This window comes from Pseudoflavonifractor intestinihominis (genome assembly GCF_040096055.1).
In the GTDB taxonomy this organism is placed as follows: domain Bacteria; phylum Bacillota; class Clostridia; order Oscillospirales; family Oscillospiraceae; genus Pseudoflavonifractor; species Pseudoflavonifractor intestinihominis.
On record NZ_JBBMFK010000023.1, the window covers coordinates 1 to 57,671 of the forward strand.

Annotated in this window: 54 protein-coding genes and 5 pseudogenes (1 of these 59 running past the window's edge); 36 read left to right on the forward strand and 23 right to left on the reverse strand. The window is 51.1% G+C overall.

The features are described from left to right. Nucleotides 1-82: 82 nt before the first annotated feature. The 13 genes and pseudogenes from WMO64_RS12655 to WMO64_RS12715 all read left to right on the forward strand — a co-directional run. Nucleotides 83-175, forward strand: a pseudogene (locus WMO64_RS12655) (Maff2 family mobile element protein); the annotation flags it as partial. 112 nt (nt 176-287) lie between these two features. Further along, nucleotides 288-1,151 carry a VirB6/TrbL-like conjugal transfer protein, CD1112 family gene (locus tag WMO64_RS12660; protein WP_208037803.1) on the forward strand — a complete coding sequence of 288 codons (864 nt, stop codon included), beginning with the start codon at nt 288-290 and terminating at the stop codon, nt 1,149-1,151. A 69-nt stretch (nt 1,152-1,220) separates the two neighbouring features. Further along, nucleotides 1,221-2,084: a radical SAM protein gene (locus WMO64_RS12665; protein WP_219082614.1), complete on the forward strand. Its 864-nt coding sequence runs from the start codon at nt 1,221-1,223 to the stop codon at nt 2,082-2,084. Nucleotides 2,085-2,090: 6 nt separating this feature from the next. Next, on the forward strand, nt 2,091-2,540 hold the full coding sequence (locus tag WMO64_RS12670; protein ID WP_219082612.1) for a PrgI family protein: 450 nt from the start codon (nt 2,091-2,093) through the stop codon (nt 2,538-2,540). Continuing rightward, nucleotides 2,437-4,848, forward strand: coding sequence for a VirB4-like conjugal transfer ATPase, CD1110 family (locus WMO64_RS12675; RefSeq protein ID WP_349232205.1), 2,412 nt, complete (start codon nt 2,437-2,439; stop codon nt 4,846-4,848). Before WMO64_RS12670 ends, WMO64_RS12675 begins: the two co-directional genes overlap by 104 nt. Nucleotides 4,849-4,879: 31 nt before the next feature. Continuing rightward, a complete protein-coding gene (locus WMO64_RS12680; protein ID WP_349232206.1) occupies nt 4,880-6,859 on the forward strand; it encodes a C40 family peptidase in 1,980 nt (659 codons plus the stop codon). Nucleotides 6,860-6,872: 13 nt separating this feature from the next. Then, nucleotides 6,873-7,328, forward strand: coding sequence for an XF1762 family protein (locus WMO64_RS12685; protein WP_349232207.1), 456 nt, complete (start codon nt 6,873-6,875; stop codon nt 7,326-7,328). A 2-nt stretch (nt 7,329-7,330) separates the two neighbouring features. Continuing rightward, on the forward strand, nt 7,331-7,585 hold the full coding sequence (locus WMO64_RS12690) for a DUF4315 family protein (RefSeq protein WP_349232208.1): 255 nt from the start codon (nt 7,331-7,333) through the stop codon (nt 7,583-7,585). Further along, nucleotides 7,575-8,390, forward strand: coding sequence for a DUF4366 domain-containing protein (locus WMO64_RS12695; RefSeq protein WP_349232209.1), 816 nt, complete (start codon nt 7,575-7,577; stop codon nt 8,388-8,390). Before WMO64_RS12690 ends, WMO64_RS12695 begins: the two co-directional genes overlap by 11 nt. Continuing rightward, the gene (locus WMO64_RS12700) at nt 8,387-10,477 is read left to right on the forward strand and encodes a DNA topoisomerase 3 (protein WP_349232210.1); all 2,091 of its coding nucleotides are present in this window, start codon (nt 8,387-8,389) and stop codon (nt 10,475-10,477) included. The genes WMO64_RS12695 and WMO64_RS12700 overlap by 4 nt, the downstream gene beginning before the upstream one ends. A gap of 148 nt (nt 10,478-10,625) precedes the next feature. Continuing rightward, nucleotides 10,626-16,481 (forward strand): annotated as a pseudogene (locus WMO64_RS12705) (LPD25 domain-containing protein); the annotation flags it as partial. Nucleotides 16,482-16,484: 3 nt separating this feature from the next. Further along, the gene (locus tag WMO64_RS12710) at nt 16,485-17,429 is read left to right on the forward strand and encodes a hypothetical protein (protein WP_435412071.1); all 945 of its coding nucleotides are present in this window, start codon (nt 16,485-16,487) and stop codon (nt 17,427-17,429) included. Between the two features lie 2 nt (nt 17,430-17,431). Beyond that, complete coding sequence (locus WMO64_RS12715) at nt 17,432-17,632, forward strand: transposon-transfer assisting family protein (RefSeq protein WP_349232211.1); 201 nt, start codon at nt 17,432-17,434, stop codon at nt 17,630-17,632. 68 nt (nt 17,633-17,700) lie between these two features. Here WMO64_RS12715 and WMO64_RS12720 read toward each other — a convergent pair whose 3' ends face one another. From WMO64_RS12720 to WMO64_RS12760, 9 genes are all read right to left on the reverse strand, one after another. Beyond that, nucleotides 17,701-17,895, reverse strand: a complete 195-nt coding sequence (locus WMO64_RS12720; protein ID WP_349232212.1) for a helix-turn-helix domain-containing protein — start codon at nt 17,893-17,895, stop codon at nt 17,701-17,703. Nucleotides 17,896-18,097: 202 nt separating this feature from the next. Beyond that, nucleotides 18,098-20,725 (reverse strand): ABC transporter permease, encoded by a 2,628-nt coding sequence (locus WMO64_RS12725; RefSeq protein ID WP_349232213.1) that lies wholly within the window; start codon nt 20,723-20,725, stop codon nt 18,098-18,100. Between the two features lie 13 nt (nt 20,726-20,738). Next, nucleotides 20,739-21,404, reverse strand: coding sequence for an ABC transporter ATP-binding protein (locus tag WMO64_RS12730; RefSeq protein WP_204750605.1), 666 nt, complete (start codon nt 21,402-21,404; stop codon nt 20,739-20,741). A gap of 140 nt (nt 21,405-21,544) precedes the next feature. Beyond that, a complete protein-coding gene (locus WMO64_RS12735) occupies nt 21,545-22,180 on the reverse strand; it encodes an ABC transporter ATP-binding protein (protein WP_349232214.1) in 636 nt (211 codons plus the stop codon). 22 nt (nt 22,181-22,202) lie between these two features. Next, complete coding sequence (locus WMO64_RS12740; RefSeq protein WP_349232215.1) at nt 22,203-22,868, reverse strand: hypothetical protein; 666 nt, start codon at nt 22,866-22,868, stop codon at nt 22,203-22,205. After that, a complete protein-coding gene (locus WMO64_RS12745) occupies nt 22,865-23,701 on the reverse strand; it encodes a hypothetical protein (protein WP_349232216.1) in 837 nt (278 codons plus the stop codon). Before WMO64_RS12745 ends, WMO64_RS12740 begins: the two co-directional genes overlap by 4 nt. 81 nt (nt 23,702-23,782) lie before the next feature. Next, nucleotides 23,783-24,175, reverse strand: coding sequence for a hypothetical protein (locus WMO64_RS12750; RefSeq protein ID WP_289599114.1), 393 nt, complete (start codon nt 24,173-24,175; stop codon nt 23,783-23,785). Between the two features lie 114 nt (nt 24,176-24,289). Beyond that, nucleotides 24,290-25,321: a sensor histidine kinase gene (locus tag WMO64_RS12755; protein ID WP_349232217.1), complete on the reverse strand. Its 1,032-nt coding sequence runs from the start codon at nt 25,319-25,321 to the stop codon at nt 24,290-24,292. After that, the gene (locus WMO64_RS12760; RefSeq protein ID WP_349232218.1) at nt 25,318-26,001 is read right to left on the reverse strand and encodes a response regulator transcription factor; all 684 of its coding nucleotides are present in this window, start codon (nt 25,999-26,001) and stop codon (nt 25,318-25,320) included. The genes WMO64_RS12755 and WMO64_RS12760 overlap by 4 nt, the downstream gene beginning before the upstream one ends. A 692-nt stretch (nt 26,002-26,693) precedes the next feature. On the opposite strand from WMO64_RS12760, the gene WMO64_RS12765 reads away from it, so the two are divergent. Further along, the gene (locus tag WMO64_RS12765) at nt 26,694-27,128 is read left to right on the forward strand and encodes an RNA polymerase sigma factor (protein ID WP_087341444.1); all 435 of its coding nucleotides are present in this window, start codon (nt 26,694-26,696) and stop codon (nt 27,126-27,128) included. After that, a complete protein-coding gene (locus WMO64_RS12770) occupies nt 27,125-27,364 on the forward strand; it encodes a helix-turn-helix domain-containing protein (RefSeq protein WP_087341445.1) in 240 nt (79 codons plus the stop codon). The genes WMO64_RS12765 and WMO64_RS12770 overlap by 4 nt, the downstream gene beginning before the upstream one ends. 86 nt (nt 27,365-27,450) lie before the next feature. Here the strand turns inward: WMO64_RS12770 and ltrA are convergent, their stop codons facing one another. The 6 genes from ltrA to WMO64_RS12800 all read right to left on the reverse strand — a co-directional run bounded on the left by ltrA (nt 27,451) and on the right by WMO64_RS12800 (nt 32,987). Further along, nucleotides 27,451-28,731, reverse strand: coding sequence for a group II intron reverse transcriptase/maturase (ltrA, locus tag WMO64_RS12775; RefSeq protein ID WP_349232219.1), 1,281 nt, complete (start codon nt 28,729-28,731; stop codon nt 27,451-27,453). Between the two features lie 660 nt (nt 28,732-29,391). Then, nucleotides 29,392-30,294 (reverse strand): BRO-N domain-containing protein, encoded by a 903-nt coding sequence (locus WMO64_RS12780; RefSeq protein WP_301946757.1) that lies wholly within the window; start codon nt 30,292-30,294, stop codon nt 29,392-29,394. Nucleotides 30,295-30,369: 75 nt separating this feature from the next. Then, nucleotides 30,370-30,735, reverse strand: a complete 366-nt coding sequence (locus WMO64_RS12785; RefSeq protein WP_349232220.1) for a cysteine-rich VLP domain-containing protein — start codon at nt 30,733-30,735, stop codon at nt 30,370-30,372. After that, complete coding sequence (locus WMO64_RS12790) at nt 30,732-32,066, reverse strand: relaxase/mobilization nuclease domain-containing protein (protein ID WP_349232221.1); 1,335 nt, start codon at nt 32,064-32,066, stop codon at nt 30,732-30,734. The genes WMO64_RS12785 and WMO64_RS12790 overlap by 4 nt, the downstream gene beginning before the upstream one ends. Then, on the reverse strand, nt 32,033-32,356 hold the full coding sequence (locus tag WMO64_RS12795; protein ID WP_087341449.1) for a plasmid mobilization protein: 324 nt from the start codon (nt 32,354-32,356) through the stop codon (nt 32,033-32,035). The genes WMO64_RS12790 and WMO64_RS12795 overlap by 34 nt, the downstream gene beginning before the upstream one ends. Before the next feature lie 259 nt (nt 32,357-32,615). Beyond that, nucleotides 32,616-32,987, reverse strand: a complete 372-nt coding sequence (locus tag WMO64_RS12800; protein WP_076778922.1) for a helix-turn-helix domain-containing protein — start codon at nt 32,985-32,987, stop codon at nt 32,616-32,618. 145 nt (nt 32,988-33,132) lie between these two features. Between WMO64_RS12800 and WMO64_RS12805 the strand changes: the two genes are divergently transcribed. The 10 genes from WMO64_RS12805 to WMO64_RS12850 all read left to right on the forward strand — a co-directional run bounded on the left by WMO64_RS12805 (nt 33,133) and on the right by WMO64_RS12850 (nt 41,651). Further along, entirely contained in the window at nt 33,133-33,327 is a 195-nt protein-coding gene (locus WMO64_RS12805) for a helix-turn-helix domain-containing protein (protein WP_349232222.1), read from the forward strand. Continuing rightward, nucleotides 33,324-34,028 carry a response regulator transcription factor gene (locus tag WMO64_RS12810; RefSeq protein ID WP_349232223.1) on the forward strand — a complete coding sequence of 235 codons (705 nt, stop codon included), beginning with the start codon at nt 33,324-33,326 and terminating at the stop codon, nt 34,026-34,028. Before WMO64_RS12805 ends, WMO64_RS12810 begins: the two co-directional genes overlap by 4 nt. Then, on the forward strand, nt 34,018-35,433 hold the full coding sequence (locus WMO64_RS12815) for a sensor histidine kinase (protein WP_349232224.1): 1,416 nt from the start codon (nt 34,018-34,020) through the stop codon (nt 35,431-35,433). Before WMO64_RS12810 ends, WMO64_RS12815 begins: the two co-directional genes overlap by 11 nt. A gap of 109 nt (nt 35,434-35,542) precedes the next feature. Next, nucleotides 35,543-36,445: an ABC transporter ATP-binding protein gene (locus WMO64_RS12820; protein ID WP_349232225.1), complete on the forward strand. Its 903-nt coding sequence runs from the start codon at nt 35,543-35,545 to the stop codon at nt 36,443-36,445. Further along, nucleotides 36,429-37,661: an ABC transporter permease subunit gene (locus WMO64_RS12825; protein WP_349232226.1), complete on the forward strand. Its 1,233-nt coding sequence runs from the start codon at nt 36,429-36,431 to the stop codon at nt 37,659-37,661. The genes WMO64_RS12820 and WMO64_RS12825 overlap by 17 nt, the downstream gene beginning before the upstream one ends. Before the next feature lie 11 nt (nt 37,662-37,672). After that, nucleotides 37,673-38,038 (forward strand): hypothetical protein, encoded by a 366-nt coding sequence (locus tag WMO64_RS12830; RefSeq protein WP_349232227.1) that lies wholly within the window; start codon nt 37,673-37,675, stop codon nt 38,036-38,038. A 498-nt stretch (nt 38,039-38,536) separates the two neighbouring features. After that, nucleotides 38,537-38,968, forward strand: coding sequence for an RNA polymerase sigma factor (locus WMO64_RS12835; protein ID WP_087341453.1), 432 nt, complete (start codon nt 38,537-38,539; stop codon nt 38,966-38,968). 4 nt (nt 38,969-38,972) lie between these two features. Beyond that, nucleotides 38,973-39,212, forward strand: coding sequence for a helix-turn-helix domain-containing protein (locus WMO64_RS12840; protein ID WP_087341454.1), 240 nt, complete (start codon nt 38,973-38,975; stop codon nt 39,210-39,212). A 292-nt stretch (nt 39,213-39,504) separates the two neighbouring features. Next, entirely contained in the window at nt 39,505-39,912 is a 408-nt protein-coding gene (locus tag WMO64_RS12845) for a DUF6870 family protein (protein ID WP_349232228.1), read from the forward strand. A gap of 56 nt (nt 39,913-39,968) precedes the next feature. Further along, nucleotides 39,969-41,651, forward strand: a complete 1,683-nt coding sequence (locus WMO64_RS12850; protein ID WP_349232229.1) for a recombinase family protein — start codon at nt 39,969-39,971, stop codon at nt 41,649-41,651. A gap of 25 nt (nt 41,652-41,676) precedes the next feature. Here the strand turns inward: WMO64_RS12850 and WMO64_RS12855 are convergent, their stop codons facing one another. From WMO64_RS12855 to WMO64_RS12890, 8 genes and pseudogenes are all read right to left on the reverse strand, one after another. After that, a complete protein-coding gene (locus WMO64_RS12855; protein ID WP_349232230.1) occupies nt 41,677-43,212 on the reverse strand; it encodes an ABC transporter ATP-binding protein in 1,536 nt (511 codons plus the stop codon). After that, on the reverse strand, nt 43,193-44,665 hold the full coding sequence (locus tag WMO64_RS12860; protein WP_273237154.1) for an ABC transporter ATP-binding protein: 1,473 nt from the start codon (nt 44,663-44,665) through the stop codon (nt 43,193-43,195). Before WMO64_RS12860 ends, WMO64_RS12855 begins: the two co-directional genes overlap by 20 nt. Continuing rightward, entirely contained in the window at nt 44,665-45,363 is a 699-nt protein-coding gene (locus tag WMO64_RS12865; RefSeq protein ID WP_273237152.1) for an energy-coupling factor transporter transmembrane component T family protein, read from the reverse strand. The genes WMO64_RS12860 and WMO64_RS12865 overlap by 1 nt, the downstream gene beginning before the upstream one ends. Next, nucleotides 45,364-45,963 carry an MptD family putative ECF transporter S component gene (locus tag WMO64_RS12870; protein ID WP_148429261.1) on the reverse strand — a complete coding sequence of 200 codons (600 nt, stop codon included), beginning with the start codon at nt 45,961-45,963 and terminating at the stop codon, nt 45,364-45,366. Nucleotides 45,964-46,023: 60 nt separating this feature from the next. Then, nucleotides 46,024-46,641, reverse strand: a complete 618-nt coding sequence (locus WMO64_RS12875) for a TetR/AcrR family transcriptional regulator (RefSeq protein ID WP_273237150.1) — start codon at nt 46,639-46,641, stop codon at nt 46,024-46,026. A gap of 264 nt (nt 46,642-46,905) precedes the next feature. After that, nucleotides 46,906-47,289, reverse strand: a pseudogene (locus WMO64_RS12880) (relaxase/mobilization nuclease domain-containing protein); the annotation flags it as partial. Nucleotides 47,290-47,442: 153 nt separating this feature from the next. Next, nucleotides 47,443-47,796 (reverse strand): TnpV protein, encoded by a 354-nt coding sequence (locus WMO64_RS12885; RefSeq protein WP_349232231.1) that lies wholly within the window; start codon nt 47,794-47,796, stop codon nt 47,443-47,445. A 26-nt stretch (nt 47,797-47,822) separates the two neighbouring features. Beyond that, nucleotides 47,823-49,319: pseudogene (locus WMO64_RS12890) on the reverse strand (DUF4368 domain-containing protein); the annotation flags it as partial. A gap of 191 nt (nt 49,320-49,510) precedes the next feature. On the opposite strand from WMO64_RS12890, the gene WMO64_RS12895 reads away from it, so the two are divergent. The 11 genes and pseudogenes from WMO64_RS12895 to WMO64_RS12950 form a co-directional block, all read left to right on the forward strand. Then, nucleotides 49,511-50,332 carry a ParA family protein gene (locus tag WMO64_RS12895; protein WP_349232232.1) on the forward strand — a complete coding sequence of 274 codons (822 nt, stop codon included), beginning with the start codon at nt 49,511-49,513 and terminating at the stop codon, nt 50,330-50,332. Then, nucleotides 50,289-51,215 (forward strand): ParB/RepB/Spo0J family partition protein, encoded by a 927-nt coding sequence (locus WMO64_RS12900; RefSeq protein ID WP_002586529.1) that lies wholly within the window; start codon nt 50,289-50,291, stop codon nt 51,213-51,215. The genes WMO64_RS12895 and WMO64_RS12900 overlap by 44 nt, the downstream gene beginning before the upstream one ends. Nucleotides 51,216-51,228: 13 nt before the next feature. Then, nucleotides 51,229-51,504, forward strand: coding sequence for a DUF5720 family protein (locus WMO64_RS12905; RefSeq protein ID WP_016147253.1), 276 nt, complete (start codon nt 51,229-51,231; stop codon nt 51,502-51,504). A 287-nt stretch (nt 51,505-51,791) separates the two neighbouring features. Further along, a complete protein-coding gene (locus tag WMO64_RS12915; protein ID WP_002586531.1) occupies nt 51,792-52,670 on the forward strand; it encodes a DUF6017 domain-containing protein in 879 nt (292 codons plus the stop codon). Between the two features lie 49 nt (nt 52,671-52,719). Then, nucleotides 52,720-53,466 (forward strand): BRO family protein, encoded by a 747-nt coding sequence (locus tag WMO64_RS12920; RefSeq protein WP_002586532.1) that lies wholly within the window; start codon nt 52,720-52,722, stop codon nt 53,464-53,466. 89 nt (nt 53,467-53,555) lie between these two features. Beyond that, nucleotides 53,556-54,056, forward strand: a complete 501-nt coding sequence (locus WMO64_RS12925) for a PcfB family protein (protein WP_002586533.1) — start codon at nt 53,556-53,558, stop codon at nt 54,054-54,056. Then, a complete protein-coding gene (locus WMO64_RS12930) occupies nt 54,053-55,930 on the forward strand; it encodes a VirD4-like conjugal transfer protein, CD1115 family (RefSeq protein WP_002586534.1) in 1,878 nt (625 codons plus the stop codon). The genes WMO64_RS12925 and WMO64_RS12930 overlap by 4 nt, the downstream gene beginning before the upstream one ends. Before the next feature lie 212 nt (nt 55,931-56,142). Further along, nucleotides 56,143-56,271 (forward strand): annotated as a pseudogene (locus WMO64_RS12935) (Maff2 family mobile element protein); the annotation flags it as partial. A gap of 153 nt (nt 56,272-56,424) precedes the next feature. Further along, entirely contained in the window at nt 56,425-56,772 is a 348-nt protein-coding gene (locus WMO64_RS12940; protein WP_087308777.1) for a PadR family transcriptional regulator, read from the forward strand. Next, nucleotides 56,769-57,434 carry a permease prefix domain 1-containing protein gene (locus WMO64_RS12945; RefSeq protein ID WP_178280085.1) on the forward strand — a complete coding sequence of 222 codons (666 nt, stop codon included), beginning with the start codon at nt 56,769-56,771 and terminating at the stop codon, nt 57,432-57,434. The genes WMO64_RS12940 and WMO64_RS12945 overlap by 4 nt, the downstream gene beginning before the upstream one ends. Continuing rightward, nucleotides 57,427-57,671, forward strand: the start of a protein-coding gene (locus WMO64_RS12950; RefSeq protein ID WP_204909268.1) for a DUF4825 domain-containing protein. The gene runs 298 nt beyond the window's last position; the window shows 245 of its 543 coding nt (coding positions 1-245); its start codon is at nt 57,427-57,429; the stop codon falls past the right edge of the window. The genes WMO64_RS12945 and WMO64_RS12950 overlap by 8 nt, the downstream gene beginning before the upstream one ends.

The following is a 57,671-nucleotide window of genomic DNA, read 5'->3' on the forward strand; positions in this document are numbered from 1 at the left end:
CCTATCCGACACAATGCGCAAGTGCCGGATAGGAACGGCAAAATTTTTTACACTTCTATTACTTCTTTATCGCACATAAGTAAAATCGCAGGGCGTCAAGCAGCTTGTCGCGGGAGGTGGGGTTGCCCTGATCGGCCTGACCCTTGTTCCCCTGCTGTCCGGGCTGCTGGGCTGATGGCCCCATCCCTGTCCGAACCGTAACTTCTGACGCTGCATGAAACCTGAAATAAACCCCGCCGCGCCCTCTCGTTTGAACCGGGAGGGCGCGGGAAAGGAGGTGTACCCGCATGATAGGTGATCTCATTGGGGATTGGCTGAAAGGCATTTTAATTGACGGCATTATGGGCAACCTCTCCGGCCTGTTCAACACGGTAAATACCAAAGTCGGGGAAATCGCTTCCGACGTGGGGACGACGCCGCAGGCATGGAACGGCGGCATTTTTAGTATGCTGCAATCCCTGTCCGAAACGGTGATTGTCCCCATAGCGGCGGCCATCCTTGCCCTTGTCATGTGCTATGAGTTAATCGAGATGATCGTCGAGAAAAACAATATGCACGACTTCGACAGCTCTATGTTCTTTCGCTGGATGTTCAAATCTGCCTTTGCCATCCTCATTGTGACGAACACATGGAATATCGTCATGGGCGTTTTCGACGCCACACAAGCCGTCGTCAACCAGAGCGCCGGGGTAATCATCGGAGAAACCAGCATTGACTTTGACACGCTGCTCCCCGATCTGGAAAGCCGCCTTGAAGCAATGGACATTGGGCCGTTGCTGGGCTTATGGTTCCAGACCCTTGTTGTGGGGCTGACGATGAACATTCTATCCATCTGCATTTTCCTTGTGACCTACGGGAGAATGATTGAAATATACGCCGTGACCGCGCTGGGGCCGATCCCCCTTGCCACGCTGGGAAACGCGGAGTGGCGCGGCATGGGCCAAAACTATCTGAAATCCCTTTTGGCGCTGGGCTTCCAAGCGTTCCTGATTATGGTTGTCGTCGGCATCTATGCGGTGCTGATACAGGAAATCGGGACGGCGGAGGACATTTCCGGCGCGATTTGGGGCTGCATGGGCTACACAGTGCTTTTGTGCTTCTGCCTGTTTAAGACGGGAAGCATCAGTAAAGCAGTTTTCACAGCCCATTGACGGGAGGTGACGCATATCCGCATCGGACTGATTGACGTGGACTCTCACAACTTCCCGAACCTCTGCCTGATGAAGCTGTCCGCCTACCATAAGGCGCAGGGCCATCAGGTATGCTTCTGGAACCCTTTATTTTACTTTGACGTGGTGTATAAAAGCCGGGTGTTCACCGACACCTATTCCAAGGACAGCATCACGGTCAGAAACGCCGGACAGGTAATCAAAGGCGGCACAGGCTACGGCCCCGGCCCCGACCTGCCGGACGAAATCGAACACAGCTATCCCGACTATTCCCTTTATCCGCAGTATTCCGAAACCGCCTACGGATTTTTAAGCCGTGGCTGTCCAAGAGGCTGCGGGTTTTGCATCGTGGGCGGCAAGGAGGGCCGCAAAAGCCGGAAGGTGGCCGACCTGTCCGAGTTTTGGCGGGGCCAGCGGGAAATCAAGCTGATGGACGCAAACCTGCTGGCCTGCCCCGACCATGAAAGCCTGCTTTTGCAGCTTGCAGGGAGCCGGGCGCTGGTGGACTTTTCCCAAGGGCTTGACATCCGCCTGATAACCCGCGACAACGTGGCGCTGCTCAATCAGGTACGGACAAAGGCCGTTCACTTTGCATGGGATAACCCTGACGAGGACTTGACCCGGTATTTCCGGCAGTTTTTGGAGTGGACTTCCATCAGGAACCCACGGCTGCGCCGGGTGTACCTTTTAACGAACTACGGCAGCACCCACGAACAGGATTTGTACCGGGTGGAAACGCTGCGGCAGATGGGCTTTGACCCCTATGTGATGATTTACGAAAGGCCCACAGCCCCGCCCATCACGCGGCACTTACAGCGGTGGGTGAACAACAAACGACTGTTTTACGCCATCCCCAGCTTTTCGGACTATGAGCCGGTGAAAAAGCTGCTGGGCGGCGGTATGGAAATGAGGTGATGATATTTGGCTTATGTGACTGTCCCCAAGGATTTAACCCGCGTGAAATCCAAGGTGGTACTGGGACTGACAAAACGGCAACTGATCTGTTTTGGCGGTGCGCTTCTTGTAGGCGTCCCGCTTTTTTTGTTGATCCGGGGGCGCGTCCCCACCAGCGCCGCCGCGCTGATTATGGTATTCGCCATGCTCCCCGGCTTCCTGCTGGCCCTGTACGAACGCCACGGCCAGCCCCTTGAAGTGGTGGTTTGGCAGATTATCCAGTGCAGCTTCATCCAGCCAAAGGAGAGGCCCTACCAGACCAACAACGCTTACTCTGCCCTTGTGCGGCAGCACCAAATGGAAAAGGAGGTAAATGCCATTGTCCAAAAAGCAAAAGCAAGAGCCGCAGCCAAAGACGCCGGTAAAGCTCACCCGCGCCGAAAAGAAAGAAATTCAGGCCATCATCCGCAAATATAAGGGCGACGGCAGGCCCCATTCGGCGCAGGAAAGCATCCCCTATGAGGCCATGTATCAGGACGGCGTGTGCCGGGTGACGGCCAACACGTTTTCCAAGTGCATTGAATTTCTGGACATCAGCTATCAGCTCGCGCAGGCCGACACGAAAACCGCTGTCTTTGAAAACCTGTGCGACCTTTACAACTATCTGGACGCTTCCATCCACGTCCAGTTTTCTTTTATCAACCGCAAAATCGACCCCAAGCAGTACGCCAAAAGCTTTGAGATCAAGGCGCAGGGGGACGACTTCGACGACATCCGGGCGGAGTATTCCGGCATCCTGCAAGACCAGCTTGTGAAAGGCAACAACGGCCTGCAAAAGCGCAAGTTCCTGACCTTCACCATTGAGGCCGACAGCCTGAAAATGGCCCGCGCAAGGCTTCGCCGGATTGAAACCGACCTGCTGGGGTACTTCCGCACGATGGGGGCCGTGGCATGGGTGCTGGACGCAAAAGAACGGCTGGAAGTCATGCACAGCATCTTCCACCCGGACGGGGAGCCGTTTCAATTCGACTGGAAATGGCTGGCCCCATCGGGGCTTTCCACCAAGGATTTCATTGCCCCGTCCTCGTTCCGCTTCGGCAATGCCCGGATGTTCGGGCTGGGCGGCAAGTACGGGGCCGTGAGCTTTTTGCAAATCCTCTCCCCGGAGCTGTCGGACGAAATGCTGGCCGACTTCCTGAACACGGAAAACGGCATTGTCGTCAATCTCCATGTGCAGGCCATCGACCAAGGAGAGGCCATTAAAACCGTCAAGCGGAAAATCACCGACCTTGACGCCATGAAGATACAGGAACAGAAACGGGCCGTCCGCAGCGGCTATGACATGGACATACTTCCCAGCGACCTTGCCACCTACGGGCAGGACGCCAAGGAGCTTTTGAAAACCCTGCAAAGCCGCAATGAACGGATGTTCCAGATCACCTTTCTGGTGCTGAACACTGCCGATACCCGGCAGAAGTTGGAGAACGAAATCTTCTGGGCCTCTGGCGTGGCGCAGAAGTACAACAATTCCCTTGTCCGGCTGGACTACCAGCAGGAACAGGGCCTTATGAGCAGCCTGCCGCTGGGGGCCAGCCACATCAAGATCGAGCGTTCTTTGACGACTTCCAGCGTGGCCGTGTTCGTCCCGTTCGTGACGCAGGAGCTTTTTCAGGGCGGCAACGCCATGTATTACGGCATCAACGCCAAGACCGGCAACATGATTATGCTGGACAGAAAACGGGCGCGCTGCCCCAACGGATTGAAGCTGGGGACGCCCGGCAGCGGCAAGTCCATGAGCTGCAAATCCGAGATTTTGAGCGTGTTCCTCTGTACGCAGGACGACGTGTATATCTGTGACCCGGAGGCCGAGTATTACCCCCTTGTGCAGCGGCTCCACGGACAGGTGGTAAAGCTGTCGCCTACCAGCAAATCCTATGTGAACCCGCTGGACATCAACCTGAATTATTCGGAGGATGAAAGCCCGCTGGCCTTAAAATCCGACTTTGTGCTGTCGTTCTGTGAGCTTGTCATGGGCGGCAAGAACGGGCTGGAAGCCATCGAAAAGACGGTGATTGACCGGGCGGTGCAGGTGATCTACCGGCCCTATCTGGCAGACCCCCGCCCGGAAAATATGCCGATCCTGTCCGATCTCCACGCGGCGCTTGTGGCGCAGCATATCCCGGAGGCCGACCGGGTGGCGCAGGCCCTTGATTTGTATGTGAACGGCAGCCTGAACGTGTTTAACCACCGCACCAACGTCAACATCGAAAACCGCATTGTGGCTTTTGACATTAAGGAATTAGGCAAGCAGCTCAAAAAGCTGGGGATGCTCATTGTCCAAGACCAGATTTGGGGCCGCGTGACCCAGAACCGCAGCCAAGGCAAGGCGACGTGGTATTTCTGCGACGAGTTCCATTTGCTTTTGCGGGAGGAACAGACGGCGGCCTTTTCCTGCGAGATTTGGAAGCGGTTTAGAAAATGGGGCGGCGTCCCGACAGGGGCCACGCAGAACGTGAAAGACCTGCTTTCTTCCCCTGAGATTGAAAACATTTTGGAGAACAGCGACTTTATCTGCCTTCTCAATCAGGCGTCCGGCGACCGGAAAATCCTTGCGGAACGGCTGAACATTTCCCCACAGCAGCTACGGTATGTGGACAATTCGGAACCCGGCGAGGGGCTTTTGATTTACGAGAACGTCATCCTGCCCTTTAAGAACCCCATCCCGCAGAACACCCAGCTTTACAGGATTATGACGACCCGGTTAGGCGAGGGGGCCACGGTATGAGGCACAGAGCCGCCAAAGGAGGTGAACCGCCATGAAACCCTTAAAACCCCGTGACAAGGTGACGCAACGCATGACCCGCGACGGGCTGACGCTGGATAACCAGACCACCGGCGAGAGCGTCAACGTGTCCAGCCGGGAGGCCGAGCAGGAATATACCGCCGAGCCGGGCGGCGCTGCGGAAAAGGTACTGGAACGGGCCGGGGACATCCGCGACCGCCATAAGACGAAACAGGCGGTCAAGGACGCCGGGGACGTGGTGACGGAGGCAGGCGAAGCCCTGCACCGGCCATCTTCCCGGCTTCAATTTACCGCCGCAGAACGGGCCGACCCCCGGCTTTCCAAGTACGTCCGCAAGGCAGAGAAACAGGCGGATAAGCTGGACGCCGCCAAAGACGCGCTGCCAAAAAAGCGCGTTGTCACCAAGGAAACCGTCTATGACGAGGCATCCGGCAGGGCCAGAACCAAGCTGCGCTTTGACAAGGTGGAGAAGCCCGCGCCCCAGCTAAAGCCCAATCCCATGAGCCGCCCGGTTCAGGAAGCCGGGCTGTTCGTCCACGGCAAAATCCACGAAGTTGAGCATGAAAACGTGGGCGTGGAGGGCGGCCACAAGGGGGAGGAACTTGCGGAACGGCAGGCGGGCAAGGCCATCCGCAGCGGCATCCGCCGCCATAAGCTCAAACCCTACCGGGCCGCAGCCAAGGCGGAACGGAAATCCATTGCCGCCAACGCCGAGTACATCTACCAGAAATCTTTGCGGGATAACCCGGAGCTGGCGCAGGCGGTGAGCAACCCCGTGTCCCGGTTCTGGCAGAAACAGAAAATCAAGCGCGATTATGCCAAGGCAGCGAGGGCCGCAGGCCAGACGGCACAGGGCGCGGCGGGAGCCGCCGCCAAGACCGCGCAGGCCAGCGCCGCAGCCGCGAAAAAAGCCGCAAAGAAAAGTGAAAAGGCCGCGTCCTTTGTGGCCCGCCACTGGAAAGGGGCGCTGGTGATCGGCGGCGTGGGCCTTTTGCTGCTGATGATTATGGGCGGCCTGCAATCCTGCACCGCCATGTTTGGCGGCACCGGGACGGGGCTTGCGGCTACGTCCTATCTGTCCGAGGACGCGGATATGCTGGGGGCCGAAGCTGCCTACGCGGAGTTGGAGGCCGACTTGCAGCATGAGCTTGATAACTACGAAAGCCTGCACCCCGGCTACGACGAGTACCGCTATGATCTGGACGACATCGGCCATGACCCCTATGTGCTGACCTCTATCCTGTCGGCGCTTCACGGCGGGGCCTATACGCTGGATGAAGTACAGGGCGACCTTGACCGGCTGTTTGGGCTGCAATACACCCTGACGCAGACCATTGAAACGGAAACCCGCTACCGCACCGAAACGAGGACGGACAGCGAGGGCAACGAGTATGAGGTGGAAGTGCCATACACCTACTACATCTGCAACGTGAAACTGGTAAACAACGACCTGTCCCATCTGCCTGTTTCCATTATGAACGAGGAACAGTTGAGCTTCTATGCCGCCTATATGCAGACGTTAGGCAACCGGCCCGACCTGTTCCCCTCTGGCAGCTACCCCAACGCATCCACCGTCAAGGAGCCGACCTACTACGAAATCCCGCCGGAGGCTTTGGAGGATGAAACCTTTGCGGCCATGATTGCGGAGGCGGATAAATACGTCGGCTATCCCTATGTGTGGGGCGGTTCCAGCCCGTCCACTTCCTTTGATTGTTCCGGCTTTATCAGTTGGGTAATCAATCATTCCGGCTGGAACGTGGGACGCCTGACGGCGCAGGGCCTTTACAACATCTGTACCCCTGTCACGGCGGAGCAGGCCAAGCCCGGCGACCTTGTGTTTTTCGTCGGCACCTACGACACCCCCGGCGTGTCCCATGTGGGGCTGTATGTGGGTAATTCCGTGATGTTGCATTGCGGCGACCCCATCAGTTACACGAACCTTAATTCAAGCTACTGGCAGCAACATCTTTACTGCTACGGCAGACTGCCATAAGGGGGGACGGCCTATGTTGAGCCTGACCCCTGTTTCACTCTCCGAGGCCAACGCCTTTGTCGCCCGTTATCACCGGCACCATAAGCCGGTTGTCGGCCATAAGTTTTCTATCGGCTGCATGGCAGACGGACGGCTGGCTGGCGTCGCCATTGTGGGGCGGCCTGTAAGCCGCTATTTGGACAATGGCCTGACGCTGGAAGTCAACCGGCTCTGTACAGACGGCACCAAAAACGCTTGCAGCTTCCTTTATGCCGCCGCATGGCGGGCGGCGCGGGCTATGGGCTATCGGAAAATCATTACCTACATTCTCGACACGGAAAGCGGCGCAAGCCTGCGGGCCGCCGGATGGAAATGCGCGGGGCTGGCTGGCGGAAAACGCTGGACGGGAAGCCGCCGACCTGCCGCTGACCTTTACCCCGCGCAGATGAAATACCGCTATGAACAATCCATTGACGAAAGGAGTTTTTGACTATGGCAACCAACAAACTTGACCGTATCGAACGGGATATTGAAAAAACCAAAACCAAGATCGCGGAGCTGCAAAAGCAGCTTCGGGAGCTGGAAGCGGCTAAAACCGAGCAGGAGAATTTGCAGATCGTCCAGCTTGTGCGCGGCCTGAACATGACCCCGCAGGAGTTCGCCGCCTTTGTACGCGGCGGCGCTTTACAGGCACCCCCGGCCCCGCAGCCGGAGTTTGAACAGGAGGACAATGCCGATGAAGAATAAGAAAATCATCCGTACCTTTGCCGCGACGCTGGCCGTTATGCTGTGCTTCGCGGCCTTTTCCACCACCGCCTTTGCCGGGGGCGTTGACCCTGACCCGGAACCGCTGCCGGAAACCACGGAGGCCCCGGAAGAAGTGCCGGAGGAAACCGAGGAACCCACCACCGGGGGGATCGAGATGGAGCCGGAGGGCGTACCCGTCACCCCGGAGGGCAACGCCGCACTGGTGGATGATTTCTACGGCGATAAACAGCTTATCACCGTTACCACCAAGGCAGGCAACTATTTTTATATCCTGATCGACCGGGCCAACGAGGACAAGGAAACATCCGTCCATTTTCTCAACCAAGTGGACGACGCCGACCTGCAAGCACTGTTGGAGGACGGCGAGGCGGAGCCGGAGGTTTGCACCTGTGCGGAGAAATGCGAGGCCGGGGCTGTCAACACCGCCTGCCCGGTCTGCAAAAACAACCTGACGGCCTGTGTGGGCGCAGCGCCGGAGGACGAGGAACCGGCAGAAACCGCCGAGCCGGAAGAAGCCGGAAACAGCATGGGCGGCCTGATTGTGTTCCTTGTGGTGCTGCTCATTGGCGGCGGCGCGGCCCTTTACTTCTTCAAGTTTAAGAAGCCGAAAGCCAGTACCAAGGGCAATGACGATCTGGACGAATACGACTTCGGGGAGGACGAGGACGACGACGAGGACGAACCGGCCCCGGAGGTGGACGACGACACCGGCGAGGTGGAGGCCAGACCGTTAGACGACTATTTGCTGGATGAAGATGAACCGAAAAAGGAGGAGGAAGAATGAGTTATCAGTTAGTGATCGCAGAGAAACCGAGCGTCGCCCGCAGCATTGCGGGCGTCATCGGAGCCAACAAGAAACAGGACGGCTATATGGAGGGGAACGGCTATCTGGTGAGCTGGTGCATCGGCCACCTTGTTTCCCTTGCCGACGCCGGGGCCTATGACCCCCGCTATAAGAAATGGGCCTATGACGACCTGCCGATTTTGCCGCAGGAATGGCAGTACATCATCCCGGACGAAAAGAAAAAGCAGTTTGACATCCTGCGTTCTTTGATGGAGCGCCCCGACGTGGACGGCCTTGTGTGCGCCACTGATGCCGGGCGCGAGGGGGAACTTATTTTCCGTTTCGTCTACCAGATGGCGGGCTGCAAAAAGCCGTTCAAACGGCTTTGGATTTCCAGCATGGAGGACGCCGCCATCCGGGAGGGCTTTGCCAACCTGAAACCGGGGGCCGACTATGACAACCTGTATCAATCGGCCCTGTGCCGGGCGCAGGCCGATTGGCTGGTGGGGATCAACGCCACCCGGCTTTTCTCCATCCTCTACCACAAAACCCTGACCGTGGGCCGTGTCCAGACGCCTACCCTGAAAATGCTGGTTGACCGGGAAAGCAAAATCGACAATTTCAAAAAAGAAAAATATCACGTTGTCCATATCGCGGCGGGCGGCATGGAGGCGGCCAGCGACCGCGTTTCCAGTGCTGCCGACGCCGACGCCACCAAGACAGCCTGTGCAGGAGCGCAGGCCGTTTGTGTATCGGTGAAGCGGGAGAAAAAGACGGAGCAGCCGCCCCGCCTCTACGACCTCACGACGTTGCAGCGGGAGGCCAACCGCCTGTTTGGATTTACCGCCAAGCAGACCCTTGACTACGCCCAGCAGCTTTATGAAAAGAAACTGCTGACCTATCCCCGCACCGACAGCCAGTATCTTACCGACGATATGCAGCCTGCGGCGGAAAGCATCGTGTCCGGCCTGTGGCCGCTGCTTCCTTTTGCGGCGGGCCTTGACATTGCCCCGCAGTTTGGACGGGTGCTGAACAGCAAAAAGGTGAGCGACCACCACGCCATCATCCCCACAATGGAGTTTGTGCAAAAAGGCTTTGACGGGCTGACCGAGGGCGAAAAGAAACTGCTGTCCCTTGTGTGCTGCAAGCTGCTGTGTGCTGTGGCCGCGCCCCATGTGTTTGAGGCCGTCACCGCCACATTCACCTGCGCCGGGAAAGAGTTTACCGCCAAGGGCAAAACCATCCTGACGCCGGGCTGGAAAGAGATTGACCGCCGTTTCAGGGCGTCGTTTAAGACCGACGCCGACGAGGATGCGCCGGAGCTGGCGCGGGAGCTGCCGGAGATCACCGAGGGCCAGACCTTTGACAAGGTGGAGGCTTCTATCACCGAGCATTTCACCACACCCCCGAAGCCCTACACCGAAGATACGCTTCTGTCGGCTATGGAGCGGGCCGGGGCCGAGAATATGCCGGAGGACGCCGAGCGGCAGGGATTGGGAACCCCGGCCACCCGCGCTTCCATTCTGGAAAAGCTGGTGCAGATGGGCTTTGTGGAACGGAAAGGCAAGCAGCTTCTTCCCACCAAGGACGGCCACAACCTTGCCTGCGTCCTGCCGGATGTGCTGACCTCTCCCCAGCTCACCGCTGAATGGGAAACCAAGCTGACGGCCATTGCCAAGGGCGAGGCTGACCCGGAGGGCTTCATGGCTGGCATTGAGGAAATGACGCGGGGGCTGATTTCCGGCTATTCGCAGATCAGCGAGGACGCGCAGAAATTGTTTCAGGCCGAGCGCGTGGCGATTGGCAAGTGTCCCCGCTGCGGCGAAAGCGTCTACGAGGGCAAGAAGAACTATTACTGCGGAAACCGGGCCTGCCAGTTTGTCATGTGGAAGAATGACCGCTTTTTTGAGGAACGGGGCAAGGCGTTCACGCCGAAAATCGCCGCCGCGCTTCTCAAAGACGGAAAGGCAAAGGTAAAGGGCCTGCGCTCCATGAAAACCGGGAAAACCTACGACGGGACGGTACTTCTGGCCGATACCGGCGGGAAATACGTCAACTATCGCATTGAACGGAGGGACAAAAACTAAAAAACAGCAAGCATAGGAAGTGTAGCCACACTTCCGGCAAATCCCTGACCCGGCCCACCCTGCCGGGCCGGGGATTTTGCTTTTTGGGGCATATCCCCAAACCCCTTGATTTTTTCAGAAAGGAGGGCTGCCGATGGCAAGTCTTAGGGACATGGTATCAGAGTATCAAGACGACCTGCGAAACGGCATTGCATGGCTGGCGTTCTGGCGCGAGGGCCGGAGCTGGCAGGCGGAGGCGTTTCACCTTGATCTGGACGACACCCTTTATCCAGAGGACAGGGCGCGGCTTACAGAGATACAGGCCGCCGACCCACAGGCCGTTGTGGTAAACGGCTACTATTCCGGCTATCTATCCGAGGAAATGAACGTGGCGGAGCTGGCTGCCGGTGTGCGACACCACTACGACAACGGCCTGAACAACATTTCCCCATTCATAGAGGCCCACAGCGACGAACTGCCGCCGGATGTGTTGGAGGCAGCGCGGGAGAAAGCCCATGCTGCCGGACTGCCTTTCTATGAACGCCCCTACCGTGGGGATGACATCGACCCGTACACCTATGACGGCCACATGAGCATTGAGGATTACGAATTGATGCAGAAATTGATGGAGCAAGACCGAGAAAGGAGGGAACCCATGAGCGAAGTATTTTCTATCCTGCTTCATAACCGCCAGCGTTATGAACATGGCAAAAAGGGCCTTTGGCTTTCTTTGCCGACCACAACCGAAAAGCTGCAAGAAGCCCTGCGAGAAATCGGCGTCAGCGCCGACAATCCGCAGGACTTTTTCTTGTACGACTACCGAAGCCCGCAGGAGCGTCCTGTCAAGCTGCCCCGCGATCTGGTGCTGTCCGCCGACGTGGACGAACTGAACTTCCTTGCCGCAAGGCTGGAAAAGCTGGACGCCGCCGAGCTTGCGGAGCTGAACGCCGCCCTGACAAGCCCGCAGAGCGACTTCCACAGCATCGGCCAGATCATCGACTACCCCGACAACGTGGATTTCTATGTACATCTGCCGGATGTCACCGGCACCGGCCAGTTGGGGGACTACTACCTGAACCGTTCCGGCATGGTGGATATGCCGGAGGAATGGAAAGCCGGGATTTTCCTGCCCCGCTTTGGCCTGCATATTGCCAATACGGAGCATGGTGTTTTCACCGACTATGGCTATCTGGTGAAAAGCGGCGACGAATGGCAGCGTGTCTATGAGGGACAGCCAGTGCCGGAGGAATACCGGGTGATGGCCTATCCCCAGCCGGAGGCTGACCGGGAAGCCTTTCGCACCGAACCGGCGGCCCCCGCCGCCGTTCTGCCGGAGGCAGGCCCGATTATCATAAAAGGCATGACTAAAGACGAATACATGAAAGAGATCACCGACAGGCTGGAAGCCGGGGTGAGGGGTGTTCTGGACAGTGAGAATTATAAAGCCTACCTCACCTCAATGTCCAAGTTCCACACATACAGTTTCCGAAATACCATGCTGATTTTCCTGCAAAAGCCGGACGCTTCTCTGGTAGCTGGTTTAGGGAAATGGCAATCGGAATTTGAACGCACCCGAAAACAGGGCGAAGCCGGGCTGAAAATCATAGCCCCTAAATTCTACACAGTCAAAAAGCGCGTTGCCAAGAAAGACCCTGACACCGGCGAACCCATCAAGGACAAAAACGGCAAGCCGGTGATGGAGGAACAGGAAATCACGGTGCCGGACTATCGTGTGGTATCAGTGTATGACGTAAGCCAGACCGAGGGCAAGGAGCTTCCAAAGACCCATGTGGATATGCTGTCCGGCGACGTGGAGCAGTTTCAGGATTTGCAGGCGGCTTTGGAAAAATCGTCGCCCTATGCCATTTCCATTGAGCCGGTTTGGGACGGAGCCAAGGGCCGCTGCCTCTATCTGGAACAGCGGATCACCGTCAATGCGGGCATGAGCGAATTGCAGACCCTAAAGACTGCCATCCATGAAGTCGCCCACGCCCGCCTGTATGAGAAAAACAGCCATCTTGCGGAGGATAAACAGCCGGACAAGGCCACCCGCGAGGTGCAGGCCGAGAGCGTGGCCTATGCGGTATGCCAGTATTGGGGGCTTGATACGTCGGACTATTCTTTCGGGTACATTGCAAATTGGAGTTCCGGCAGGGATTTGAAAGAATTGCAGGCGTCCCTTGAAACGATCCGGGCCGCTGCCAATGACCTTATCAATGAAATGGAAATCCACCTGTTAGAGCTTCAGCAGGAACGGCAGGCCCAGCAGGAACACGCGGCCACGGAACAGGCAAGCGATATTTCCGAACCCCGGCAGGAGCCGCAGGCGTGGAATGGGATTGACGGCCTCTTGAATGAAAAACCATTGATGCCGGAGGCGTCCCCGGTGGAACGGGCCGCCGCGCTGGTGGCGCTGGCCGAAAAGGACGGCCCGCGTTTGGGCGACGGGGAACGCCGCCTGATTATGGAGTATGCCGAGGCCGTGGGCGATACCGATAAGGTGATTGAGCTTATCAACCGTCTGTGCAAACAGGGCTTTGAACTGCAACACGGTTACATGGACGACTTTGTGAAAAGCCAGATGGAAAGTGAGATTGCCGTTGCAAGGGCGGAACAGACCATAGCTAACGACCCGGCAGCGGAGCCGATTGTCACGATTATTTGGAGTGAAAGCCCACACTTAAAAGACGGCCAGCAAATGCCGCTGCATGAAGCCGAAGCCGTTTTCGGGGCGCTGGACAGTTCCAAACGGCTGGAACGGGAACAGCCCGACTACACGGGGGGCTGGTATGACAAGACCAAGTTCCGCATTGACTTCTCGTTTCAAGGGCAGCCGGATAACTACGAGGGGCGGCAGGATTTTGGCGACGGGGACGGTTCCCTGATTGAGCATATCCGGGGCTATCACGAATACTACGCACAGGATGAAAGCTGGAAAAACCATGTGCTGAAACATGAGGGGCCGGAGGCATGGGAGGCAGACAAGGCCCAGCGGGAAATGCTTCTGACTGAATTTGTCCCCTATATGGAGCTGCATTGTAACCTGTCCCGGCTGGAACAGGAGGCGCAAACCCGTCTGGCGTCCGGCGAAACCCTGACGCCGGAGGAAACAGCCTACTATGGGGCGCTGGAAAACTACGTCAAGGAGTGCCGCCCGCTTCTCAATCAGGGCCAGTATCAGTTGCCGGAGCCGCCGAAACTTTCTGACTTCGACCAGAGCTTGCAGGACTATAAAGCGCAGGTACAGGCCGAGATCGCGCAGGAAGCCGCTGACGCCGGTATGACCGTGGAGGAATACGCGGCGGCTGGCTATGAGGCCCCGGCAGAACCAGAGCCGGAGCCTGCCCCGGAGCAACCGCAGGAAGCCCCGGAGCCGCCGACAAAGGAGCCTGCGGCGTCCGACTACTATTATTCCATCAATGAGGGTGCAGCCCGCCGCGCCAAGGAGATGAACAGCTATTCCGATTACAAGCCCGGCAGCGCCACGGCGGAGTACCGGCATTATGTGGATAATGCCTTTGAAATCGCGCAGGCACAGAAAAAGCGCGTTGATCCCATGTACCATGAGAAAATCGACAGCCTGCTTGACACCTACGCCCGGAAGCTGGCCGCCAACATGAACCACAGTTTTGCCATTGACGCCCGTGTTCCCTCAATCCTGATTGCCGGTGGTTCCAATTTCCCGGTACGCCAGAAAGAAAAACAAAACGCAGCCCGCGACAGCAATATGCAGGAATGGCAGTACATCCAAGGGCTGCTTGATAAAATCCGCAGTACCGGCATGGGCGGCATCCGGCAGGACGACCCGCAGGCCATCCCCAAGCTGGAAAAGAAGCTGGCCGGTCTGGAAAAGGCGCAGGAAACCATGAAAGCCGTGAACGCTTACTACCGCAAACACGGTACGCTGGACGGCTGCCCGCACCTTTCCCCTGAAAATCTTGAAAAGCTGAAAGCGGCTATGGTGTCCGGCTGGCATTATGAAAAGAAACCCTTTCAGAGCTGGGAGCTGTCTAACAACAACGCGGAAATCCGCCGCATCCGGCAGCGGATCGACAGCCTGACCCGCGCCAGAGAAACCGTCTATGTGGGCTGGGAGTTTGAGGGCGGCCATGTGGAGGCCAACCGGGAACAGAGCCGTTTGCAGGTGTTCTTTGAAGATAAGCCGGACGCCGACGCCCGCCAGCAGTTGAAAGAACACGGCTTCCGATGGGCGCCAAGCGTCGGGGCATGGCAGCGGCTTTTGAATGGGAACGCCTATTACGCCGCCGACCGCATTTCAAGTATTCAGCCTCTTACCGGCGAGAAGCCCACGGAGTTGCAACGCAGCAGCATCCGGCAGCAGCAGGCGCAGATGGCACAGGCCCAAGCCGAGCCGGAGGAATGTGTCTATCGGGTACACGCCGCCACCCGCAGCGACAGCCCGGAAAACCTGTATTTGCTGCAAGCCTATGTCCCGCAGGCGGACGGCACTGTAAAAATCGGGGCGGTTCTTTATGCCGGGACGGAAGAAAAATGCCGGGAGCTGCTGGATCAGCTCAACACCGGGGAGCTGACGCAGGAAGCCGTCAAGGAGCTGTACGCCAAGGAACAGGAGCAGCCACAGGAACCGGCCCCTGAACAGGAGGCAGCACCAGAGCCGGAACCGGCGCAGGATGATGTGGCCGACGCCGAGCCGCAGGAAAAGGCAGCCGACAAACCCTTGACTGATTTGCAGAAAAAGGCGGTGGAAATCGCTGACCGCTACAAAGACCTGCCCCTGCAAGGCAAGATTGATGTAATCGCGCAGGCGTTTGGCTGCAAGACCGGCGAAATCCGCACGTCCCCCTGTACCGGCAAATGGCGCGGCACCAGTGATATGTCCATCCACTTTGATAACGGCGCTTCCCTGTTCATCGGCAACCACCTGACGCCAAAGGCCAAAACCGTAAAGGTACAGACGGAATGTGTCAACAGTGCATTGGTGCATTTTAACCCGGAGATCGTGCAGGCCACCAAGGAAGCCGCCCTGCCTGTTCTGTTGCAGAGGGAAGCCAAGGACAACGAGATCGCCGCCCAAAAGGGCCTAAAGCCCTACACGCTGTTGAATGTGGAGTTTAATGACGGGGCCGACGAGCAGACCGGCGGCTATATCGGCTGGTACTATGTGACGCTGGCCGTGGACGGAAAAATCTGCACCCATCTGGAAACGGGATTGAGCCATGATATTGCAGACGGCAAGGTGAGCGACACCCCCACGCGGGCAGACTACTTCACAGCAGGAGCTTTGAAAGAAACCGATGTGGACTATGTGTTCAACAATGTGGGCTTTTCTTCCGCATCGAGCCTGTACGCGCTGCCGCTGCGGGAGGATGTGCGGGAACGGGCGGAACAAACGCTGGCCCAGCGTAGCGCCGACCAGCCGGAACGGGACACCTTTTCCATCTATCAAGTGCCTGCTGGCCCGGAGGGGCGCGACTTTCGTTATCGGCCCTATGAGGAATTGCAGGCCGCAGGGCTGACCGTGGACAGGAAAAACTATGCGCTTGTCTACACGGCCCCGCTGGACAAAAAGACCACGTTGGAGGATATTTACCGCACGTTCAATGCCGACGACCGGCCCGCTGGTTTCCGGGGACACAGCCTGTCCGTTTCGGACGTTGTTGTGGTAAATCGCGGCGGCAAGGAGGAAGCCCATTACTGTGACAGCATCGGGTTTACCCCTGTGCCGGAGTTTATGCAGGAAAGCCCCATCAAGACCGCTGAAATGTCCACCGAGCAAAATTACAACATGATTGACGGCACCCTGAACAATGCCCCGTCGATGGGGGAACTGGAAGCCAGAGCAAAGGCCGGGGAACAGATTTCCCTTTTCGATGTGGCCGAGGCAGCCAAGGCCGAGGACAAGAAGCCGAAGCAGACCCGCCCGGCGTCCAAGACCGCCCAGCGCCAGAAAAAGCCGTCCATCCGGGCGCAGCTTAAAGCCGCCAAGGAGGAACAGGCCAAAAAGCCGCCGCAGCGGGAAAAATCAAAAGAATTGGAGGTGTAGGCCGTGAACAGATTTGAAAATGTGGATGTGCTGGCCGCGCTGGAACAGCTTATGCGCCAGAACACCGCCTTTTACCGCAATGATTTTGAGATTGACAAAGAAATCATCCGGCAGGCCGCCGCCAGCGACAGGGCCGAGGACAAAACGCTGCTGTGGATGTCCCGCCCATCCGGGACGTACTGTTTCCGGGAGCGCGACGTTTTCCTGCAAGACACCCGGCAGCACAACACATGGCGCTTTTATGGGGAGCAGACCCGCGACCGTATTCTGGCCTACGCCGTGGAACTGACCGGCAAGGTGGGCGGAAAGATACGGGGCAATCTCTATGAACTGGACTATCCCCGGCATTTCCGGCACGTCGCAGCCGAGGCGGTACAGGCCGACACCATCATCCTACACTATGAAAAGGGCAACCGGGAACAGCCCGCCAGCCTGTATTTTGACGGACGGCCTGACCCCAAGCTGGGGGCGTTCCTACGGTATGAGGCAAAACCCAATGAGCCGGAAAACCTGCGGGAAGTGCTGCGGCAGGAGCAGAAAGGCCGGGAGCAGCTTGCCCCCAGCGACTTCAAAGCCCACGTCACGGCCCTGCATGACAGCCTGATTTTGGCAGAAGCACAGCGGATCGTGGCTGGGCTGAAAGACCTGCCAGCCCCCAACAGCCCCAACAAGACGCATTTCATGGTGGAACTGTCCCCCTATTTTACGCAGATCGCGTCCAGCAAGGACACTGACCGCCTCTTTTCCATGCTGCCCTACAAATCGCTGGTGTTTACCGGCATCAGGGACAGGCATGGGATATATGCCATGATCGGCAAAGACGAGAACCGGGACAAGGAAGTGCGGCGGCCCCGCGCTTCCATCCGAAAGCAGCTATCCGAAACCAAACAGGCCCAAGCCCCGAAAAAGGCCCCGGCCCGCACCAAGAAAAACGAATTGGAGGTATGACAATGCAGTTTAATGTGGAGGAAGAAAACCTGATCTGTCTGTATCACAATGCCGACCGGCGCAGGACGATGGCGAAGCTCCATGCCGCGCTGCCGGATATGGACGGGGAAATGGCGGCACTGGCCCGCCAGAGCCTTGCCAAGCTGGACACCATGACCGACGCCGACTTTGAGGCGTACCAGTTCCATTTCACAGACGAGTAAATAAAACATAACGAAGCGCCGGGCGCGGGGGCTGTATGGCCTCTGCGTCCGGCGCTGTTTTTCTGCCTTTATGCCTGCTCCATCGGGAATTTCGGTAGGGCTTCCAACAGTTTCATAATCAAGTGCTGTTTCATATCCTCGTCCACAGCCAGCTCGTCGATCATGGGGGCATAGTGTTCAATCACTTTTTCCGTAGCCCACTTCTCGCCTGCGACGGCGGCCTTGATCGTGGCGCTGTCCAGCAACATTTCCTGTTCGGCCATCCTGTCCACTCCTGTCTTTTTTATGCTTGTATCAGCATAACACAGAACCGGCAGAAATACCAGCGGCGGAAACATTTTCCTACGCATTTAGAAGCCCTCTCTGGTGAGGATTGGATAATCTGTCCCACCTGCCCGCCGACCATGACGTGAAAGCCTTGAAATAGTGGGCTTTTTACCGGCCTAAATGCGTAGACAGGAAGGCTTATTCCGATGTCCGCAGGCGTTCCACAACAGTACCTTTGTTGAAGAAGCGCAGGACAATGACCGGGATCACCGCCGCCAAGAGCAGATATACCAGTGCGATAATCAATGCCGGAACCAAAGTGAAATGCAGCGTGAAAAACCACATGGAGGGCGAGTTCAAAACGCTTTTTAGGACGGTCAAGCCAATCATAACTGCAAAAATGATACCGACTATATCGGCGGCTCCCGCATAGTAAAGCCCCTCATAGATCATCATGCGGCGGAGCTGGCGGTTTGTCATGCCGATGCTCTGCATGGTAGCAAATTCATGGCGGCGGGTGATAATGTTGGTAATCATCATATTGGTAAAGTTGATTAACCCGGCAAAAGCCATAATCACACCAATCATACCACCTACAAGCAATACGATATTCCCGACAGAAGCAAGCTGCTGTTTCATTAGCGCCGTAGAAGTATAGGAAACAGACGAATTGTTGCTTGTAAAATCATTCAGAAATCCGTCAATCTGCTGCTCGTAACCGTCTGCGGCATTAAATCCATAGCTGAATAGAGTGGGGGTATCATAAAGCTGTCCGAACATTTCATCTGTCATATAAACAAATGGCGCGTCCCCACCTATGCGCGCAGCAGAGAGAGCACCCGCAGAGGTTTCAAATTCATTAGCAGCAAGATTGGCGATTGCAAGAACCTCACAGGTTTTTACCAGCTCTCCATTTTTATAAAACGATATAGTGTCCCCCATCTGAAACTGTTTTCCAAACGGCATAAAATCTGGCTGACCAGTCTGAAAATCCATTTGATATCCGACAATCACATATTCCCCGGTGTGCATCTTCTGTTTGAGCGTGTCACTATTTTTCTCTCCGTCATAAATCGTTATATCATCCCAAAATGCATCCGATACGCCAAAAACATTTCCATACCATTGATTTTCGTCGCCTGGTACAATCGTTACAGATGCTCTGTCCCCATAAGCATCAGTCTGTCCTCTTTCATTGGTTTCAGTTCCTAAGAAAGTATAATCAATACCGTAATCCACCGTCACATCTGTATCATCTATGGTGTTCCGATACAAGTATCGCCCATTTTCCACTCCGGCTTGTTGGTTTATCAATTCCGGCACAGCCAAAGGCAGTCCATCCTCGTGATACATAAACGGAGCAGTTTGATTGACGGCAACAGAATTGTAGACAGTATAATCTGTTTTTGTTTGACGGCTGATCCATTTATTTTCATCCATACTTTGAGTAATTACAAAAGCAGAATTAAGCAAGACAATACACAAGAGCATGGAAATCACAATGAAAACTGTGCGCCGCTTACTCCGTCCTAAATTTGCAAGGGCCATGCGGGGCAGCTTTGCCCCATGTGTCCGTTTTGTTTCTTTCTTCTTGATATTTTCCTGCCCGGTATAGCGGATCGCCTCTAACGGAGATACCTTTGCTGCCTTTTTTGCGGGTTTCCGGGTGCTGATAAATACAGTCACGATGGTAAACAGGGCGGCTATCACAAAAATCAGCGGAGATACCGATACTTCGGCTGTGTCCCAATAGTTAGCTCTTAAAAACTCCGTGACAACGGGGAGCAGCACCCAACTCACGAGAAATCCTGCAACCAAGCCGATGGGCAGACCAATCACCGTCAGCCAAACAGCCTGACGGTTCACCAGCCTTTTGATCTGCCGGGTAGAACATCCGATTGTCCGAAGAAGCCCATACTGCTGAACATCCTGCATGACAGAAATATCGAAAATATTATAAATCAGCAAGTACCCACAGGCCATAAAGAGAAGAACAAATCCTACAACGGCAACTGCCATTAGCGGATCTATGGATTGTACGGTTACATCGTTCTCTGCACAGAGAATATAATTGCTTGCACTCATATCGTCGGTGTTCCCGCCGACAGAACGGGCAAACTCTTGTAACTGTCCCCTTACATCTGTCTTGTTTTTCAAAACGACATCGGACAGATAGGTGCCAGCCATTTCTCTATCTTCGGCAAAGGTGTTACGGAATAAATCTGGGTTTTCCTCAACAAAACTCTCTGACACGATCATTAGGCTGCTAACATCGTTCGCTGCTTCCCACCAGCCGGAAAGAACCATATCGAAATGATAGGTCTGCCCCCGCAACTCAAATTCAACGGGAACCTGTGCGCCAATTTCGGCTTCCACTCCCAAGGCTTCCAAAGCAAGATCGCTGGTGGAAATCTCATTTGCCGCTTGCGGAGCATCCCCGTGTGTCGGCACACAGAAAGTCAATTCCTGCTGGATGGCGTCGGCATAATCAATTTCAATGCTGTGTCCGGGCGAATTTGTTGCAAAACCAATAACCCGCCTGCATCCGGCCTGTTCAACAAAATCGCTGTTGATAAGCTGCTCATATTGTGCTTCGGTCATATATCGAATGTCACCGTCTGCCTTACTTCCTTTTTGCATCTGCATGGAGAGTTGAAGCGAAGATACCATACTAAACGCAAGGGATGTAATAGAGGTAAACAGGAAGGCAGTCAGAAAAATGGCTAAAATTGCTGCGATATTCCGCACTTTGTTTTTCTTAAAATATCTCTTTGAAAGGCGTTTGATAACGGCCATGTTATTGTTGCCAAACAAAATATCATTCATCTACGGCACCCCCTCACTCCATGATTTTCCCGTCCTCAATACGGATAATCCGATCTGCAAGCTGGGCGATCTCGCTGTTATGGGTAATCATGACAAGCGTTTGATGGAATTTCTGGCTGGTGACTTTCAGCAGGCCAAGAACATCGCTGCTCGTCCGGCTGTCAAGATTGCCCGTCGGTTCGTCTGCCAGCACGATAGCCGGTTTTGAAATAAGTGCGCGGGCAATCGCCACGCGCTGCTGCTGGCCGCCGGAAAGATTGTTCGGCATATTGTTCAGCTTATCTTCCAAGGCCAGCATCCGAACGACTTCCTGCATGAATTTCTTATCTACTTTGTCGCCGTCCAGTTCCACGGGCAAGGCAATATTCTCATAGACGTTGAGGACAGGGACAAGGTTGTAGTTTTGGAATATAAAGCCGATTTTCCGTCTGCGGAAAATGGTAAGCTGCTCGTCATTCAGAGTAGATAAATCTCTGCCATCCACAATGACCTTGCCGGAAGTGGGAACATCCAGACCGCCAATCATATTCAGCAGTGTGGATTTGCCGCTGCCGGATGTGCCGACAATGGCGACAAATTCTCCGAGTTCCACCGAGAGAGAAACGCCGTCCAGAGCCTTTGTAATGTTCGGCTCGTCTCCATAGTATTTTTTCAAATCTGTTGTCTGTAAAATAGTCATAAGTTCTACCACCTTTCTTTTTGATGGTTCCATTGTAAAGGTAAATCCTCGCAGAAATGTCACGATGGTTCTTGAATTTCCTATTAAAACGCCTTGAAATGTCACAATCCTGTGACATTTCAAGAATAGAGTTTGCACACTTAATTTGCAGCAATTAGTTGTCCTTCCTCCATACGATAGATGTGATTACATATTGCATCTATATCCTCTCTGTGGTGAGAAGTAATAACAATCAATTTTCCGTCTTTGCGGTATTGAAGCAATAAATTACGCACAAGTAAAACCGTATCCTCGTCCAAAGCATTAAACGGCTCGTCCAAGATCAAAATATCGGGGTTCTCCATAATCGCTTGAATAATCCCTATTTTCTGCTTCATACCAAGAGAGTATTTTTTGACAGTCTGTTTAGAATTTGGTTCCAGCGAAAATTTTTTCATTAGGTCTTTAATTTTATCATCAGTGACACGATGCCTAATTTCTGCCAGTATTTTCAAGTTTTCAAAGCCGGTCAAATAATTCAGAAAATCCGGCTTTTCGATTATTAACCCCAAATTCGGCGGAAAAGAAATATCGTGATGTAGTATCTTGCCGTCCACTGAAATACTGCCCTTTGTAGGGCGAATCAGCCCGGCAATTTCACGCAACAGCATGGTTTTGCCACTACCGTTTTTTCCGACAATACCATAAATATTCCCGCTTGCAAATTCACAGGAAATATCTTTAAGAACCATAGCCCCATTTATCTTTTTCGATAGTGCTTCGACCTTTATATTCATTTAGCTTCCTCCTACTTCGATACTAAAAAATATCCTCATTCTGAGTTACGACCAATAAAGCACCTGTCAGGATAATCAGAATGACCGGCATGGCAATAACCCACATTGTTCCATTGCAGAACATCCATGAAAACACAAGGTTTATTTCAATTCCAAATTGTTGATCCAGCTCCGGGATAATCGTAAGCACTTCTAATACGAAAATCAGATATACCATAATGTATGAGGCAGATTTCATCAGCTTATTGTTACTCTTTTTCAAGATTACAGAGCCATTTACCATAATTAGAAACCCAAGCAGGAAGCGAACATACCACGATAAAATACGGATCGCATCTGAGCCGGAAAATACGCTCCCAAACTTAAAAAGGGAAAAGAATATTATCAGGATAAACCAGACCGTTAAATATACAAATCCCAAAAAGTATTGCTGAAGCAGTTGTAAAATCAGCGCGTGTATTCTTCCCTTAGTGCGAATGATTGTAACTGGCATCATACTTCTGTCTATTAACAGTGCCCCAAACATAAACGGCGGCGTTAAAAGGAACACAACTAATTTGTCGAAAAAAAGGTTTGAAAACCATGTGCTTTGCCCATCAGCAAACATAGTCAGGCAGAAAAGCATTGCCAAAAATAGTGACAAGCACCCACCTGCATAAACTAAGAATTTCCGATATAGTACAATCATAAGGCATCCCTGTTCCTGCGGCATCCAATGAACGCCACTATGACATCAACAGCAAAAAGTGAAGCAAAGACCAGCATTATATCAGCCGTAGTAATACAGGTGGAAAGGGCGCTGGCTGCTCTGGGCTGGATAATGATGGACAGATTATATTGCATATAATTCGCAAGTAACAATCCCTCTGCATAGTTGACTGCATAAAGGATAAGAAACGGTGCCAGAAAAGCGATTAAGCGATTTTGAAATCGGAAAATCATGTGTATTCCAAGAACTAAAACAGACATCAACGCAATCGCCAAGGCATTGAGAAAACTATATACCAGTTCCATCATGATCGGGCTAATCTGATACAAATTTCTTGCGAATGTTTCTTCTTTTGGAATAAGAAAGTTATATTGTTCCGTCAGAGGTGCATCTGCGGAAAAACATAAGTGCGTCACTATTAAATTCACAATGAAGATCAGCAGAAAATTAAAAAGGGTCACAATAAAAACAGAACCGATTTTTGAAATCAAATACTGTGTCCTGCTTTTTCGGACTATTAGCAGCTCATATATTGACGTTTTCCTCTCGTTAAAGAAAATCAGACCTGTTGATAAAACAGGAAACACAAACAGCAAAGTCCGATATACGGTATGCCCCCAGCCAGACGAGTTCATCAGCAGCCAAAATTGAAAAGGATTTGCGCCCACTTGTTCAAAAAAGCCCGGCTGTCCGCCATATACGAAACGCACAAACAAAGGATCAGATACAGCAACAATTATGAAAAGTAACAGAGTAATTTGTACCAATCGGTTTTTATATATCTTTTTTACATCTGAAACAAAGTATGACATCAAGAACTCCTTTCAGTTAATATAAGGGCAAAGAAGTATCAACTACCTTTGCCCCTACACGATAATCAATCACTTAGTTTATTAGTTTGGCGTCCAAGAGCCAGATACTTTAACCGATGTGGCTAAATCAACGGGGTTGTCCAAATTCAAGACAACATTTTCGCCAATTTGAGGCTGCTTCGTATAAGACACACTGCTCGTCCCAATGCCAACCTGATTGTAAGGGCTGGAATAGTTGGTTCCTGTCGAATCACCCTCTGTCCATGCACAGACCTGATCTGTACCTGAACCAATGGAATCAATCGTAATCGAAAAGTTTTTGGCATTCGTTGCTTTTCTTACCGTACTAACCTCTGTGTCGCCCTGATGAGCTGGTAGGGTTGCCGAAAAACTTGCTGATGCCGCAAAAGCAGTAATAGAAAGCCCCAGTGTAAGTACACATCCCAAAGCGATTGCCGCGATTTTCTTCCTCATAGTACCCCTCCTTTCTTTTTTACATCATTATAAAGGGTAATCCTCGCAGAAATGTCACAGCCGTTCGATAATTTTTCTATAAATCGCCCTGAAATGTCACAATCCTGTGACATTTCAAGAATGGGGCAGGAACACCGAGAAAGTAGAGCCAGCACCGACTTCCGAGGCAACACGGATAAAGCCCCCTTGCCGGGTGATAATTTCACGGGTAAGATATAGGCCAATCCCGATACCGGGGGCGTCATGCACCCTGTCCTCACGGTAGAACCGCTTAAAAATCGTCCCTTGATGTTGTTCTGGAATACCAATGCCCGTATCGGAAATATCAATCTTCACATACATTTCCCAGCACACCACAGCCACATGGATTTTCCCGCCCTCTGGCGTGTACTTCACCGCATTATCCAGAATGTTGAACAGGGCTTCGGTTGTCCATTTCCGATCATGGGCCGCAGTTACCGTTTCCGGGCAATCCACTGTGACCGCAATCTTTTTATGTTCTGCGTTCAGCAGAATACCGCCCAGCGCCGCAGCGAGAGTATCATAGATGGCTTGCGGCTTCGGTTCCAAAGCAATTACCCCGGCTTCAAGCCGTGACGTTTTAATCATTGCTTGCATGAGAAAATCCAGCTTGTCTAACTGGCTGTCCATAGCCAAAAGAAATTCTCTCTGCTTTTCCGGCGATACAGTTTGCTCCAACAAAGTGGCATCCAGCATTTTCAGGTTTGCAATCGGCGTTTTGACCTGATGGGAGATGTCCGAAATCAATTCCTGCAAGTCGGCTCGTTCCTTTGCAATACTGCTTTTGCTTTCCCGCAGCACTTCATAGAGCCGGGAAAGCCGGTGGTGGATTTTATAGAACAGGTTTTCTTCCTCTGTGTACTGCGGCGGGGCCTGATCTGCTGACATCATATCGTCCAGCAGCTTGCACAGAGCGTCCGAAAACAGCGTTAATTTCCGGCGCACAAAGACCAGAAAAGCAGCCATGCACCCGGCGACTAAAACCGCATAGAGCAATCCGCAGCATAGCGCCAATACGTTCCGCGTCAAAAAGTAAATGGTACATGACATGGCGACCGAAAGCAGAAAAAGGGCTGCACACACGACCATGCACACCTTATTGACAGAGAGTTTTTCTGTTCTCATTTGTTACCGCCCCCAATCCACATATAGCCCATACCGTAGACGGTTTTGATATAGGCATGGTCTGGCTTTTCGATTTTGTTGCGTACCCGGCTGATTGTGGAAGTCAGTGCGTGTTCATCCACAAAATTCCCGTCAATATCCCACAGCTTTTCCAATAGTACCTGCCGGGTCAAAACAATCTGTGGATTTTTCGTCAACACTTTCAAAAGCCGGTATTCCATCGGGGTAAAAGAAATACTTTCTCCGTTAAGCGTTGCGGTCATTTCTGTAAAGTTGATAAACAGGTTGCCGTCGTTGTAGAAGTCGCCGCCAGATTGTTTCCTGATCCGGGCCAACAACGCAGACACCTTTTTCTGAAATACGCTCATGGGGAAAGGCTTTGTCACATAATCATCCGCCCCCAGCTCGTAGCCTTTGAGCATATCGCTTTCCATATCGTTTGCCGTCAGGAAGATTACAGCAGTGTCCGGGTGGCTTTCCTTAATATCCCGGCAAAAATCAAACCCATTACCGTCCGGCAGGTTGATGTCAAGGACAATCAAATCATACTCTTGTTTTCTGCAAAACCGTTCGGCAACGCTTTTCGTCAGGGCAGCATCGACTTCATAACCAGCGGCAGACAGGTTATAGCAAAGGGTATTATTCAAAAGGCGGTCATCTTCAACCACTAAAATTCTCATTCGCTCACATCCTTTTCTTTATAGTGTACCAATCAAATGTCACAGAAACCTCACGATGAAGTGCTTTTTTGGAATTTCTTTTATCTTATCTTTTGTGGACAGGAACGACAAGCTATCATTCTGAAATTTTGAAATGTCACAAACTTGTGAGATTTCAAGGGGGGAATTTTGTCAAAACCTGTTTCCCTGCGAGATTTCTGCGAGAATTGGGCCTTAAAATAATATCAAAATAAAGATACCCCAATTTCTGCCGGACGACGGCAAAGAAAAAAAGCCGTCGTACAGCAGCCCTTTTCCTGCGCCTAACTAAAGCATGGCGGCTTTGAATAAATCAAGGCCGCCGTATTCTGTGCCATTACAAAGAACAACACCCTGACGTTGGCAGGATCGGCGGCCCACGGAGGGAGCCGCCATGAAGCAAAGAGCGTTTCGACAGAATACAACGGGGTATGCGCTATCAAAAAAAATCCGTCCCCATCTACGGGGAAAAGCGCCTGCCAATATGTATTATACCATGTAAATCAACTGCATATCGCTTCCGTTTTCGCCCGGTGGGTCTGCAACCTACCGGGCGAAATTTGTTGTTTCCTGCGGTTATTCGGTGCGGGCCGGGGCCGCCACATTGCTGCCAGTGAAAGGAGTGGTATCAGCAGCTTTTACTTCTCACTCTCCCGCAGATCGGGGGTGAGAAGATGAAAGAATACACTCCTAATTATGTGGAACGCTGTCAACTCGACCATTACTGCAAGCTGGTTCTGTACCATGAAGCCGTTGATTATTTGCGGGAAATGCAGCGATACCGTAACCGACAAACATCCTTAGAAGATATTTCCCCGGCGCAATGGGACAAGCTCTGTACACTGGATGAATACCCCAGCGATAGTTTTATGTTCTCGGCCTTTGGCTATGACCTGCATATCCGGGACGAGCTGGTGGCCGGAGCCTTTGCCAGCCTGCCGGAGCAGGAGCAGCAGATTTTAATTCTGCGCTTTGTCGCGGCTATGGCGGACGGCGAGATCGGCGGCCTTGTGGGGATGTCCCGCAGCGCCGTCCAGCGCCACCGCACAAAGACTTTGAACGAACTGCGGCACAGATTGGGGGACAGCGGAGGGAGGAACGCGAAATGAAGCAGCCCACATTCCACGGCAGGGTGCTTCTGCCCCTGTCAGTCTTTGCAGAGGCCCGCGCTGGTGATCCGCTGGCAATGGAGCGCATCTTGCGGTACTACGACGGCTACATAAACAAGCTGTGTACCCGGACGCTCTACGAGCTGGACGGGACGCCTCATGTGCGGTTGGACGAGTACATGAAACACCGCTTGCAAAACAAGCTGATCCGGGCCATCCTAAAGGACAGCCTATGAGATCGAGTAGGAGGTAGGCGATTATTTCGCCTACCGACCTCTCACACCACCGTGCGTACCGTTCGGTACACGGCGGTTCAATCAACTTAACAAGTGACACGCCTTTCGACATAGTAGTCCTCCATGGATACGAGTCCAAACTGAACCAGTCTTTCTTTACTGATACTAATGTGGAGATTCCAGCTTCTGCACACTCTGGCATATCCTTGTGCATATGAAATGCCATGTGCTGCGTATCGTGGCAGACCAAGCTTGATTAGATTCTTTTCCCTGTTCTTTGGCGTTTTCCAGTGTTTCCAGATACACATTCGCAGTCTAAAGCGGATATGCTTATCAAGCTTTCTGCATAGGCTTTTCATGCTCCCGATTTTGAAATAATTTATCCATCCCCGGATAAGCTGATTGAGCTTCTTTACCTTATAGCCGTTGCTGACTCCCCAGCTTCTGCATGTGAGCTTCTTCATCTGCTCCTTGAACTTTCCTACCGCTTTAGTGTGTGGTCTGGCTTTATAGCTTTTGGCAAACGTGTCAAAGTAAAATCCAAATCCGAGATACTTTATGCCTTTCGGCTTATCTATCCTGCTCTTTTCAGCATTCACTTTGAGCCCGAGTTTATTTTCTATAAATCTCGTTACACTCTTCATGACTCGTTCCGCCGCTTGTCTGCTCCCGACCATGATGATAAGATCGTCCGCATACCGGACGAAGTCCAGCCCCCTTGCCTCTAGTTCCTTGTCCAGCTCGTTAAGCATGATATTTGCCAGTAGCGGCGATATATTTCCTCCCTGCGGCGTGCCGACTATCGTATCTTCATACTCGTCGTCTATCATCACTCCGCTGACAAGAAACTTTCTCACCAATGATATGACATCTCCGTCCTTAATCGTCCGTCCGAAAATAGTCATTAGCTTATCGTGGTCTACTGTGTCAAAGAACTTCGCAAGGTCAATGTCCACGATCCAGTTGTGCCCGTCATTCATCATCTCCAGCGCTTTCAGGACTGCCTGTTGCGCGCATCGGTTTGGTCTGAATCCATAGCTATGGTCGTGAAACTGCCCCTCAAATATCGGAGTGAGTACCTGCGCTATCGCCTGTTGAACAAAACGGTCAGCCACTGTCGGTACCCCCAGCTTCCTTATCCCACCGTCTGGCTTCGGTATCTCTACCCTGCGTACTGGTTGCGGCTTATACCTTCTCGTCCGCAACTGTTCCCTGAGGTTTTCGCCGTTTTCCGAAAGGTATGGTCCCAGTTCTTCAACGGACATTCCGTCTACACCGGCCGCTCCTTTGTTTCTGACGACTTGCAGATATGCCGCATTAAGGTTATCTTTGCTCAATATCTGCTCCATAAGGCTACTTGTGTCCATGCGTTGTTTCCTTTCTGCCCCTTTTGCCTTTGCCGCCTTTGACGTTATCGACAGACGTTGCTCCGGCTACGAAGTGGAACGTACTTCAACTGATTGATTGTTCAGCCCTTCACTCCATTCCCATTACAGGAACTTCTTCGCTACTATGGCTTCTGCTGACTTCTCACAGTTCGTTGTTACTACGGCTCATGAGACCGCCTGTGAGACCTCCCCGGTTAAGGTGCGTTCTCTTTCCCTCCATGCACCTGCCGCATCTACTCGTACTTCCGACAACTTTTGGACTTCAGTGTCTTTTGCCACCTTATCCGCATTTCCGAGCCTTATATGCGGTTCCTGTCCGTCAGGTCAGAGGTTTGCTTACAGCTTCTTTCAGATTCCACCTCACGATGGACACCCTTGCTGTTCGGCTATGTACTTCGTCGTTGTCTACGCGCACTCGGGACTTTCACCCGTTAGAGAACGCCCATGCCGGGCAAACAAAACGCCGGGCGCAGGGCCAGCAGGCCGCCGCGTCCGGCGCTTTCTTATGGGTTGTTTTCTACGCATTTAGAAGTCTGTTTCGGCGGGGATTGGATAAATCCTATTGCCGCCCCGTCAATCGTTCGCCAGAAGCCCGCTGCGGCGGGACTTTTAGCGGCCTAAATGCGTAGAATGCAGGCGTTATTCATCCTTGTTGTCGTCTTTTTCCTCTGTTTGCTCTGGCATGGCGGCGGCGTCCTCTACAATATCCGTTATAAGCTGCCGGAAGTCTTTGGCGTTTTGGGAAGTAATCACCGGCTTTCCTGTTGTATCTTCAATCTCTTTCCGGGTATTTCCCGCAATCGAACCGCCTTTTTGCGCCACTTTCTGATTTTCAGAAAAAGTAGCAGGCTTTACAGTTTTAGAAATCTCCGTTGTAGTAGCTTCGGCAAGCATTGTCAGAACCAGTTCCAGATCGCTCATGTTGTCCCGGAGGTTTTCTTTTTTCAAGCCTTTCAGTTTTTTGTACTGCCGGGTTGTCATGCCCGACCATGCGCGGGAAATCTCGTCAGTCAGGATTGCATATTCCTTTCCCTTTTCCACGCCGCGCTTTTGCCACTCGTCTGTCAGCTCATTGCGGATGCGGATTGCCAAAAGGCGCTGATGTACCCATTCCTCGGAATAACCTTTTTTCAGATAGGTTTCTAACGCCCGGTCAATGGCCTGTTCCGGGTCAATGGTTTCTTCAATCCGTTCCCGGCCCACCCTTGCCAGCCACGCCTTAAACGGCTCGGCTTTCGGGGAGGGGACAGACTGGATAATCCGCAATAGCTGTTCTGTATTGGCAACGTCAGTTTTATACCTTTTCCCATCGGAGGACAGCATTTTCAGTTGTACGATTTTCTCGTACAACTCAACCGCGCCCTCTTTTTTCAGCTTTCGCTTTAAGTCACTCCAATACCGGCGGGGATTTTCTGTGCCGGTCAAAACGGAAATAACGTCCACAATGGAAAAGTACCATTCTTCTTGTTCTTCGTCCCATGCAGTACGGATTTTTTTATCTTCAAATAGCTGGATCGCGTCAGTATTTATCAATTCGCCCATTGCTATGTACCTCTCTTTCGCGGGGATAATTATAGTCTATCGTATCTTTTTGAAAAAATCTACCTTTGGCGCAGCTCATTTCCCGGAAAGCTGCCAGTATTTTTGCCGCTGCCGTTCGGCCTCTTTCTTCCGACGCACCCGCGCCGCGCAATCCGGGCAGTATTTGGCCCGGTTGGACTTCGGCGTGAACACGGCCCCGCACTCGACGCAGCGTTTCACCTCGTCCCGGCTCTTGCTGATCTCGGCGCACAGGGCCGCGTCCAGCGGGAGGACGGCGGCCCGAAACCACCGGCACAGCAGCGAATAGGAAATGCTCTGGACGCACACACATTCCTCTCCATCGTCCAAAAGCAGGCAGTTCCCGTCACAGTAATTGCAGCACTCATGCGTCAGCTTCCGGGCCTTGCGGTACTGCCGGTAATTCATTCTCGGTATGCTCATAGCTCTTGTGTCCTTTCTTGATGGGGCGTCACCCGCAAAATGCTGTCCACATTCTGCTTGATGATGCCGTAGTCGGCCAGTTCCTTTTTCACTTCGCCGTACTTCTCGTACAGCCGTTCCTTTTCCTCGTCCAGCTTTCGGTATTCGGCTTTCAGGGCGGCCAGATTAGGGAGCTTTGTCACGCCTGCGTCCTTGATGGCTTTTGCCGCTGCCTCGTACAAGATAAGCTGACTTTCATGTTCGCGCCGGTACGCGGCCTTGTCTTTGGCCTTTTTGTATTCCAGCGCCACGGGCCGGGTTTGCCGGTAGGTGGAGATATTCTTTATCAGCACCGCCATATCGGACAGGCGGCGTTCCACCGCTTTCAGCGCAGCGGCGGCTTCGTCGTTTGCCGCGCTGATTTCGGCCACCTTGCTTTCCAGCGCCGCATAGTCGTCTATGCCGTGTTCGGTCAGGAAATTCAGCGTTCGGGCGGCCTGCTTCAAGTTGTGGACTTTCGCCCACTTTGCATAGTCCGCGCTCTGCTGGGCCTTGATGCTGTTCTCCAAATCAATCCGCAAAGCGATTTCCTTTGTGGCGTTCCGTTTCGGGCCTCTGTCCACGGCCAGCCCCTTGATCCGGCGGGTGATGGCTTCCTCGGTGTAGTTCTCACCCAAGGTCTTACAGCGGGTGAAGCGTTCCTGACCGGGAGCGCGGAAAGAAACGAATTTGCCCGGTTTGATTTCATAGCCCTGCGCCTGCATGAGCCGCAGGAAGTCGTCAAAGTCTTTGGCCTGCGGGATGGCGGCGTCGATAGCAATTTTCAGTTTGGCTTTCCAGCTCTTTCCCTTGCGCTGGGCGTCCCATTCGGCGTAGGACTTCCCCTTGTCCTTGCCCGGCTTCACCACGGACAGGCCGTTTTCCTTGCACAGCCGATCACTGGTGCGCCGGATGTAGGCGTAGCTGCGCCGGTTGGAAACGTACTTGCGCTGCTGTACCATATCCACGGCACAAAAAATGATGTGGTTATGCAGATGGCCCTTGTCTATGTGGGTAGTCAGCACATAGGGGTATTTGCCTTGCAGCACTTCGTCGGCAAGCTGCCGCCCGATCTCGTGGGCCTGCTCCGGCGTGGTTTCGCCCGGCTCAAAGGCTTGTATCAGGTGGTGGGCCAGATTGTTGCCTTTCCTGAACGCCTGATCTAACAGCATTTGAAATTCAATGTCCGCCGTTTCGTAGGAACAGCCAAAGGACGATACCAGCATTTTATCGTCCGTCTTGTCCGGGTTTTCGATGTAGTCAAGGGCCGCTTTCAGATTTACCTTGATAGGATGGATCTTTGTAATTGCCATATCTGTGCCAGCGCCCCCTTGATGTCCTCAACGTCCTGCGCGTACACAGCCCCGGTACTGTTGATACGCCGCGCAATCTGGTTGACGTTGACGCCGATTTTTTGCAGCTCCGCAGTCTGCGCCCGGATGTCGCTGGTGTCCATGTGGATGATATACCCGTCAATCAGCATTTTCCGGGCATAGGCCGAGAAATTCTTTGTGCCGAGCTGGGCCATTTTCTGCTGGATGATGGCCCGTTCTTCCGGCGTCACCGGGACGCGCAGCACGATTTGACGCTTTCGGTTTGCCATTGCGTTTCACGCTCCTTTCCGGCAAAGGGGTTTGGGGATTTCCCCAACAAGCAAAACGGACGGCCCGCAGGGGCGGGACGGTGCGTTTTTCGGAAGTGTGGCTACACTTCCTATGCTTGCTGTTTTTGTTCTTCTCCGCTAATAGAACGTCCCGAACGCTTTAAACTACCCGCAAAATACGGGCTTCACCTGAAAAAAGTGCAAAAAATAAAGGGCGCTTTTGCGCCCCTCGCAAACAAAAGAAAACAGAGGATGGTTTTCAGGCATCCCCCGTTTCTTTCTTCTTTGGCTGTTCAATTTTAATGGCCCCGTCAATCGCGCCCTCGATGATCGGCAGGTATTCTTCGGGACACAGTTTCAGCTTGTGGCCGACCCGCTGGCGCTGCTCACTTTCCGAGCGCAGCACTTCGGGATTGAAATACCGTTCCACAGGAAGCCCGCAGGTCTTGATAAGCTGGATTACGACCGGGAGGCTGGGGATCGTCCCTTTATTCTCAATGTTGGCGAGATACCGCCACTCAATACCTACCATTTCCGCCAGCGCCTTACGCGCCAGACGCCGGGCTTTCCGCGCAGCCTTTACATCCGCGCCGAAAGTTTCAAAGCCGGGGCAATCTTCTACTTTCGCCATATAACATCACCCATTTACATTGTATAATTCATATTTGCCCGATGGAATGTTGCTATATGCAAGTAGATTAAACTTTATAATTCATATTTCGTTCCTTGCTTTGTTCGAGAAAAAGAACTATAATGTTGTATGTGGAGGGCTGAATATGGACTATATGACTTTGAAAGAGGCAAGCGAAAAATGGGGTGTGACCCCTCGACGGGTAAACTACTATTGCGCTGCGGGCCGTATTCCCGGCGCTGTGAAAATGGCAGGTGTCTGGCTAATTCCAAAGGGTGCAACTAAACCCATCGACAGACGTATTAAGAGCAATAATCCCCCAAAGGAGGGTATAGTATGAGCGAGTATAAAATAATGATCGTTGACGATGAGCCGGACATCTTGAATCTGCTGGAAAAAGCATTGACGATAGAAGGCTTTCACAACATTCTAAAAGTGGACAACGGAAATAACGCCGTAAGTACCTGCAAAGAAGTAAATCCAGATGCCATTATCTTGGATGTAATGCTGCCAGATATTGACGGTTATGAGGTATGTAAACAGATCAGGCAGTTCTCCCGTTGCCCGATCCTGTTCCTTTCTTCCAAAAATGATGAAGTGGACAAAATTCTTGGGCTGGCCGTAGGCGGCGATGATTATGTTACAAAGCCTTTTAGTCCAAAAGAAGTTGCTTTCCGAGTGAAAGCCCAACTGCGGCGGGCAGAATACAGGCAGAGTGCAGAACAACCCCACGCAATTACCATTGGTGAGTTAACGATTGATCCTGATGGATGCCGCGCTTCTAAAAACGGAAAAGACTTAGAGTTGACCGCAAAGGAATTTGAGATTTTGTATGATCTGGCGCAGAACAGAGGCCGTGTTATTAGCCGGGAACGCTTATATGAAAGAATTTGGGGCGAGGACAGCTTTGGATGTGATAACACCATGATGGTACATATCCGACATCTGCGTGAAAAGATTGAAGATAATCCGGCAACCCCAAAATACATTATCACGATGAAAGGCTTAGGCTATAAGCTGGTGAACCCCCATGAAAAATAAATGGAAGTTGAATCCGTTGTTTCGGATATTCACACTGTTTCTTGTTTTGGTAGTTCTGTTTATTGGTGCCGGGATAGGACTATTCTATATCTTATTTTCTATCCCGGAGCCGGAGGGATTGAGTTTGGCTACTTGGCCGAATCGCTTTACTGACAATTTCTCGATATGGATGAAAAATGATAAAGGAACACTCCAGATAGAGGATATTGGATTGGAACGCTTGGACGAGTATGACCTGTGGCTACAGGTTATTGATGAAACTGGGCAGGAGGTGTTTTCCCACAACAAGCCAGAGAACTTTCCAGCAAAATATACTGCGTCTGAATTGATGGCCTTCAGCACAAGCGATTATGAGGACGGAAACACGGTTTTTGTCAGCAGCTTTGAAGAAAATGGGCAGACATGGAATTATCTGATTGGCTTTCCCTATGATGTAGGCAAATATATGTTGTACTACAACGGTGAAGTTATCGGGCGTCTTAAACCTGTATTTACCTTATCTTTGTTTGGTGTGATCTTTGCTGGGAGTGCGCTGTTTCTAATCTATGGCATTTGGCTCACACGTCAAACGGGAAAAATAGCCAAGGGAATTGGAAATATTTCACGCCGAGTTTATAACACCATCCCGGAAAAAGGAACTTTCGGCAGTGTCTATATGGCGCTGAACAAAATGAATGAAGAAATCCGACATAGCGATCAGATCAAAGAGGAAACAGACCGTGTACGTCGGGAGTGGATTACGAACATCACTCATGATTTGAAAACCCCGCTTTCTCCTGTTAAAGGTTATGCGGAACTGCTTGCAGACGGAACCGATATTGATACCAAAACGGCGCAGGAATATGGCGCTATCATTTTGAAAAATGTAGATTACGCCGAAAAACTGATGAATGACTTGAAGTTGACCTATCAACTGGAATCCGGCGCTTTTCCATTTCATCCGCAGCAGGTGCGACTGGTACGCTACTTGAAGGAGTTAGTGATTGACATTGCAAATGACCCGACTTTTTCTAACAGAGATATAGAGTTTGAAAGTGAAAGTAATCTTTCAGAGCTTACCGTTGCAATCGACCCTGATTTATTCCGCCGCGCAGTAGGAAACCTTGTAGTCAATGCTCTCGTTCATAATCCACCAGATACAAAAGTAATCGTATCTGTTTCGGAAGATAAGCAGAAAGGCATTTGTATTACTGTTCGTGACAATGGCGTTGGTATAAAGGCGGCAGAGCAAGCCGAACTGTTTACACGGTACTACCGGGGGACAAACACAAAGGAAAAAACAGAGGGCAGCGGATTGGGCCTTGCGATTGCGAAGCAGATCATTGTCCTTCATGGAGGTGAGATAGCCGTTAAGAGCAAAATTGACGAGGGAACTGAATTTTCAATCCGTCTCCCAGTGAATTAAGATTAAATTAAGATACAGAAAAGTCAGACCTAAGATGGGTGAGCTATGCTATAACCATAGTTCACCCATTTCTTATTGGACTAAATTCAAAACGAACAGGAGGTTTGTTATGAAGTTACAATTACAGCATTTGCGTAAGCAATACGGAGCCAAAACTGCTGTTGATGATGTGAGCGTCAATTTAGAACCTGGTGTGTACGGATTGCTTGGCGCAAATGGGGCTGGCAAAACCACATTGATGCGGATGATTTGCGGCGTTCTGAAACCTACTTCCGGCAGTATCTGTCTGGACGGAAAAACAATTCAGACATTGGGCGAGCAGTATTACACACATCTGGGCTATATGCCACAGGACTTTGGCTTCTATCCTGATTTTACGGCCCGCGAGTTTATGCTCTATATGGCCGCAGTAAAAGGGATGGATAAAAAAGCGGCAAAAGCCCGTACAGAGGAATTGTTAGAACTGGTAAACCTGCATGATGTAGCAGGCAAGAAAATTCGTTCGTATTCCGGCGGCATGAAACAGCGGTTGGGAATCGCGCAGGCAGAACTGAATGACCCCGACATCCTGATTTTGGATGAACCGACTGCGGGCCTTGACCCTAAAGAAAGGGTTCGCTTCCGCAATATTATCTCCGACTTTGCCAAAGACAAAATTGTGATCCTGTCCACCCACATTGTTTCGGATGTTTCGTATATCGCAGATACCATTCTGATGATGAAGCAGGGGAAAATTTTGCTCCAAGGGCCGATGGAAACTGTTACGGAAAGTATGCGGGGCAAAGTGTGGGAGGTCATGGTGACTGAACGGGACGCTGCAAAATACAGCAGAAATCTTCGCGTTGTCAACCTGCATCACGAGGGCAATCAAGTTCGACTGCGTATTGTAGAGGATGAGGCTCCTGCGCCAGATGCCCACAACGTCGAACCGAGCCTTGAAGATTTGTTCCTGTACCATTTTAGTGAAGATATGCAGAATGAAGGGAGTGAAAGCGATGAAATCTTTGGTTAAGTTTGAATTTCTGAAAATCCTGCGAAAAAAATCCACTCTGATCGTGATGGCTGTCAGCTTGCTCATAACGGCGGTTTTCTTCGTTATGCCGATCTTGCAGTTTCAGATTTACAATCAAGATGGAGTCCTGCGGGGGCTTGAAGGGATTGCATACGAAAAAGAGCAGTACGCCGAAATCTCTGTCCCTCTGACAAATGAGTACGTTACTGAACAAATTCGGGAAGTGCAGGAGCTTTTTGCTGATCCTGATAATATAGGCTATGACGGAAATGAGGTATTTTTGATTGAAGATGCCTACTGGAACGGCATTGCCCCACGAGAAGATTTGCTCGCCTTGATTGCAAAAAATTATGCGGAGCCAAACGTAAGCGTGGGCTATAATGCGCTCCCGGACTTGGATATTTCTAACGGGACGGATTTCTATCAGGCAAGACAGGATAAAATTGAAACGATCCTGAACGATACGTCCAAAGATTTATCTGCCGAAGAAAAGGCGTATTGGCAGAATATGAACAGCCAAGTGAAAGAACCTTTTCAGTATGGCTATTTTGGAGGCTGGGAAGTCATTATTTCTGCCTTTGAGTTACTGATGTTTGCGATTTTGGCAATTTGCATTGTGATTGCACCTGTTTTCTCCGGCGAATATCAGTCTGGAACAGATGCGGTCATCCTATCCGGGAAATACGGAAAGACCAAATTAACTACCGCAAAAATTTGGGCTGCTCTTTTGTTTGGTGTGCTGGCGTTTACACTCCATGTTCTTGTCGCCCTTGCAATTCCCCTTACGGCATTTGGAGTTGACGGGTGGAACCTTCCTTTGCAGATCAATGGAACCACTGTTCCGTATCCGCTGACGTTTTTGGAAGGAACACTCATCAATTTGGGTATCATCTATCTGGTACTGATTGCAATGATCGCCCTGACGCTTTTCCTGTCGGCCAGAATGAGAAGCCCCTATCAGGTACTGATTGTAATTATGCCGGTTTTGTTTATCCCCATGTTCCTCACCCCGAATGGAACCAGCGGCCTTTACAATCTGCTTGTTTTTCTGACCCCCTACCAGTCATTGAAACCGAACTTTGGATCGTATATATCTTATCAACTCGGTTCGGTTGTTCTGGACGCCTTTACAATGAGAGCTGTTTTGTATGTTGTCTTGGCGCTGATCCTGCTTCCCCTTGCCCGGATTGGCTTTAAGAAACATCAGGTTTCATAAGGAGGCGAAAGATGAAAAGCAAAAAGTATATCACAATAGCTGTTGCCGTGGTTGTAATTATTATCGCAGCGATTATGATAATCCAACCCTATAATTGGTCTAAAAAGTCATTTGAAGCTGTTGTGCAGGAAACGGTAACGCAGGCAGATGGAGAAATCCGGCTGATTGTGGAACGGACAACGGAAATTTACAGTAGCCCCATGAACTCTCTCGGTATCAGTGAGGAAACCAAATTGTTAAATGCCAGTGGAGAAGAAATTTCAGTTACTGACTTCAAACCGGGGGATGCTGTAAGCGTAACGCTGAAAGACTCTTTTACCGAAGAAACTCCATTTTATTATCCAATAGTGTACGAGATCAAACTCATCGACCAGTAAATAATTACACCACTGCCGGGCGACGGCAAAAGAAAAAAAGCCGTCGTTCAGCAGGCAATCGCCATGCCCTAAATACACCTACGGCGGCTTTGACAAAATCAAGGCCGCCGTTCTCTTTGCCCTCAAACTGACGACGCCCTGACGCTGACAGGATCGGCGGCCCACGGAGGGAGCCGCCATAAAGCCAAAAGCGTTTCGACAAAATAAGACAGGGGTTGCACCGCCCCTAAAAAGCCTTTCCTCGGCAGCGGGGACAAGCGGCCATGAGTATGAACTATACCATGTAAATTATCTTCATATTGCTTTCACTTTCGCCCGGTGGGTCTATGACCTGCCGGGCGAAATTTGTTGTTTTCTGCGGCCTGTATCAGCGGCGAATAATTCTCTCAAAAAAATTTCAAAAAGGAGGCGTTTAGCGGGCCGCAGAACGATTTCCATTCGCTCTATGTGCGGAAAGGGAGGAACCCACCTAATCCCCCACAGAAAGGGGGTGAGAAGATGGAAACACCCAACCGCAAATTTGGCGAATGGGGCCAGTTTGACCGTTACTGCAAGCTGGTTCTCTACCATGAAGCCATTGACTATCTGCGGGAGATGCAGCGCCGCCGGGATATGGAAATATCTCTGGACGAGCTTTCCCCCGCGGACTGGGACAAGCTCTCGGTCAGGGACGACTATCCGTGTGAAAGCTATATCTTTCATTCCCACGGGTACGACCTGCGGATCGACAACGAGCTTGTAGCCGAAGCCTTTGCCGTACTGCCCCAGCAGGAACAGAGTATCTTAATCCTGCATTGTGTTATGGAGCTGAACGACGTGGAGATCGGCAGGCTCATGGGAATGTCCAAAAGCGCCGTACAGCGCCACAGGACAAAGACGCTGAAAGAACTGCGAGTGAAGCTGATGGCAATCATGCCGGAGGGAGGTTGAGGAAATGAAGCAGCCGAGCTATAAGGGCTTTGCCCCTTTGTCTGATGCTGTAATTGACGCAGCCTGCGCCGGTGACGTTGATGCGATTGACCGCATTCTGCGCCATTACGACGGGTACATAAACAAATTGTGTGTCCGAAAGTACATCGACGGAAGCGGCAATGTGCATTATGACGTGGACGAGTACATGAAGCGTCGATTGCAGATCAAGCTCATTCATTCCATCGTTGTCACGATAGAGTGACGGAACCGGCCCCGGAAACGGAAATGTCTTTATTTCTTCCTTTCCACGTTTTCGCTGACCCGGAGGCCGCAGGCTGCACCTTGACAAATATGCCCGCAAGATAACGGCGGCGCATCATAGGACAGACGGACACGATCTGTCTGTGTTGAGCCAATCGGACGATGCGCCATGACGCCGTTTCAAGCCCGCAGGACGGGGCCACTGTAACGGGTGAGCGATAAACACCAGACCGTAAAACAGGTGTGGCAACCTGTGGGCGATGAAGCACAGGCAAGACAATGAGACTCCCGCGTTGAACGCCCTCACAGCATTGCGCGGCGCACCCATCAGCATGGGCCGGGGTGAAATTCCCGTGGAGCTGTGCCAACAGCCGTCCGTTTATAGTCCATTTTTGGCAACAAACAATGCCGTCCTCTTTCAGTTCGGAAAGGAGGACACTGTGATTAGTAGTGACGCGCTGGCCCGTATGCGTCAGCAAAATATAAAGGAGATCAACAAGGACGACCTTGTGGACATCCGTTCTGTTGTCGTTGATACGTCCTTGCCACCTGAACAGCGCATGATGGACTATCTGGAAAAAATCAAAAATCCCTACTGCTTTCGCTGTGGGGATGCGGTTGTTTCTATTCACTTTGCCGACAAGGGGAACAGTCTTGACAGCCTTCTCAAAAATTACTTTTTGGGGCTGAAAAGAAGCTGATTTTCCCGTCTTTTTATGCTATAATCATATTGTGATTATAGAGGATTGGAGGTATCGTGAAACGAGGCAGAAAATCTTCTAACAACACATTCACAGAGAACGGCAAAAAAATTTGGAAGTGCGGAAAATACAAACGGCTTTCCAAAGAGGACGGGCACGACGTAAGTTACAGCATTGAGAACCAAGACGCCATACTGGACTACTATCTGTCCCAGCACCCGGAAATCCAAGTGGTAGGCGACTATCAGGACGATGGCCGGACGGGAACCGACAGCGACCGGGAGGATTTTCAAAGGCTTTTGTCCGACATCTACGCAAAAAAAATTAACTGTGTAATCGTCAAAGACCTTTCCCGATTGTCCAGAAATGACTATGAGTGCGGTCACTATTTGGAATATGTGTTCGTTTCTCTGGATGTTCGTTTTATCTCCGTAGAGCTTCCAGCACTGGACAGCTACTTGCGGCCCGAAGAAATCAGCAGCATTGCCACCAAGATGCAAAGCTACATGAACGACCAGCATTGCTACCAGACATCAATCAAAATCCGCAGCGTTTTGGATATGAAGCGCAGCCAAGGACAGTTTATCGGAGCTTTCGCCCCGTATGGGTATCTGAAAGACCCGAACGACTACCATAAGCTGATCGTCAATCCTGAAACCGCCCCTGTTGTGCAGGACATTTTCAGATGGTATGTATATGAGGGCATGAACAAAAACGCGATTGCAAGAAAACTGATTGATTTAGGTATTCCAAGCCCCACAGCCTATAAGCAACAGTTGGGATTGAACTATCACAATCCCCATGCGCAGACAGGCAAGGTCTATTGGAGCGACCGCACCATTGTGAATATGCTGAAAAACCCGACGTATTTAGGCCACATGGTACAAGGACGGCACCAAGTAAAAAGCTATAAGGTTCATACCATTGTCCCGATCCCGGAGGAAGATTGGTTCTGGGTGGAAAACACCCATGAGGCCATTATCGACCAAGAAACCTATGACCGGGCGCAGGAACTTTTGGAACGGAATGTGCGTACTTCCCCGAAAGCAAAAACGGTGTACCTGTTCTCCGGCTTTCTCCGCTGTGGAGATTGCAAGCGAGGCATGACGCGCCGGACTTCCAAGGGGTACATTTATTATAGCTGTAAAACGTACATTATGAAGAACAGAGGTTTATGCACCAGCCACACCATCCGGGACGAACTTGTGGAGCAGGTAGTCTTTGAAACCGTTAAAAAACAGATTGCCCTCTGTGAAACCCTTGCACAAATTATTGATGAAATCAACCAAGCCCCCGTAGTGCGTAATCAATCAACGAGGATCGAGAAGCAGCTTAAAACCAAAGAGCAGGAACTTCATAAGGTGACAAACCTTTGTGATAGCCTGTATATCGACTGGAAAAGCGGCGACTTGACGCGGGAGGAATACCACCGCATGAAAGCGAAGTTTGAAGAACAGGCCGAAGAAATCCGACAGACGATTGCTAATCTTCAAGAGGAACAGACCTTTGTTTCAAACGGTATTACTTCCGACGACCCGTACCTGCAAACTTTTTTGAAGTACAAGAACATCGACCATTTAGAGCGCGGTATTGTTGTTGCCTTGATTAAACAGATTAACATTTACGAGGGAAAACAAATTGATGTAGAATTTAACTTTGCAGACCAGCACCAACGGATTTTGGACTTTATCGAAGCGAACCATCCGAAGTTGAGTGTTGTCAGGACGGAGGCCGTCTAACCAGCGGCTTTCCTCTCCTGATTTTTCAGGCGCAAAGTTGTGTATAAAAGAACGAGGCTGTAGCCTCATCCAGTACCACCACGGGGCTGTTTTTTAAGATTGCCCTGGCAATGGCAATGCGCTGGCGCTCCCCACCGGACAGGCTCCCGCCGCCGTCTCCCACCAGCGTATCATATCCCTTCGGCAGGGCAGAAATAAATTCATGGCAGCTCGCCTGCTTTGCGGCGCTTACAATTTCTTCGTCCGTCGCCCCCGGTTTCCCCATGCGGATATTTTCCTTCACGGACAGATGAAACAGAAAATTGTCCTGGGACACATAAGCCACGGTATCCATGACCTGCGATAAGGGAATATTCCGCACGTCCATGCCGCCAATCTGTACTTCTCCGCTGTCCGCCTCCCAGAAAGAAGCGATGAGGCGCGCCGCCGTTGACTTGCCTGAGCCGGAGGGTCCCACAATCGCCGTCATCCCACCCGGTACGGCATCAAAGCTAATCTGGTGCAATACCTCCGTATTTCCATATCCGAAGCAAACATTCCGGAAAGATATATGAGAATTAGGAAGTGTTACCCGTTCCTCCGGCCGTTGCATTTCCTCTGTTTCCAAAAGCCCGGCAATCTCTTTAACCGTGGAATCCACCATGGCAAGACTGTCCGTATATTGCAGTGCCTGGATCAGTGGCTTGACTAATCCAAGGGCGAGGATCACACAGGTAATCAAAACCGGCGTTTCCAGGCTGCCCTGTATATACAGATAGGCACCTAAAGGCAATACGCCCAGCAGACAGGACGGCATAATAGAAATACCCGCCACATAAAAGCTGTTGGTCTGCTTAAACCAGGTCGTCTTTGCCGCTTCATTTTCTGTTACAGCATCCATATACCTGCCATAAGAGGCAGTGCTCTGGTTAAAAGCTTTGATGACTTCAATGCCGCCGATATATTCCACAATGGCGGCATCCATATTTTTCCCCGCAGTCAGTACACGGTCATACCGCTTTGCATAGTCCTTCATCATCCCCATGTAGCACACAAGACCAATAGGGATTGTAATCAGCGAAATCAAGGCAATGCGCCAGTCCAGGATAAAAAGATATACCATCATCAGAAGCGGGACAAGAATATTCGCTGTCAGCTCCGGTATCATGTGTGCCAGCGGCAGCTCCAGCTTTTCCACCGTATCCACCAGCAGGGTCTTGAATTTACCGGAAGGTGTATCCAGAATATAACCCATGGGCACACGGGAGAGCTTCGCTGTTAATTCCGTCCGGATATTCTTTAAAATCGTAAAAGCCGAGCGATGGCTGAGTATGGTAGAAACCGTTCCAAACCAGGTGCTCCCCAGATAGCCCAGAAGTGCGGCAAGCGCCCAGAAACCAATGGGGATAAGGTCATAATTTTGACCGCATATCTGGATCACAATCTGTGAAACCGCAAAATAGGGTACAATCCCGCACACAGAGCCAAGTACCGCCAGTAAGACAGAGGCTGCCATTTTCCCTTTGCACTGTGTTGCAAACCGCAGGACCCAACTGAATGTGTTATTTTTTTCCTGTTCCATTTCCTGCTCCTTTCATTTTTTCTAAAACCGTTCCGCGCATGGTTCCGGATAAATCATCTGATATTTTCCCATCCTCTAAGACCAGCACACGAGAGCAAATCGTCTGGATAAATTCATAATCATGGGTAATAATCAGCAGTATCTTCCCCTGTGCGGACAATTCTTTTGCAAGCCTCCCCACCTCCTGCATACTTTTTAAATCAAGCCCACTGGTGGGTTCGTCAAAAATCAATAACTCCTTTTCGCAAAGTAGACTGACCGCTACGGCAAGGCGCTGCTTTTGTCCCCCCGAAAGGGAGAGAGGGTGCCGGTCTTTGAAATCCAACAGATCAAGCCATTCAAGTGCCTTTTCAACGGCTGCGGTGTCTGGGGCTTTCACACCAAGCAAACACTCAGCTTCTACGCTGTCCGTAAACAGTTGATGCCCCACATCTTGCATAACCATGTAAGAACACTTTCTCCGCTGTTTCTCCGCGAGAGCCTTTCCCTGCAGCAATACAGTCCCACTATCATTTTTTTGTAATCCGCACAAGACACGGGCAAGCGTTGTTTTTCCCACACCGTTTTTCCCAACAACAGCAATGACTTCTCCGCCATGAGCAGTAAAACTCAGATCTTGAAAGATTGTCTGTTTTCCAAGACGGACTGATATTCCCTGCACTTCTAACTCATTACTGCTTGTTTTTGGAGCGATAGCAGTTTTCTTTACATGAGACAGGTTTCTGCACCGAAGCCCCATGGCAAGAATCTCACTTTCAGGCAATGCCTGAAAATCGGTAAGCGTCATATCCTTCAGAATTTTCCCTCCGTGCATATAAACAACACGATCTGCAACATCCATCAGATACCAGAGCCTGTGTTCCGCAATAATAATCGTTTTTCCCTGCGCTTTCACTCTTTGAAGCAGATCAGTCAGCTCTTCAATGGCTCCCATATCCAAATTAGAGGATGGTTCGTCTAAGACAAAGATTTCTGACTCCGTTGCATAAACAGAAGCAAAAGCGATCTTCTGTTTCTCACCGCCTGAAAGTTCAAAAATATTTCTTTTACGGAGTGCAGACAAATTTAATTCACGGCTGGTTTTCTCAAGGCACATTTTTAATTTCTCTTGTGGTAAGGCTCGATTCTCCAAACCAAACACAATCTCACTGTCTGTATCTGTATTAAAAAACTGTGTGCGTGGGTTCTGAAAAACAGAGCCTACATAGTCTGAAATATCCGCAATATCTGTTTTCGTTACATCCAGCCCACATACAGAAATTTCACCTGACAGTTCTCCACTGAAAAAATGTGGAATAAGCCCGTTAATCAAGCGTGTAATTGTAGTCTTTCCACAGCCGCTTTCCCCGCACAGCAAAACACATTGCCCTTTGGGAATCTCAAGAGAAACATTATGCAGCCCATTATTCTCCTGCCCGTCATAAGAAAAGGAAACGTTTTTTAAAGAAATCATCAGAACCACCCCTTTCCATTTGCCAGGAACGCAAGAAGAATCACGGTTATATACGCAACCAAAACCAGCATATCCATCACATGAAAACGAACGGTCTCCATGCAGGTACGTCTTTGTACATGATCAATGCCTCTTGTAATGGCTGCCTGTGTAATTTCATCCGATATTTTAGAAGCAGATACCAGCATGGGGACATAAACATACTCCATCGTCCGCATAGGATGGCGGAGAATCCCTGCGGCTGTTACAGGTATTCCCCGCAGAGCCATTGCATCCTTAATCGAATTCCATTCTTCCCCCATCGTAGGAAAATACCTCAGAGTGATAGAAAGAGAAATCGTGAACCCTTTCGGCAAGCGGAGCTTTCCAACCGCAGCTAAAAATTCGCTGACACGCGTGGTAGAAATAAGCAGACTCCCTAACATAAAACAGGGGATCAGCTTGCGAATGTAAACTGCAAACATATAAATAATGCCGCCAGCACTCACTGGCAATAAAGGAACAAGCCAAAGCTGAATTGCCAGTAAGGCAAGAAACAATGCTGCATATTTTAAAGACGTATAAATCTTCTTTGTACTGAGCAACAGTAAAAAAGGTAATGCAGCAAAAATACACTCAATCGTAATACTCCCGTTCAGAAAGACGGAAATACTGGTTATAGCTAAAATAAGTAATTTTGTGCGGGGATCTATCTTCATTTAAACAATCCCCGCCTTTTCAAAATGCTTTTTCAACAGTTTTTTGCCAATAAAGCCGCCAATGAAAGCACAGAGAATTGTCCCAATCAGCATCGCCGGGATGGCCCACCAGTTTGCGCCAATAGAATCAATTACACCAGCGAAAGAAGATACATCTCCTTTTTTGCTCATAAACTCGTCAAACTGCGCAGGCATAATAGCCATTGGAACATAGGCTCCCATAGGAGATAACGCAAATAAGCAATAAGCCGTCATATTTCTTTTAAAAGATTTAAATCCACCGGACGCGCAGATAAAATCTGCGATAATACCTAACACCACAAAAAATGCTGACATCATCCAGAACATCCCGGTAATGAACAAAAGAATACCCGAAATAATTCCAAGAATTGTGATAGCCCCTCTTTTAGGAATTTTTGCTATATAGAGCATAAATACGGTTCCTGTAAACAAAGCTACGATCATTGGCATGAACGGGAAAGTAATGGGCGTCATCTGCGCAATTCCACCGATGATAAATGCGACAGCCGAATAAATAAGCGAGAAGATACCGACGGAAATAAAATCCCGTGTTTGCAGTTTCTGTGATTTTTTGTTCATGATAATAACCTCCTGATTTTTTAGTTAGGTGAAGCTAACCTTTAGAGTGAAAATTAAGGCTCATTTGAGCCTTAACATGCCTTCCCAGCCGCAGTTAAAGAAAGTGGCAAGCTCATTTACATATTGAATTGCGTGTTCTCTCGTCATATCATGAGCCACCGTTTCAAAAACAGCGGTGAAATAGGCGCTTGTAATCATGTGGTGAAGTTCACGGCTGACAGTCCCCTCCAGCTTACCAAGCTGTCGAAGCCGTTCATAATAAAGTTCTGTCTGGGTAACTTCAATTTCTACCAGATCATGAATATAACTGGAGTACTTTGTTCCTTCGGAACAGCATATCACCAATTTGAAAGCATCAAAATTGTCGTAGATAAAATTGATAAAATGATTTAAATAATCTGTTGATAATTCTCTGCTTTGAGCCGCTTTATCCTCCGGAATCAACTCGAAATGTGCCTGCTGCGCCGCCTTGAACTGCTCCATCAGACCATCTGCAGGCTCGGAGACCAGCGCCTCAAAAAGCGCTGCTTTGTCCGGATAATATCCATAAAACGCCCCCTGAGTAAAGCCAGCTTCCTTAACGATACCGCGCAGGGAGGCCCCCCTAAAACCTTTAGCAAGAAACTCTTTTTTCCCAATTTCCAATATTTTATTTTGGGTTGCAGAACACTCCGTCATAAAACCACTCTCCTTATAGCAACCATATAGCATACCCGAACAGCATATCAGTGATATATATCGCTGATATATACCACTGATATAATAGCAGGTAGCATTTGAAATGTCAAGTTCATTTTTTCAAAAAAGAAGTTCGCAAGCAATGCTTGTGGCTATCCAGATAGCCCCACGCGCTTGTTGAGGGAAGTCCCCCAAGCCCCCTTGGAACACAGATTTTCAATCTGTGGCTGCGCGTTTTTGCAAACGCTTTTGACCGCGACCAGCTCACCGCTGGCCGTGGTCTTTTTCTTTTTCAACATCCTGTTCTACCTCCATTTTCAGCACTCGATCTACATTTGCCTTTGCCGTTAAAAGCTCCCGCATTTCCTCACGGGAACGCCGGTACTCGGCATAGGTCTTTTTCTTTTCTTCCAGCAATTTCGCGTACTCCGTCTGCAACTCTTTGACCTTGGGCAGCTTCTTGACGCCCATCTCATCAAAGGCCTTCTTAGCAGCTTGGTGGAGCAGAATTTCTTCCTCATGTTCCTCCCGGAATTTCTTAGAGTAACCCGCTTTACGGTATGCTACATAAACCTCACGGGTCTTGGCATAATTTACGATGTGAGTACGCAGAACAGCAATCTCTGCCATGCGCTTTTCAGCCGCTTGAAAAATCAGGCCCTTTTTTCGTGATTAGTAGGGTAGTGTCGCACTACTTTTTTTACTGAAAAATAATCCTTACTTTTCCTGCAAGACAACAATTCATTCATGTTTTGTCGTACAAGAAGTGAGCGCCAGGTGTTCTCCGGCGCTCACTTACTCCTACTGGAATACCAGCTCTATCAAAATCATTTCTTCCGCCTGTGCTTTCAGCGTGTTCATCAGTCCCACCCAGCGCATGGGGTCACGGGCTTTCAGTTCCTCGGTGACGCCTGCCGCCTCCATCATGCGGGGCAGCATGGCGTCCATCCGTTCACGCGCCGCCCGGTCAATCTCCAACAGGTGCGGGTACAGCTTTTCGCTCAATATCAAGCTGCTGTAAAGGCCGGGCCGGTGTTCCTTCAGGTAGCGTTGCCGCATACGGCCATACTTGCCAATGGGGGCCTCCGGCTGCTCGGACAGCTTCAGGTCGGGGATGTAGTAATCCCCGCAGCGGGTGTAAGTCAATTCGTTCATGTTCGTCCTCCTTTGCACTGTGATGGTTAAACTGCGGCGCTGGCCGATACGATGGCCTTGCGCGGCTCCTGCCTGGGTAACTGACTGACGGTGGTAAAAATGCCCTTTTCCATGTCCTCGGCCCGGATCGCGGCCTTTGCCGCCTCCACTTGCGCCTTGCGCTTGGCGTTGTAGCGTTCCTCCCATTCCTTCTGCTTGCCGTTGGCCTTGCGGCGCAAGTAGTTCTGGTGAAGCCTGTCCTTGCGTTCCTCCTTCTTCCGCAGTTCTTCCTGTTCCTCCGGGGTCAGGGGAACAGGCTGCAAGGCGGGTGGGATATACCGGCCCACAAAATTGAAGTAGATTTCAACCTCCTGCGTGGTGTCCTGGCTGCCTTTGCGGGCGCGTTCATGGACAAGGATTTTCTCTACAAACTCGTTGAGCATGGTATTTGTCAGCGTGTCAAAATTTTCGTACTTGTCAATCAGGGCAATAAACTTCTCCGCAGATTTCCGGCTCTGCTCATAGCCGGTAACGGCCTTTTCCAGTTCCGTGATTTCCGCATTGAGGGCTTCCTGCTCTTTGGCGTACTGTGCGTCCAGGGCCTCATACCGGGCGTCCGGCAGCTTACCCAGGGCGTTGTCCTCATAGATTTTGCAAATCAGCCGTTCCAGTTCCCCGGCCCGCTTTTGGGCGGCGGCCAACCGTTTCCGCTTCTTGGATATGTCGGCGGTCTGCTGGGCGGCCTGCGTTTCCTGGACGGTGCGGATAAACTCGGCCCGGTCATTTTTAGAATACTCCGCGATGGCCCGGAGCATATCGGTTATCAAGGTCAGGACAGCCTCGGCCCGGATGCGGTGCTGTGTGCCGCAGAGCGTTCCGCATGGGATTTTGCTGTACTGGCTGCAAGTAAACTGTGGGTCACGCTTGCCGTTATTGACGCGATGGACATACATCTTGCCGCCGCAATCGGCGCAGTACATCAGGCCGGTCAGAGGGTGGGCCTCGCCCCAGCCGTCCGGGTAACGCCTGACATTTGCCCGGATACGCTGCACATTGTCAAAGGTTTCTTGGTCGATAATGGCCTCATGGGTATTCTCGAAAATCGTCCACTCGCTTTCGTCAACATAGTGGCTTTTCTTGTCCTTGAAGTGCTTGCGGGTTTTGAAATTGATGGTGTGGCCCAGGTATTCCCGCTTTTTCAGGATGCTCACAATGGTGGATGATCCCCAGCCGTAGGGGTCTTTGACCGGCTTCGTCCTGTTTACTCCTTCGTGAAAGCGTGCCAGATGGACAGCGGGGATTTCAACCTTTGCCTCGGACAGCAGCTTGGAGATTTGATAGGGGCCGTAGCCCTCCATCGTCAGGGAAAAGATACGGCGTACCACTTCGGCGGCTTCTTCGTCCACAAGCCAGTGTTCCCGCTTTTCATCCCACAGATAGCCGTAGATAACGGTGCCGGTCAGGTGCTTGCCGCTCATGCCTTTGGATTTGAACACGGAGCGGATTTTCCGGCTGGTGTCGCGGGCGTAAAACTCGTTGAACAGAGGTTATTCGGGAAAGGGAAAGACAAACAAGCAGAAATCCAGTATTCATGCGGGTTTGCGGCGGGATGGCTCCCCAAAAGCTGAACACAAATAAGACAAGCAGCAATACAATCGCATATCGTTTCTCAGGGAGAATGTTGATTTATGTCACATTCTCCCTTTTTTTATTCCAGAAACGAGGTGATTGCAAAGTGAACACACAAATTATCACCATCGCCAACCAGAAAGGCGGCGTTGGTAAGACAACGACCTGTGCCAACCTGGGGATTGGATTGGCACAGGCTGGAAAGAAAGTGCTGCTGATTGATGGGGACCCGCAAGGCAGCCTGACCATCAGCCTGGGTCATCCCCAACCGGACAAGCTGCCCTTTACCCTGTCTGACGCTATGGGCCGTATTCTGATGGATGAACCACTCAAACCCGGCGAGGGCATCCTGCACCACCCGGAAGGCGTTGACCTGATGCCTGCGGACATCCAGCTTTCCGGCATGGAGGTTTCCCTGGTAAATGCCATGAGCCGTGAGACCATCCTGCGGCAGTATCTGGACACCGTAAAGGGACAGTATTCCCATATCCTGATTGATTGCCAGCCCTCCCTGGGGATGCTTACGGTCAATGCCCTGGCAGCCGCCAACAGAGTCATAATCCCCGTCCAGGCGGAATATCTGCCCGCCAAGGGTTTGGAACAGCTGCTCCAAACAGTAAATAAGGTAAAGAGGCAGATTAACCCCAAGCTCCAGATTGACGGCATCCTGCTGACGATGGTGGACAACCGCACCAACTTCGCCAAGGAGATCGCCGCCTTACTGCGGGAGACCTACGGCAGCAAAATCAAGGTGTTCGCCACCGAGATTCCCCATTCGGTCCGGGCAAAGGAAATCAGCGCCGAGGGCAAGAGCATTTTTGCCCATGACCCCAATGGCAAGGTGGCCGAGGGGTACAAAAATCTGACGCAGGAGGTGACGAAACTTGAAAAGCAGCGCGAAAAAAGTAGAGCTAGCATCGGTAGATGACCTGTTTTCCACCGAGGAAAGCCGTGCCGACGCACAGCGGGAACGGGTGCTGGAAATCCCGCTGTCTGAGCTGCACCCTTTTAAGAACCATCCGTTCAAAGTCAAGGATGATGAATCCATGATGGAAACTGCGGACAGTATCCGACAGTATGGTGTGCTGGTTCCGGCGATTGCAAGACCTGACCCGGAGGGCGGCTATGAACTGGTAGCCGGACACAGGCGGCACAGAGCCAGTGAACTGGCTGAGAAAGAAACCATGCCGGTCATTGTCCGGGATTTGGACGATGACGCTGCCACCATCATCATGGTGGACAGCAACTTGCAGCGTGAAAGCCTGCTACCCAGCGAAAGAGCTTTTGCCTACAAGATGAAACTGGAGGCTGTAAAACACCAAGGAGCCAGAACAGATTTAACTTCGGCCCAAGTTGGGCCGAAGTTGACTGCGGCAGAAAAAATCGCAGAGAACAGCCCGGATAGCAAGTCGCAGATTAAGCGATATATCCGTCTAACGGAGCTGATTCCCAAACTGCTGGATATGGTAGATGAAAAGAAAATCGCCTTTAATCCGGCCTATGAGCTGTCGTTCCTGAAAAAAGAGGAACAGGTGCAGCTTTTGGACGCGATGGACAGCGAACAGGCCACACCTTCTCTCTCCCAGGCTCAGCGGCTCAAGAAATTCAGCCAAGAGGGGCATTTATCCATTGATGTGATGCGGGCCATTATGGGCGAGGAAAAGAAAAGCGATCTGGACAAGGTGACATTCACCTCAGACACCCTGCGGAAGTATTTTCCCAAGAGCTATACTCCGGCAAGGATGCAGGAAACCATTATCAAGCTGTTGGAACAGTGGCAGAAAAAACGCCAACAGCAACATGAACGCTGAGAAAGGAGCGCCTATGAGGGATATTTCAGCCCGTGAGTTGAAAGGACACAACATTCTTGCCGTGGAGCGTTTTCAGGACAACACCCGCCGAATGATCGAGTTTTCTGTCCTGCGTTCCTGTGCCTACGGCAGTCCCGGTGATGAAACGCGGCTGTTTCTTACGGAGGACGGCTATCAGGCTGCCCTCCTGAGCCAGCAGCATCGGGAAATCAAAATCAAGCGGTATGCCCGTGTGATTGAGGGACATATCCTCGATTTTAAGCCGGACAAGCGCCGCCGCCACTCATAAACAAATCATTACTGCGAAAGGAAAGGATTGAAATGTGTACTGTAAAGGAAATCCGGGAAGCAATCCGGGAGGATTGCCATTCCCAGCATGATATGGAATCTATGGAGATTGACCGTGTTCTGCAAACTCTGCCATTCTCTCAGGGAAATGACCTGTTGGATAAACCGCCCATTCCCAAACGCCCCTACCGGCGCAGAAAAAGTGAACAAAACAGCTGACTGCCACAATTCTTTTTACAGGATTGTGGCTTTTTTCATATCCTGAGAAATTTGGAAGGAGTGAGGTCAATGGCCGTATTTCGCATTGAACGAACCAGAGATTATACCGTAATGAGCAATCACCATTTACGCAACGGGAAACTGTCCCTGAAAGCCAAGGGGCTGCTTTCCATGATGCTGTCCTTACCGGAGGACTGGAACTATACCACCAGAGGGCTTGCCGCCATCTGCAAAGAGGGCGTGGACGCTATCGGCGGCGCGCTGCGGGAGCTGGAAACTGCCGGGTACATTGTCCGTCATCAGCTACGAGATAGGCAGGGTCGGATCAGTGATACCGAGTATGTCATCTACGAACAGCCACAGCCGAAGAACCCGGATACGCCACAGCCGGATACGGCTTCACCAGATACGGGAAAACCGGATATGGACAAACCGGATACGGAAAAGCCCGCAGAATTAAATATAGAGAAATCAAATACTCAAAAATCAATTACTCATGGATCAAGTACCGATTCCATTCCCTTCCGGGAGAAAACGGCGGCAAGACCGCCGGAACGGAAAGGAAGGGATGCGATGTCTGTCTCCGAGATAGAAAGTTATCGGGATTTGATTTTAGAGAACATCGAGTATGACTACCTGTGCAGGGAGTTTGCCACCTATCGGGAGGATTTGGACGAGATCGTGGAGCTGATGGTGGAAACCGTCTGTGCCAGACGCAAAACCACCCGGATTGCAGGCAGCGACTTCCCCCATGAGGTGGTGCGCTCCCGTTTTTTGAAGCTGGACAGCGAACATATCCGGTTTGTCATGGACAGCTTGCAGAAAAACACCACCGAGGTCCGCAACATGAAGCAGTACCTGCTGACGGTGCTGTTTAACGCACCCACCACCATCAGCAACCACTACACTTCACAGGTTAATCATGATATGAACGCAGGCGGCTGGTAAGGCCGTCTTTTTTCATCCCACAACAACGACTTTTACAGGAGGTTACGCTATGAACCAGATGGAAATTTTCAAAAACCCGGAGTTTGGTTCTGTTCGGGTCATCGAAGAAAATGGCAAATACCTGTTCTGCGGTTTGGATGTTACTGCCGCACTCGGTTACAAAGATTCGGCTAAAGCACTGAAAGCGCACTGTACTTCCGATGGGTGGGCGTTTTACCCACTCATCGACAACGTGGGCAGAACCCAGCAAACCCGGTTTATTTCGGAAGGAAATCTATACCGCTTGATCGTTCACAGCAAACTGCCCTCTGCGGAACGATTTGAACGCTGGGTGTTTGATGAGGTGCTGCCCTCTATCCGCAAGCACGGGGCCTACATCACCAGAGAAAAGCTGTGGGAGGTTGCCACTTCCCCGGAAGCCATGATGAAACTCTGTTCCGACCTGCTGGCAGAACGGGAGGAAAATGCGGCGCTGCGGGAGGAAAACGCCATGCTGGAGGGCAAGGCAGCCTTTTATGACCTGTTCATTGACCTCAAGCACAGCACCAATCTCCGTACCACCGCCAAGGAACTGGTTGTGCCGGAGCGCCGGTTTGTCCGCTTCCTGCTGGAACAGCGGTTTGTGTACCGCGCCCCGTCCGGGAATGTACTGCCTTATGCAAAGCCCGCCAATGATGGCCTGTTCACCGTCAAGGACTACTGCAACCACGGGCATACCGGCTCCTATACGCTGGTAACGCCCCAGGGCAAGCTGTATTTTGCCCAGCTGCGGGACAGCATCCTGCTGATGATATGATTACCCGGTATCTTTTGCGGCGGCTGGTGGTCCCGCCTTAGTAAAATGCACCACCCCTGCAAATTTTCACAGGAAGGAGGCGTTACCCCATGCAGGAAGAAGTGGAAAACAGGACTTTGACGCTGGTAGTCAACGGCACAAAGTTCACCGGGCGGCTGTTTAAGGCCGCCATTTGTAAATACCTTGCCCACTGCAAGGAAAAGAAGCTGCAAAAGCAGAGAAGCCGGGACGCGCCTGTGAAGCCCCAGGGTAAGCAGACGGTCAAGCAGCTCATTGGTCAGAACCAAGGCGTTTCCAATATCGAAATCACCGATCCTTCCATCAAGGAATTTGAAAAGATTGCCCGGAAATACGGTGTGGATTATGCGGTAAAAAAAGACCGCAGTACCTCCCCGCCCAAGTACCTGATCTTTTTCAAGGCACGGGATGCGGATGCGCTGACCGCCGCTTTTACCGAGTACACCGGCAAAAAAGTGAAAAAAGCAGAGAAAACAGAACGTCCGTCTGTGCTGGCAAAGCTGAATCAGTTCAAAGAGCTGGTCAAAAATGCCGTGGTGGACCGCACCAGGCGAAAGGAGCTGGAACGATGAAAAAGCAGCTTGACATCAAAAAGCTCCTGATTTTGAACCTGCCCTATATCCTGATGGGCTTGTTTGCCACCAACTTCGGGGAAGCATGGCGGATGGCGCAGGGCGCGGACGCTTCTCAAAAGGCGCTCTCCCTGATTTCTGTCTTGCCGGTGGCGCTGGCAAGCTGGTGGCCCAGCCTGCACCCGTTGGACCTGTTGGTGGGAATCTGCTGCGGTGGTGGTCTGCGGCTGGCGGTATATCTGAAAAGCAAAAATGCGAAGAAATACCGCCACGGCATGGAGTATGGTTCCGCCCGCTGGGGAACACACGAGGACATCGCCCCTTATGTGGACCCGGTTTTCCAGAACAATGTGATTCTGACGAAAACCGAGAGCCTGACCATGAACAGCCGCCCCAAGGACCCCAAGACGGCGCGAAATAAAAATGTGCTGGTGATCGGCGGCTCCGGTTCCGGTAAAACACGGTTTTGGCTGAAACCCAACCTGATGCAGATGCACAGCTCCTATGTGGTGACAGACCCCAAAGGTACGATTTTGGTGGAGTGCGGCAAGATGCTCCAGCGCGGTACGCCGAAAATGCGTCCCAAGCTGGGCAAGGACCATCAGCCAATAAGGGACCGGCATGGCAATCCGGTTTATGAGACCGTAAAGGACAAAAACGGCAAAGTGGTCTATGAGCCGTATCGAATTAAGGTTCTCAATACCATCAACTTCAAGAAGTCCATGCACTATAATCCTTTTGCCTATCTGCACAGCGAAAAAGATATTTTGAAGCTGGTCACGACTTTAATAGCGAACACCAAGGGAGAAGGCAAAGCCGGGGACGATTTCTGGGTCAAGGCAGAAACGCTTTTGTACTGCGCCCTCATCGGATATATCCACTACGAGGCCCCGGTGGAAGAACAAAACTTTGCCACTCTCATCGAGTTCATCAACGCGATGGAAGTCCGGGAGGACGACGAGGAGTTCAAGAATCCGGTGGACCTGATGTTTGACGCACTGGAAGCGGAAAAGCCCAATCATTTTGCCGTCCGCCAATATAAAAAATACAAGCTGGCGGCTGGCAAAACTGCAAAATCAATCCTGATTTCCTGCGGTGCGCGCCTTGCCGTGTTCGATATTGCCGAGCTTCGGGAGGTCACTTCCTACGATGAGCTGGAGCTGGACACTCTGGGAGATCGGAAAACTGCCCTGTTCCTCATTATGAGCGATACGGACGATTCCTTTAACTTTCTGATTTCTATGTGCTACACCCAGCTGTTCAATCTGCTCTGCGAAAAAGCCGACGATGTGTACGGCGGGCGGCTGCCGGTCCATGTGCGCTGCCTTATCGACGAGTGCGCCAACATCGGCCAGATTCCCAAACTGGAAAAGCTGGTGGCCACCATCCGAAGCCGTGAGATCTCCGCCTGTCTGGTCTTGCAGGCGCAAAGCCAGCTGAAAGCCATCTACAAGGACAACGCCGATACCATCATCGGCAATATGGATACCTCCATTTTCCTGGGCGGCAAGGAGCCGACTACCCTCAAGGAGTTGGCCGCCGTGCTGGGCAAGGAAACCATTGACACCTACAACACCGGAGAGAGCCGTGGGCGGGAAACTTCCCACTCGTTCAACTATCAAAAATTGGGGAAAGAGCTGATGAGCCAGGACGAACTTGCCGTTATGGACGGCGGCAAGTGCATCCTCCAGCTGCGCGGTGTGCGTCCTTTCCTTTCGGATAAGTACGACATCACCAAGCACCCCAATTTCAAATACACAGCCGACGCAAGCGACAAGAACACTTTTGACATTGAAGCGTTCCTGTCCACCCGGCTGAAACTCAAGCCCAATGAGGTCTGCGACGTGTACGAAGTAGATACTCAGGGCGCTTAAATCTGTTCCGCTATGAAAGGAGTGGTCTTATCTATTCGCCGCAACTGCCCTTTTGGGGCCATTGGCGTACAAGGCGGACAATCACCAAAAAACAATGAAAAAAGGAGGACAGCCGGAATCACCCCCCGGAAACCGGGCGGCGGATTGTCCGGCTTTTGTATGCCTATGAACGACTGAAACTTTATCAAAACGATTCCGGCTAACAATGATTTATGGAATTTTTCAATGAAGCGATCAATGTGTTGCAGACCCTCGTGATTGCCCTTGGTGCTGGTCTTGGCGTATGGGGCGTTATCAACCTGCTGGAAGGTTACGGAAACGACAACCCTGGTGCAAATGCTCATGTACGGTAAAGTAGCACTATAATATTACAGACAACCGCCCTACTATTTCGTATAACGCAGGGATAGAAACAAGATTACATAAGCAATTTGTGAAATAGTACATTGACACACATAGTAATGTCGGATATAATGTGCATGGAGGTGAAGCAAATGCCGGAGCAGAACATCAACAGCGATTTAATCCGTGGGCATATAGATACCATAATTCTTAAAATATTAAGAGATGGCGACAATTACGGCTACGAGATTATGAAAGCTGTATCCATGAACAGCAACAATGAATATGAATTGAAAGAGCCGTCTTTATATACAAGCCTAAAGCGTCTTGAGAAACAAGGCCATATTGTTAGCTATTGGGGCGACCAATCGCAAGGCGGGCGGCGAAAGTATTATCATATTACGGACAGCGGTAACGCCGCCTATGAAAAAGCACTTTCGGAATGGCTGCATGCAAAAAAAATTATTACTATGCTTCTGCAAGGAGGTAAGGACGAATGATAGATTTACAAAAATATGTTGACGGCTTATTCCGGCACCAGCGTTTAACGCCGGAGGTAAAAGACCTAAAGGAAGAAATATTGAGCAATATGATTGCAAAGCGGGACGATTTGATTGCACAGGGATTGAGTGCAGAAAAGGCAACCGAGAAAGCAAAGGAAAGTTTGTCAGCGATTGATTATCTGATAGACGGAAATCAGCTTACCGATGTTGGCAAATATCATTTGGAATGTATGCAAACACTATTGCTCAACTGTATTATTTTTTGGATTTTTTCCTTGCCGCTTCTCTTTACCCATTATGCGCTAACCAGTTATATCGGGCTTTTATGTGTTATCATTTCTGGCTGCGCTTACATTCTGAGCAAAGATAAAAAAGAAAAAGTCATTGCTTTTCTATCGCTTTCAGCGAGTGAACACAGAAGAAAAGTCGCATGGACTATTTGGAGTGTATTTTTTCTTGTAGCTGTCGGAACGATGGCAGCGTTGACATTTGGAAGTGATATTTGGTTTGGCAGACCTCTGAATATTACAGGCCCATATCAAATGGCAAATATTGCAGTACGGTTTTATCTGCCGCTATTGACCATTATCATTCCTATTACAATCAGCAGTTTTTCAAAAATACTGCTGAAATGCAGAAAGGGGCATGAAGATGAATAAGAAAAGTAAAATTATTATCGGACTTCTCGCTGTTGCAGTTGTTTTGTTCTGCGTAATCCAGTTTTGGATTATTCCCGCCAATCAAGCAAGACAAGAAGCTTACGCCCAAAATCAGACGGACGCTTTAACACATGACATTTCTGCGATTGAAGATTATAAAACTGCATATTTGGGGGACGCGAACAATGTTAGAGACTTATTTGGAAATTTACCATTAAACAATATTCCAAGGCAGTT

Excerpts from the sequence above, each read along its gene's own strand:
- WMO64_RS12660 (WP_208037803.1), top strand. The coding sequence starts at position 288 with ATGATAGGTGATCTCATTGGGGATTGGCTGAAAGGCATTTTAATTGAC.
- WMO64_RS12665 (WP_219082614.1), top strand. The coding sequence starts at position 1,221 with ATGAAGCTGTCCGCCTACCATAAGGCGCAGGGCCATCAGGTATGCTTC.
- WMO64_RS12675 (WP_349232205.1), top strand. The coding sequence starts at position 2,437 with ATGCCATTGTCCAAAAAGCAAAAGCAAGAGCCGCAGCCAAAGACGCCG.
- WMO64_RS12680 (WP_349232206.1), top strand. The coding sequence starts at position 4,880 with ATGAAACCCTTAAAACCCCGTGACAAGGTGACGCAACGCATGACCCGC.
- WMO64_RS12685 (WP_349232207.1), top strand. The coding sequence starts at position 6,873 with ATGTTGAGCCTGACCCCTGTTTCACTCTCCGAGGCCAACGCCTTTGTC.
- WMO64_RS12690 (WP_349232208.1), top strand. The coding sequence starts at position 7,331 with ATGGCAACCAACAAACTTGACCGTATCGAACGGGATATTGAAAAAACC.
- WMO64_RS12695 (WP_349232209.1), top strand. The coding sequence starts at position 7,575 with ATGAAGAATAAGAAAATCATCCGTACCTTTGCCGCGACGCTGGCCGTT.
- WMO64_RS12700 (WP_349232210.1), top strand. The coding sequence starts at position 8,387 with ATGAGTTATCAGTTAGTGATCGCAGAGAAACCGAGCGTCGCCCGCAGC.
- WMO64_RS12715 (WP_349232211.1), top strand. The coding sequence starts at position 17,432 with ATGCAGTTTAATGTGGAGGAAGAAAACCTGATCTGTCTGTATCACAAT.
- WMO64_RS12720 (WP_349232212.1), bottom strand. The coding sequence starts at position 17,895 with ATGGCCGAACAGGAAATGTTGCTGGACAGCGCCACGATCAAGGCCGCC.
- WMO64_RS12725 (WP_349232213.1), bottom strand. The coding sequence starts at position 20,725 with ATGAATGATATTTTGTTTGGCAACAATAACATGGCCGTTATCAAACGC.
- WMO64_RS12730 (WP_204750605.1), bottom strand. The coding sequence starts at position 21,404 with ATGACTATTTTACAGACAACAGATTTGAAAAAATACTATGGAGACGAG.
- WMO64_RS12735 (WP_349232214.1), bottom strand. The coding sequence starts at position 22,180 with ATGAATATAAAGGTCGAAGCACTATCGAAAAAGATAAATGGGGCTATG.
- WMO64_RS12740 (WP_349232215.1), bottom strand. The coding sequence starts at position 22,868 with ATGATTGTACTATATCGGAAATTCTTAGTTTATGCAGGTGGGTGCTTG.
- WMO64_RS12745 (WP_349232216.1), bottom strand. The coding sequence starts at position 23,701 with ATGTCATACTTTGTTTCAGATGTAAAAAAGATATATAAAAACCGATTG.
- WMO64_RS12750 (WP_289599114.1), bottom strand. The coding sequence starts at position 24,175 with ATGAGGAAGAAAATCGCGGCAATCGCTTTGGGATGTGTACTTACACTG.
- WMO64_RS12755 (WP_349232217.1), bottom strand. The coding sequence starts at position 25,321 with ATGAGAACAGAAAAACTCTCTGTCAATAAGGTGTGCATGGTCGTGTGT.
- WMO64_RS12760 (WP_349232218.1), bottom strand. The coding sequence starts at position 26,001 with ATGAGAATTTTAGTGGTTGAAGATGACCGCCTTTTGAATAATACCCTT.
- WMO64_RS12765 (WP_087341444.1), top strand. The coding sequence starts at position 26,694 with ATGAAAGAATACACTCCTAATTATGTGGAACGCTGTCAACTCGACCAT.
- WMO64_RS12770 (WP_087341445.1), top strand. The coding sequence starts at position 27,125 with ATGAAGCAGCCCACATTCCACGGCAGGGTGCTTCTGCCCCTGTCAGTC.
- ltrA (WP_349232219.1), bottom strand. The coding sequence starts at position 28,731 with ATGGACACAAGTAGCCTTATGGAGCAGATATTGAGCAAAGATAACCTT.
- WMO64_RS12780 (WP_301946757.1), bottom strand. The coding sequence starts at position 30,294 with ATGGGCGAATTGATAAATACTGACGCGATCCAGCTATTTGAAGATAAA.
- WMO64_RS12785 (WP_349232220.1), bottom strand. The coding sequence starts at position 30,735 with ATGAGCATACCGAGAATGAATTACCGGCAGTACCGCAAGGCCCGGAAG.
- WMO64_RS12790 (WP_349232221.1), bottom strand. The coding sequence starts at position 32,066 with ATGGCAATTACAAAGATCCATCCTATCAAGGTAAATCTGAAAGCGGCC.
- WMO64_RS12795 (WP_087341449.1), bottom strand. The coding sequence starts at position 32,356 with ATGGCAAACCGAAAGCGTCAAATCGTGCTGCGCGTCCCGGTGACGCCG.
- WMO64_RS12800 (WP_076778922.1), bottom strand. The coding sequence starts at position 32,987 with ATGGCGAAAGTAGAAGATTGCCCCGGCTTTGAAACTTTCGGCGCGGAT.
- WMO64_RS12805 (WP_349232222.1), top strand. The coding sequence starts at position 33,133 with ATGGACTATATGACTTTGAAAGAGGCAAGCGAAAAATGGGGTGTGACC.
- WMO64_RS12810 (WP_349232223.1), top strand. The coding sequence starts at position 33,324 with ATGAGCGAGTATAAAATAATGATCGTTGACGATGAGCCGGACATCTTG.
- WMO64_RS12815 (WP_349232224.1), top strand. The coding sequence starts at position 34,018 with ATGAAAAATAAATGGAAGTTGAATCCGTTGTTTCGGATATTCACACTG.
- WMO64_RS12820 (WP_349232225.1), top strand. The coding sequence starts at position 35,543 with ATGAAGTTACAATTACAGCATTTGCGTAAGCAATACGGAGCCAAAACT.
- WMO64_RS12825 (WP_349232226.1), top strand. The coding sequence starts at position 36,429 with ATGAAATCTTTGGTTAAGTTTGAATTTCTGAAAATCCTGCGAAAAAAA.
- WMO64_RS12830 (WP_349232227.1), top strand. The coding sequence starts at position 37,673 with ATGAAAAGCAAAAAGTATATCACAATAGCTGTTGCCGTGGTTGTAATT.
- WMO64_RS12835 (WP_087341453.1), top strand. The coding sequence starts at position 38,537 with ATGGAAACACCCAACCGCAAATTTGGCGAATGGGGCCAGTTTGACCGT.
- WMO64_RS12840 (WP_087341454.1), top strand. The coding sequence starts at position 38,973 with ATGAAGCAGCCGAGCTATAAGGGCTTTGCCCCTTTGTCTGATGCTGTA.
- WMO64_RS12855 (WP_349232230.1), bottom strand. The coding sequence starts at position 43,212 with ATGGAACAGGAAAAAAATAACACATTCAGTTGGGTCCTGCGGTTTGCA.
- WMO64_RS12860 (WP_273237154.1), bottom strand. The coding sequence starts at position 44,665 with ATGATTTCTTTAAAAAACGTTTCCTTTTCTTATGACGGGCAGGAGAAT.
- WMO64_RS12865 (WP_273237152.1), bottom strand. The coding sequence starts at position 45,363 with ATGAAGATAGATCCCCGCACAAAATTACTTATTTTAGCTATAACCAGT.
- WMO64_RS12870 (WP_148429261.1), bottom strand. The coding sequence starts at position 45,963 with ATGAACAAAAAATCACAGAAACTGCAAACACGGGATTTTATTTCCGTC.
- WMO64_RS12875 (WP_273237150.1), bottom strand. The coding sequence starts at position 46,641 with ATGACGGAGTGTTCTGCAACCCAAAATAAAATATTGGAAATTGGGAAA.
- WMO64_RS12885 (WP_349232231.1), bottom strand. The coding sequence starts at position 47,796 with ATGAACGAATTGACTTACACCCGCTGCGGGGATTACTACATCCCCGAC.
- WMO64_RS12905 (WP_016147253.1), top strand. The coding sequence starts at position 51,229 with ATGAGGGATATTTCAGCCCGTGAGTTGAAAGGACACAACATTCTTGCC.
- WMO64_RS12915 (WP_002586531.1), top strand. The coding sequence starts at position 51,792 with ATGGCCGTATTTCGCATTGAACGAACCAGAGATTATACCGTAATGAGC.
- WMO64_RS12920 (WP_002586532.1), top strand. The coding sequence starts at position 52,720 with ATGAACCAGATGGAAATTTTCAAAAACCCGGAGTTTGGTTCTGTTCGG.
- WMO64_RS12925 (WP_002586533.1), top strand. The coding sequence starts at position 53,556 with ATGCAGGAAGAAGTGGAAAACAGGACTTTGACGCTGGTAGTCAACGGC.
- WMO64_RS12930 (WP_002586534.1), top strand. The coding sequence starts at position 54,053 with ATGAAAAAGCAGCTTGACATCAAAAAGCTCCTGATTTTGAACCTGCCC.
- WMO64_RS12940 (WP_087308777.1), top strand. The coding sequence starts at position 56,425 with ATGCCGGAGCAGAACATCAACAGCGATTTAATCCGTGGGCATATAGAT.
- WMO64_RS12945 (WP_178280085.1), top strand. The coding sequence starts at position 56,769 with ATGATAGATTTACAAAAATATGTTGACGGCTTATTCCGGCACCAGCGT.